This window comes from Variovorax sp. GW822-FHT04E09, from assembly GCF_058800845.1.
Map to the genome: position 1 here is coordinate 336673 of NZ_JBXAMR010000004.1, position 55804 is coordinate 392476.

56 protein-coding genes (2 of these 56 running past the window's edge) are annotated in these 55804 nt (G+C 67.9%); 26 read left to right on the forward strand and 30 right to left on the reverse strand.

What is annotated here, in order from left to right; all coding sequences use genetic code 11:
- The 6 genes from AC1RL8_RS18565 to fliE all read right to left on the reverse strand — a co-directional run.
- Positions 1–222, reverse strand: partial view of a flagellar protein FliT gene (locus AC1RL8_RS18565; RefSeq protein ID WP_223301366.1) — the 5' portion only. 144 nt of this gene lie to the left of the window's left edge; the window shows 222 of its 366 coding nt (coding positions 1–222); its start codon is at positions 220–222; the stop codon falls past the left edge of the window.
- Positions 222–641, reverse strand: a complete 420-nt coding sequence (gene fliS / locus AC1RL8_RS18570) for a flagellar export chaperone FliS (protein ID WP_492685891.1) — start codon at positions 639–641, stop codon at positions 222–224. Before fliS ends, AC1RL8_RS18565 begins: the two co-directional genes overlap by 1 nt.
- A gap of 14 nt (positions 642–655) precedes the next feature.
- Positions 656–2104, reverse strand: coding sequence for a flagellar filament capping protein FliD (gene fliD / locus AC1RL8_RS18575; RefSeq protein ID WP_492685890.1), 1449 nt, complete (start codon positions 2102–2104; stop codon positions 656–658).
- Positions 2105–2158: 54 nt separating this feature from the next.
- Entirely contained in the window at positions 2159–2524 is a 366-nt protein-coding gene (locus AC1RL8_RS18580) for a flagellar protein FlaG (protein ID WP_139700351.1), read from the reverse strand.
- Between the two features lie 163 nt (positions 2525–2687).
- Positions 2688–4334 carry a FliC/FljB family flagellin gene (locus AC1RL8_RS18585; RefSeq protein ID WP_062469352.1) on the reverse strand — a complete coding sequence of 549 codons (1647 nt, stop codon included), beginning with the start codon at positions 4332–4334 and terminating at the stop codon, positions 2688–2690.
- A 166-nt stretch (positions 4335–4500) separates the two neighbouring features.
- Positions 4501–4818, reverse strand: a complete 318-nt coding sequence (gene fliE / locus AC1RL8_RS18590) for a flagellar hook-basal body complex protein FliE (RefSeq protein ID WP_492685889.1) — start codon at positions 4816–4818, stop codon at positions 4501–4503.
- Between the two features lie 280 nt (positions 4819–5098).
- Here fliE and fliF point away from each other — a divergent pair, with 280 nt between their 5' ends.
- From fliF to AC1RL8_RS18660, 14 genes are all read left to right on the forward strand, one after another.
- Complete coding sequence (gene fliF / locus AC1RL8_RS18595) at positions 5099–6799, forward strand: flagellar basal-body MS-ring/collar protein FliF (RefSeq protein ID WP_492685888.1); 1701 nt, start codon at positions 5099–5101, stop codon at positions 6797–6799.
- Positions 6792–7793: a flagellar motor switch protein FliG gene (gene fliG, locus AC1RL8_RS18600; RefSeq protein ID WP_062469343.1), complete on the forward strand. Its 1002-nt coding sequence runs from the start codon at positions 6792–6794 to the stop codon at positions 7791–7793. Before fliF ends, fliG begins: the two co-directional genes overlap by 8 nt.
- Positions 7780–8544 carry a flagellar assembly protein FliH gene (gene fliH / locus AC1RL8_RS18605; RefSeq protein ID WP_492685887.1) on the forward strand — a complete coding sequence of 255 codons (765 nt, stop codon included), beginning with the start codon at positions 7780–7782 and terminating at the stop codon, positions 8542–8544. The genes fliG and fliH overlap by 14 nt, the downstream gene beginning before the upstream one ends.
- Before the next feature lie 4 nt (positions 8545–8548).
- Positions 8549–9976, forward strand: coding sequence for a flagellar protein export ATPase FliI (gene fliI / locus AC1RL8_RS18610; protein WP_492685886.1), 1428 nt, complete (start codon positions 8549–8551; stop codon positions 9974–9976).
- A complete protein-coding gene (fliJ, locus tag AC1RL8_RS18615; protein WP_062469337.1) occupies positions 9973–10431 on the forward strand; it encodes a flagellar export protein FliJ in 459 nt (152 codons plus the stop codon). The genes fliI and fliJ overlap by 4 nt, the downstream gene beginning before the upstream one ends.
- Before the next feature lie 19 nt (positions 10432–10450).
- Positions 10451–11779: a flagellar hook-length control protein FliK gene (locus AC1RL8_RS18620; protein ID WP_492685885.1), complete on the forward strand. Its 1329-nt coding sequence runs from the start codon at positions 10451–10453 to the stop codon at positions 11777–11779.
- A 117-nt stretch (positions 11780–11896) separates the two neighbouring features.
- Positions 11897–12412 carry a flagellar basal body-associated protein FliL gene (fliL, locus tag AC1RL8_RS18625; protein WP_159274388.1) on the forward strand — a complete coding sequence of 172 codons (516 nt, stop codon included), beginning with the start codon at positions 11897–11899 and terminating at the stop codon, positions 12410–12412.
- Positions 12413–12442: 30 nt separating this feature from the next.
- Positions 12443–13444 carry a flagellar motor switch protein FliM gene (gene fliM / locus AC1RL8_RS18630; protein WP_062469328.1) on the forward strand — a complete coding sequence of 334 codons (1002 nt, stop codon included), beginning with the start codon at positions 12443–12445 and terminating at the stop codon, positions 13442–13444.
- Positions 13437–13865 (forward strand): flagellar motor switch protein FliN, encoded by a 429-nt coding sequence (gene fliN, locus AC1RL8_RS18635; RefSeq protein ID WP_062469325.1) that lies wholly within the window; start codon positions 13437–13439, stop codon positions 13863–13865. The genes fliM and fliN overlap by 8 nt, the downstream gene beginning before the upstream one ends.
- Complete coding sequence (gene fliO, locus AC1RL8_RS18640) at positions 13862–14344, forward strand: flagellar biosynthetic protein FliO (protein ID WP_492685884.1); 483 nt, start codon at positions 13862–13864, stop codon at positions 14342–14344. The genes fliN and fliO overlap by 4 nt, the downstream gene beginning before the upstream one ends.
- Positions 14341–15099, forward strand: coding sequence for a flagellar type III secretion system pore protein FliP (fliP, locus tag AC1RL8_RS18645; protein ID WP_492685883.1), 759 nt, complete (start codon positions 14341–14343; stop codon positions 15097–15099). The genes fliO and fliP overlap by 4 nt, the downstream gene beginning before the upstream one ends.
- On the forward strand, positions 15096–15365 hold the full coding sequence (gene fliQ / locus AC1RL8_RS18650) for a flagellar biosynthesis protein FliQ (protein WP_062469313.1): 270 nt from the start codon (positions 15096–15098) through the stop codon (positions 15363–15365). Before fliP ends, fliQ begins: the two co-directional genes overlap by 4 nt.
- Positions 15362–16159 (forward strand): flagellar biosynthetic protein FliR, encoded by a 798-nt coding sequence (gene fliR, locus AC1RL8_RS18655; RefSeq protein WP_492685882.1) that lies wholly within the window; start codon positions 15362–15364, stop codon positions 16157–16159. Before fliQ ends, fliR begins: the two co-directional genes overlap by 4 nt.
- A gap of 110 nt (positions 16160–16269) precedes the next feature.
- The gene (locus AC1RL8_RS18660) at positions 16270–17151 is read left to right on the forward strand and encodes a hypothetical protein (RefSeq protein WP_492685881.1); all 882 of its coding nucleotides are present in this window, start codon (positions 16270–16272) and stop codon (positions 17149–17151) included.
- Positions 17152–17190: 39 nt separating this feature from the next.
- Here AC1RL8_RS18660 and AC1RL8_RS18665 read toward each other — a convergent pair whose 3' ends face one another.
- Complete coding sequence (locus AC1RL8_RS18665) at positions 17191–17985, reverse strand: LytR/AlgR family response regulator transcription factor (protein ID WP_492685880.1); 795 nt, start codon at positions 17983–17985, stop codon at positions 17191–17193.
- The gene (locus AC1RL8_RS18670) at positions 17982–19037 is read right to left on the reverse strand and encodes a sensor histidine kinase (RefSeq protein ID WP_492685879.1); all 1056 of its coding nucleotides are present in this window, start codon (positions 19035–19037) and stop codon (positions 17982–17984) included. Before AC1RL8_RS18670 ends, AC1RL8_RS18665 begins: the two co-directional genes overlap by 4 nt.
- Before the next feature lie 238 nt (positions 19038–19275).
- On the opposite strand from AC1RL8_RS18670, the gene AC1RL8_RS18675 reads away from it, so the two are divergent.
- Positions 19276–20460 carry an alpha/beta fold hydrolase gene (locus tag AC1RL8_RS18675; protein ID WP_492685878.1) on the forward strand — a complete coding sequence of 395 codons (1185 nt, stop codon included), beginning with the start codon at positions 19276–19278 and terminating at the stop codon, positions 20458–20460.
- A gap of 135 nt (positions 20461–20595) precedes the next feature.
- On the opposite strand, the gene AC1RL8_RS18680 is transcribed toward AC1RL8_RS18675, so the two are convergent.
- Positions 20596–20973, reverse strand: coding sequence for a tautomerase family protein (locus tag AC1RL8_RS18680; RefSeq protein ID WP_492685877.1), 378 nt, complete (start codon positions 20971–20973; stop codon positions 20596–20598).
- A gap of 82 nt (positions 20974–21055) precedes the next feature.
- Here AC1RL8_RS18680 and AC1RL8_RS18685 point away from each other — a divergent pair, with 82 nt between their 5' ends.
- The gene (locus tag AC1RL8_RS18685; protein WP_070061544.1) at positions 21056–21913 is read left to right on the forward strand and encodes a LysR family transcriptional regulator; all 858 of its coding nucleotides are present in this window, start codon (positions 21056–21058) and stop codon (positions 21911–21913) included.
- A gap of 10 nt (positions 21914–21923) precedes the next feature.
- Here AC1RL8_RS18685 and AC1RL8_RS18690 read toward each other — a convergent pair whose 3' ends face one another.
- On the reverse strand, positions 21924–22526 hold the full coding sequence (locus AC1RL8_RS18690; protein WP_492685876.1) for an SMI1/KNR4 family protein: 603 nt from the start codon (positions 22524–22526) through the stop codon (positions 21924–21926).
- A 65-nt stretch (positions 22527–22591) separates the two neighbouring features.
- Positions 22592–23128 carry a GNAT family N-acetyltransferase gene (locus tag AC1RL8_RS18695; protein WP_492685875.1) on the reverse strand — a complete coding sequence of 179 codons (537 nt, stop codon included), beginning with the start codon at positions 23126–23128 and terminating at the stop codon, positions 22592–22594.
- A 104-nt stretch (positions 23129–23232) separates the two neighbouring features.
- On the opposite strand from AC1RL8_RS18695, the gene kdsA reads away from it, so the two are divergent.
- Positions 23233–24084 (forward strand): 3-deoxy-8-phosphooctulonate synthase, encoded by an 852-nt coding sequence (gene kdsA, locus AC1RL8_RS18700; RefSeq protein ID WP_492685874.1) that lies wholly within the window; start codon positions 23233–23235, stop codon positions 24082–24084.
- Positions 24085–24107: 23 nt separating this feature from the next.
- On the opposite strand, the gene AC1RL8_RS18705 is transcribed toward kdsA, so the two are convergent.
- The 19 genes from AC1RL8_RS18705 to flgB all read right to left on the reverse strand — a co-directional run bounded on the left by AC1RL8_RS18705 (position 24108) and on the right by flgB (position 44266).
- Complete coding sequence (locus AC1RL8_RS18705; RefSeq protein WP_492685873.1) at positions 24108–25166, reverse strand: hypothetical protein; 1059 nt, start codon at positions 25164–25166, stop codon at positions 24108–24110.
- A 184-nt stretch (positions 25167–25350) separates the two neighbouring features.
- Positions 25351–25974 carry a pentapeptide repeat-containing protein gene (locus AC1RL8_RS18710; protein WP_492685872.1) on the reverse strand — a complete coding sequence of 208 codons (624 nt, stop codon included), beginning with the start codon at positions 25972–25974 and terminating at the stop codon, positions 25351–25353.
- Between the two features lie 148 nt (positions 25975–26122).
- The gene (gene flgL / locus AC1RL8_RS18715; protein ID WP_492685871.1) at positions 26123–27334 is read right to left on the reverse strand and encodes a flagellar hook-associated protein FlgL; all 1212 of its coding nucleotides are present in this window, start codon (positions 27332–27334) and stop codon (positions 26123–26125) included.
- A 34-nt stretch (positions 27335–27368) separates the two neighbouring features.
- Complete coding sequence (gene flgK / locus AC1RL8_RS18720; RefSeq protein ID WP_492685870.1) at positions 27369–29321, reverse strand: flagellar hook-associated protein FlgK; 1953 nt, start codon at positions 29319–29321, stop codon at positions 27369–27371.
- Positions 29322–29446: 125 nt separating this feature from the next.
- A complete protein-coding gene (locus tag AC1RL8_RS18725; RefSeq protein ID WP_492685869.1) occupies positions 29447–31165 on the reverse strand; it encodes a methyl-accepting chemotaxis protein in 1719 nt (572 codons plus the stop codon).
- A 10-nt stretch (positions 31166–31175) separates the two neighbouring features.
- Positions 31176–31700, reverse strand: a complete 525-nt coding sequence (locus AC1RL8_RS18730; RefSeq protein WP_492685868.1) for a chemotaxis protein CheW — start codon at positions 31698–31700, stop codon at positions 31176–31178.
- Positions 31701–31716: 16 nt separating this feature from the next.
- A complete protein-coding gene (locus AC1RL8_RS18735) occupies positions 31717–33339 on the reverse strand; it encodes a methyl-accepting chemotaxis protein (protein ID WP_492685867.1) in 1623 nt (540 codons plus the stop codon).
- A gap of 16 nt (positions 33340–33355) precedes the next feature.
- Positions 33356–34936, reverse strand: a complete 1581-nt coding sequence (locus tag AC1RL8_RS18740) for a methyl-accepting chemotaxis protein (RefSeq protein WP_492685866.1) — start codon at positions 34934–34936, stop codon at positions 33356–33358.
- Positions 34937–35126: 190 nt separating this feature from the next.
- On the reverse strand, positions 35127–35408 hold the full coding sequence (locus AC1RL8_RS18745; RefSeq protein WP_492685865.1) for a hypothetical protein: 282 nt from the start codon (positions 35406–35408) through the stop codon (positions 35127–35129).
- Positions 35409–35417: 9 nt separating this feature from the next.
- Positions 35418–36983, reverse strand: a complete 1566-nt coding sequence (locus tag AC1RL8_RS18750; RefSeq protein ID WP_159278099.1) for a methyl-accepting chemotaxis protein — start codon at positions 36981–36983, stop codon at positions 35418–35420.
- Positions 36984–37053: 70 nt separating this feature from the next.
- The gene (gene flgJ, locus AC1RL8_RS18755; RefSeq protein ID WP_492685864.1) at positions 37054–38046 is read right to left on the reverse strand and encodes a flagellar assembly peptidoglycan hydrolase FlgJ; all 993 of its coding nucleotides are present in this window, start codon (positions 38044–38046) and stop codon (positions 37054–37056) included.
- Between the two features lie 10 nt (positions 38047–38056).
- Positions 38057–39178, reverse strand: a complete 1122-nt coding sequence (locus AC1RL8_RS18760) for a flagellar basal body P-ring protein FlgI (protein ID WP_492685863.1) — start codon at positions 39176–39178, stop codon at positions 38057–38059.
- Positions 39178–39873, reverse strand: a complete 696-nt coding sequence (locus AC1RL8_RS18765) for a flagellar basal body L-ring protein FlgH (RefSeq protein WP_489059609.1) — start codon at positions 39871–39873, stop codon at positions 39178–39180. Before AC1RL8_RS18765 ends, AC1RL8_RS18760 begins: the two co-directional genes overlap by 1 nt.
- Entirely contained in the window at positions 39873–40655 is a 783-nt protein-coding gene (gene flgG, locus AC1RL8_RS18770; RefSeq protein WP_062469245.1) for a flagellar basal-body rod protein FlgG, read from the reverse strand. Before flgG ends, AC1RL8_RS18765 begins: the two co-directional genes overlap by 1 nt.
- A gap of 23 nt (positions 40656–40678) precedes the next feature.
- Entirely contained in the window at positions 40679–41425 is a 747-nt protein-coding gene (locus tag AC1RL8_RS18775; protein WP_492685862.1) for a flagellar basal body rod protein FlgF, read from the reverse strand.
- Between the two features lie 13 nt (positions 41426–41438).
- Positions 41439–42653, reverse strand: a complete 1215-nt coding sequence (flgE, locus tag AC1RL8_RS18780; protein WP_070061528.1) for a flagellar hook protein FlgE — start codon at positions 42651–42653, stop codon at positions 41439–41441.
- Positions 42654–42735: 82 nt separating this feature from the next.
- Positions 42736–43422, reverse strand: a complete 687-nt coding sequence (locus AC1RL8_RS18785) for a flagellar hook assembly protein FlgD (RefSeq protein ID WP_070061527.1) — start codon at positions 43420–43422, stop codon at positions 42736–42738.
- Positions 43423–43466: 44 nt separating this feature from the next.
- Complete coding sequence (gene flgC, locus AC1RL8_RS18790; RefSeq protein WP_062469232.1) at positions 43467–43862, reverse strand: flagellar basal body rod protein FlgC; 396 nt, start codon at positions 43860–43862, stop codon at positions 43467–43469.
- Positions 43859–44266, reverse strand: a complete 408-nt coding sequence (flgB, locus tag AC1RL8_RS18795) for a flagellar basal body rod protein FlgB (RefSeq protein ID WP_492685861.1) — start codon at positions 44264–44266, stop codon at positions 43859–43861. The genes flgC and flgB overlap by 4 nt, the downstream gene beginning before the upstream one ends.
- 221 nt (positions 44267–44487) lie before the next feature.
- Between flgB and flgA the strand changes: the two genes are divergently transcribed.
- From flgA to AC1RL8_RS18840, 9 genes are all read left to right on the forward strand, one after another.
- Entirely contained in the window at positions 44488–45186 is a 699-nt protein-coding gene (flgA, locus tag AC1RL8_RS18800) for a flagellar basal body P-ring formation chaperone FlgA (protein WP_492685860.1), read from the forward strand.
- A 96-nt stretch (positions 45187–45282) separates the two neighbouring features.
- Positions 45283–45579, forward strand: a complete 297-nt coding sequence (flgM, locus tag AC1RL8_RS18805; protein WP_159278104.1) for a flagellar biosynthesis anti-sigma factor FlgM — start codon at positions 45283–45285, stop codon at positions 45577–45579.
- Positions 45576–46031: a flagella synthesis protein FlgN gene (locus AC1RL8_RS18810; RefSeq protein ID WP_492685859.1), complete on the forward strand. Its 456-nt coding sequence runs from the start codon at positions 45576–45578 to the stop codon at positions 46029–46031. The genes flgM and AC1RL8_RS18810 overlap by 4 nt, the downstream gene beginning before the upstream one ends.
- A 9-nt stretch (positions 46032–46040) precedes the next feature.
- A complete protein-coding gene (locus tag AC1RL8_RS18815) occupies positions 46041–46475 on the forward strand; it encodes a YadA-like family protein (RefSeq protein ID WP_492685858.1) in 435 nt (144 codons plus the stop codon).
- Positions 46476–46598: 123 nt separating this feature from the next.
- Entirely contained in the window at positions 46599–47432 is an 834-nt protein-coding gene (locus AC1RL8_RS18820; protein ID WP_390350035.1) for a response regulator transcription factor, read from the forward strand.
- Positions 47433–48003: 571 nt separating this feature from the next.
- Complete coding sequence (locus tag AC1RL8_RS18825) at positions 48004–51018, forward strand: transglycosylase domain-containing protein (RefSeq protein WP_492685857.1); 3015 nt, start codon at positions 48004–48006, stop codon at positions 51016–51018.
- A 312-nt stretch (positions 51019–51330) separates the two neighbouring features.
- Positions 51331–52599 (forward strand): tyrosine-type recombinase/integrase, encoded by a 1269-nt coding sequence (locus tag AC1RL8_RS18830; protein WP_492685856.1) that lies wholly within the window; start codon positions 51331–51333, stop codon positions 52597–52599.
- A gap of 325 nt (positions 52600–52924) precedes the next feature.
- Positions 52925–53170 (forward strand): helix-turn-helix domain-containing protein, encoded by a 246-nt coding sequence (locus AC1RL8_RS18835; RefSeq protein WP_492685855.1) that lies wholly within the window; start codon positions 52925–52927, stop codon positions 53168–53170.
- Positions 53170–55804, forward strand: the 5' portion of a protein-coding gene (locus AC1RL8_RS18840) for a DUF499 domain-containing protein (RefSeq protein WP_492685854.1). Its footprint extends 98 nt past the window's final position; only the first 2635 of its 2733 coding nucleotides appear in the window; it begins with the start codon at positions 53170–53172; its stop codon lies beyond the right edge, outside the window. The genes AC1RL8_RS18835 and AC1RL8_RS18840 overlap by 1 nt, the downstream gene beginning before the upstream one ends.

Sequence of the window (55804 nt, forward strand, 5' to 3'; positions counted from 1 at the left end):
CAGGTCGCGCTGCGCGGGCTCCAGCGACGCCAGCGGCTGGATCGCCTTCAGGCGCTCGACCGACGCCGAACAGCGGGCCTCCAGCTCGGGCAGCTGCCCCCATTCCTTGGCACGGGCCAGCGCCAGCATCGTCGAGATGCACGCAGCCAGCTGCTCGTAGCAATGGACGATCTCGCTGCGCACGGCCATCTGTTCCTGCCCCCAGGTCACGCTCTGCATCATCAGTTGGAGGGCCTGTCGTCGATCTCGCGCCAGGCGGACGCCAGGTGGTCGAGCAGGTGGTCGGCCTCGTCCAGCGCCTGCACGTCGTTGCGCAGGTTGGCCAGCAGCAGGCGCTGCACCACGTAGTCGTACAGCGACGAGAGGTTGCCGACGATGTCGCCGCCGGCCTCGCCGGCCGCTTCGGCATCGAGGCTGGCCTTCAGGCCGTTGTCGACGATGTTGATCGCCTTCGAAATCGCCTGCCCCTTGGCGCCGATGTCGCCGGCCGTCATGTGCAGGCGCGCCGCGCCGATGGCGGTCTTCGCGCCGTCGAACAGCATGTGGATCAGTTGCAGCGGCGACGCGCTCATGGCGCGCGTCTCCACGCCGACGCGCGCGTAGACGCCGGCACCGGTGCGGGAGTGGTGAGAGCTGTACATGTCGCTTCCTGTCCTCAGCCCTTGTTGGCGTTCATCGCGTCGAACTGCTGCGCGAGGTATTTCAGCGTGCCGTTCATCTTGTTCATCGCCACGTCCAGCTGCACGAACTGCTTGCGATAGCGCTCCACCGTCGCGTCGGCGCGCTCCTTCATCGCGGTGTACTGGGTGTCGAGCTGCTTGAGCGAGCTCGTCACGCCGTCGGTGGCGACCTTGAGCGCGCCCTTGGTGCCGGTGAGGTCATCGACCAGCGCCGTCAGCTGCTTGCCGTAGCCGGCGGTGCTGCCGGTGCCGCTGGAGAACAGCTTCGCCACGCCCTCCAGGTTGGTGTCGATGGCCTTGTCGAGCTTGTCGTTGTCGATCGCCAGCGTGCCGTCCTTCTGGAACGAGATGCCGATGGACGTGAGCACCTTCAGGTCGTTCGGACCGCCCACCTGCGGGGCGACCAGCGCCTGGCGGATGCGCGTCTGCAGGTTGCGCAAGGTCGAGTCGCCCACCAGCGGCGCGGCGGCCTTGGCGTCGGTGTCGAAGGCCGTGAGCGACTTCGCGGTGCTCTGCAGCGCGTTGTAGGCCTTCACGAAATCGGTGATGGCCGTCTTCACCGACGTCGTGTTGGCCTTCATCACCAGGTTGAGCTTGCCGGTCTGCACCAGCGTGAGCGTGGTGCCCTGGATGGCGTCGGTCACCGAGTTGCTCGTGCTGGTGACGGCGATGTTGTTGACGGTGAGCTTGGCGTTCTGCGCCGCGGCGGTCTGCTTCAGGTTCTGCGTGCCGGCGGGGTCGTTGCCCAGCAGGTTCTGCAGCGCGGCGTCGCCGTCCACCGAGATGCGCATGGCCGAGGCCTCGCCCGTCTGCGTGGAGGTGAGCACCAGCCGGTTGGGCGTGCCGCTGCCGTCGTTCACGATGGTGGCCGACACGCCCGCGTTGGCCGCGTTGATCGCATCGCGGATGCCGCCCAGCGTGTTGTTGGTCGCATCGATGGTGATCGGCTTGGCCGTGCGCGTGGCGTCCTTGTCGAAGGTGGCGCCGGTGTACTGGCCGGTCGCCGGGTCCAGCGTGCCGCCGGACACCTTGCCGAAGTCGATGGTGATCTTGCCGCTGCCGATCGCGGCGGTGGTGCTGGCCTGGCCCTTCGCGATGACCGACTGCGCCTGCGCGAGCTGCGAGATGTCGATGGCATAGGTGCCGACCGAGCGCGGATCGGTGCCGCTCGCCGCCAGGATGCCGCTCACGCTCGGCGTGCCGGTGATGGCCTGGAACAGCGCCGGGTCGCCCAGCTTCTTGGCGGCCGCCTGGATGCCGGTGAGCGCGCTTTGCAGCGTGCCGTAGGCCGAGAGCTTGCTGTTGTAGCTGGTCTGCTTGGCCTTCAGGGCCACCAGCGGCTGGTTCTCCGCGGTCTGCAGCTGGGTGAGCAATGCGCCCAGGTCAAGGTTGGCGCCAACGCCGATGCTGCTGATCGATGCCATGTCGGGGGTGTCCTGAAATGCGAATGAAATGAAGAGGTCTGGGGCGGGTCGTGATCAGGCTTGCTGGCTCACCAGAAGCCCGGCCTGCCGGTCCATGACCTTGGCGATGCGAACGACCTCTTCGGTCGGGATCTGGCGAATGACTTCGCCGTTGCTGCGGTCGACCACCTTGACGATGAGCTTGTCGGTGTCGCGGTCGACCTCGAACTGCAGGCTGATCGAGCGGCTCTCGAGCGAGGCATTGACGGACTTCACCGCCATCTCGATCTGCACCGGCGTCGCCTCTTCGACCTCGGCCTCGGCCTTGCGCAGTGCGGTGGCCTCGGCGGCGGCCGCAGCGGCGCCACCGGTTCGGCCGGCAAGCAGTTGCTGCAGCCAGGGGCTTTCCACGGCGGAGGCGGCGGGTACGGGCTGGGACATGGTCTGCGTTCTTCTTCTGGAGTTCGTTGTCCTGTGCGGCCTCGCCACGAGCATGGCCGCACAGGACAACGCAGGCGGCTTCGGGTCGCCCCGAAGGCCTGCGAGCAAAAAACCAAGGCGCCGGGCGCCACCCTTGTGAGGGGCGCCCGGTGGTCTCAGCGAATCAACGCAGCAGCGACAGCACGCCTTGCGTGGTCTGGTTCGCCTGGGCCAGCACCGAGGTACCGGCCTGCTGCAGGATCTGCGCGCGCGTCATGTTCGACACTTCCACGGCGTAGTCCGAGTCTTCGATGCGCGAACGCGACGACGACAGGTTGGTGATGGTGGTGCCGAGGTTGGCGATCACCGAGTCGAAACGGTTCTGCACCGCACCCAGCGAGGAGCGCAGCTTGTCGACCTTCGACAGGGCGGCGTCCAGGGCCTTGAGCGGGTCGACCGTCGAGGTCTTGCCGCTGCGGGCGTTCAGCGTGAAGGCGCCAGCCTTGGCCGAATCGGCGTAGACCGCATTGCCAGCGCCGTCGGTCACTGCGCCGTTGCTGTGCACGCTGTAGGTCGACACGGTGGTGAGCGAGTTGCCGAGCGAGCCGTCGGCGCCCACGTAGGCACCGGTCACCGTGCCGTTGGCAGCGATCGTGACACCTGCCACGCCGCCGAGGGTCGCCGCCGTCACGGCGATGCCAGCACCTGCGGCCAGCTTGTCGTTAAGCGCGGAGGCCGAGATTTCGTCGCCGGTCACGTCGAAGTTGGCTGCAGCGGCAGTGGCCGTGTAGGTCGTGCCGCCCACCTTGATGGTGCCGCCCGTGCCGGTGCCCGACGCCATGCTGGTCGTCAGGCTGGTCAGCGTGGCTGCCGTGCCCGTACCGCCCGCATTGTTCTGCGTCAGGTTGCCGGCCGTGTCCACCCACAGCGCGGAGCCGTCGGTTGCCGTGATGGTGCCTGCGCTGTCGATCTTGACGTCCAGCGAGTTGCCGCCGATGGTGACCGTGGCGGTCTTGCTCGCGCCCGCTGCGGGCTGGAGCGAAGCGATCGTGGCGGCGTTCGTGCGGCCCGTTTCACCGAAGGTGAACTTCGACTTGGCGGCGTCGTAGGTGTAGGTGGAACCTGCGGTGACGACCGAGTCGCCCGCCTTGGCGCCCGCCAGCAGCTGCGAGCGCGTGGCCAACGTGTTGGTGGCCGTGACGTCGTACTTCTGCGTGCCGTTGACCGGCGCACCGTTGGCGACAGCGCCAGCCAGCGTCAGGTCGTCCTTGGTGGCGGCCTTGTTCAGCGTGCCCGTGCCGTTCACGTTGAAGCTTTCCAGGCCCAGGGTCTTGGCGCTGATTTCCTGCAGGTCGATGTCGATGGTTTCGCCATCGTTCGCGCCCACTTGCACCGTCAGCTTGCCGGCGTTGGCCGACAGGACCTTCACGCCGTTGAACTGGGTCTGCTCCGACACGCGGTTGATTTCGTCCAGGCGCTGGCCGATTTCCGACTGGATCGAGTCCAGGTCGGTGGCCGAGTTGGTGCCGGTGGCGGCTTGCACCGACAGGTCGCGGATGCGCTGCAGGTTGTTGTTGACTTCGGTCAGCGCGCCTTCGGTGGTCTGCGCGATCGAGATGCCGTCGTTGGCGTTGCGCGCGGCTTGCGTCAGGCCCTTGATGTTGGCGGTGAAGCGGTTGGCGATGGCCTGGCCGGCGGCGTCGTCCTTGGCGCTGTTGATGCGCATGCCGGACGACAGGCGCTCGATGGCCGTGTTCAGGGCCGATTGCGACTTGTTGAGGTTGTTCTGCGTGAGAAGAGAAAGGCTGTTCGTATTGATGACTTGCGCCATGTTCGACTCCTGATTGACAAAAGGTTGTGGACTCCGGCCATCGGCCGTAACGCTGGACCCGCTTCCACGGTGAGACTCAAGCCATCGTTGAAGGGGATATCGGCGGGTGTCCGCAAACCTTTAGGGTCGCAACGAAAAAAGTTCTACGTTGCCGACCCCTGCCTCGTCATGCCTGCATGCTCATGATTTCCTGATAGGCCGTCACCAGCCGGTTGCGCACCTGCAGCCCGGTCTGGAACGCCACGTTGGCCTTCTGCAGGTCGACCATCACGTCGTTGAGCGCCACGCCGGGCTTGCCCAGCTCGAACGATTCGGCCTGCGCATAGGCCTGCTGCTGCGCGCCGCTGATGTTGGCGAGCGAGCGCTGCAGCTCGGCCGCGAAGCCGCCCGCACTGGCCGGTGCAGAGGTCGCGGGCCCCATGCCGCTGGCCAGCGCGGTGGCGCGCATCTGCTGCAGGACGGATTCGATGGCATTGATGGACATGGGGAAAAGTTCACCTCCAGCTGACTTGACACGGAGCGCGCGAGCGCTCCAACCGGCAGGCAGCGTATCAAGGGAAGACCCCCATTCAAACGCGCAACTGAGGGCAAAACCCCCGGCTGTTCGACCGATCGAATTCCACATCGCCTGCTGACAATCGTTCGCGAAACCACAGGCCGCGCACGACGTCGCCGGCCACCGGCATGACATCCCAACACCGAATTCCCTCTCTCACACCGGCGCCGGCCCTGCGCGGCGCAACGGCCCCGGCGAAGGCGTGCCGATGAGCACGGCCGCGCCCACGGGCGGCCTGGCGGCGGGCGCCAACGGCCTGCCCCCGATGCTGGAGCGCATGCGCGCGCAGCCCCGGCTGCCGCTGATCCTTGGCGCCGCGGCGCTGGTGACGGTGGCGGCCGCTTTCTTCCTGTGGAGCCGCGGCCCTGACTACAAGGTGCTCTACACCAACGTGTCGGACCGCGACGGCGGCGCGATCATCGCGTCGCTGCAGCAGATGAACGTGCCCTACAAGTTCGCCGAGGGCGGCGGCGCGATCCTGATCGCGGGCGACAAGGTGGCGGAAACGCGCCTGAAGCTCGCGGCCCAGGGCCTGCCCAAGGCCGGCGGCGTGGGCTTCGAACTGATGGACAACCAGAAGTTCGGCACCAGCCAGTTCGCCGAGCAGGTCAACTACCAGCGCGGGCTCGAGGGCGAGCTGGCGCGCTCCATCGAATCGATCGGCAGCATCGAGGCCGCGCGCGTGCACCTGGCGCTGCCCAAACCGTCGCTGTTCGTGCGCGACCAGAAGAAGCCCTCGGCCTCGGTGGTGCTCACGCTGATGCGCGGGCGCAGCATCGACGAAGGCCAGGTGAGCGCCATCGTGCACATGGTGTCTAGCAGCGTGCCCGACCTGGACGCCAAGAGCGTCACGGTGGTCGACCAGCGCGGCAACCTGCTGTCGTCGGCGCGCGGCACCAGCCAGGGGCTGGACGTGAGCCAGCTCAAGTACGCACAGGAGATCGAGCAGGGCTACGTGCGCCGCATCGAGGCCATTCTTCAGCCGCTGGTGGGCGCGAGCAACGTGCGCGCGCAGGTCGCGGCCGAGATCGACTTCTCGGTGGTGGAGCACACCGACGAGAAGTACCGGCCCAACCAGGACCCGGCGCAGGCCGCGATCCGCAGCCAGCAGTCCAGCGAATCGGCGCAGCACAACGGCGCACCGCCCGGCGGCGTGCCGGGTGCGCTGTCGAACCAGCCGCCGGTGAACCCGACGGCGCCGATCACCGCGCCCAGGCCGCCGAACGCACCCAACGCACCGGGCACGGCGAACACGCCTCCCGCGCCCGCACCGGCCGGCCCGAGCAACACGCGCAAGGACGTCACGACCAACTACGAGCTCGACCGCACCATCCGCCACGTGCAGCAGGCCGCCGGCGGCGTGAAGCGCCTGTCGGTCGCCGTGGTGGTGAACCACCGCGACACGGTCGATGCCGCGGGCAAGACCAGCGCCCGCGCGCTCGCGCCCGCCGAGCTGGAACAGATCCGCAACCTCGCCAAGGAAGCGATGGGCTTCAGCCAGGAACGCGGTGACTCGCTCAACGTGGTCAACAGCGCCTTCGCCCGCGACGGCGACAGCGACGCCGGCCCCGCGACCGACGTGCCGTTCTGGCGCGACCGCGACACCCTCGCGTTCGGCAAGACGCTGGTCCCCTACCTGCTCATCGGCCTGCTCGCGCTGTTCGCCTGGTTCGCCGTGGGGCGCCCGCTGATGCGCCGGCACCTGGCCGCGCCGCCGCCCGCCCAACCCGTGGCCGATGCGGGCGCCGTGGCCCCCACCGGCACGGCCCCGGCCGAGCCCGAAGAAACATTGCAGCAGCGCGAGTCCGCACGCCAGAAGGCCGACATGGACTACGCCCAGCAGACCGCCGACAAGGACCCCAAGCTCGTGGCCGCCCTGATCCAGCACTGGATGCACTCCGATGACTAGCAGCGAAGCAGGCACCCGCAAGAGCGCCATCCTGCTCATGGCGCTGGGCGAAGACCGCGCCGCCGCCGCGCTGCACCTGCTGCCCACCTCCGAGGTGCAGGCGCTGGGGCTGGCGATGTCCAAGCTGAGCGCGGTGTCGCGCGACGAGCTGGCCTCGGTGCTGGCCGAGTTCCGCCAGGAGACCGAGCAGCTGTCGGCGCTGCACCTGGGCTCGACCAGCTACATCCGCGCCGTGCTCAAGAAGGCGCTGGGCGACGACCGCGCGAGCAACCTGCTGGAAGACATCCTGCAGCCCGACGAGCCGCACGGCGGCATCGAGCGCCTGAACGAACTCGAGGCCGGCGAGGTGGCCGAGCTCATCCGCGACGAGCACCCGCAGATCCTCGCGACGCTGCTGGTTCACCTGGACCGCATGAAGGCCTCGGAAGTGCTCGAGAAGCTGCCCGCGCGCCTGCGCCACGACGTGATCATGCGCGTGGCCACCTTCGGCGGCGTGCAGCCTTCGGCGCTGAACGAGCTCACCGAGGTGCTGACCGAGATGCTCGCGGGCCAGGGCCTGCGCCGCAGCCGCCTGGGCGGCGTGCGCACCGCGGCCGAGATCGTCAACCTGATGAGCACCACGGTGGAAGAAGAAGCCATCGCCCATGTGCGCGAACAGGACGAGGCGCTGGCCCAGCGCATCGTCGACGAGATGTTCGTGTTCGAGAACCTGCTGGGCCTGGAAGACCGCAGCATCCAGCGCCTGCTCAAGGACATCGAGAGCGACTCGCTCATCATCGCGCTCAAGGGCGCGCCGCTGGAGCTGCGCGACAAGTTCCTCAGCAACATGTCGCAGCGCGCGGCCGAGACGCTGCGCGAGGACATGGAGCTGCGCGGCCCCGTGCGCGTGTCGCAGGTGGAGACCGAACAGAAGGCCATCCTGCAGGTCGCCCGCCGTCTGGCGGACGCCGGCGAGATCGTGATCGCGGCGCCTGGCACCGATGACTTCGTCTGACCCCGGCGCCTTCGGAGGCTCGCGCGAGCGCCTCGCTGCCATCCACGCGGCTGCGCGCCAGGCCGGCGCCGGCACGCCCGCGCTCTCGGCCTGGGAGCGCTGGGAGATGGGCACGCTCGATGGCAAGGCGCCGTCGGGCGCGGCCCTCTCGCGCCACACGGCACAGCGCCCTTCTCCACCGCCTGCGCCTCCCGCGCCCAAGGTCGACCTCGCCGAGCTGGCCCGCATCCGCAAGGAAGCGCGCGCCGCGGGCGAAGCCGAGGGCCGCGCCGCCGGGTTGGCCGAAGGCCGCCAGGTCGGCCACACCGAAGGCCTGGCCACCGGCCTCGCCGCCGCCAGCGTGCACGCCGAACGTCTGCGCGCGCTGGCCCGCTCGCTGCCCGAGGCGCTGCGCGGCGCCGAGGCCGAACTGGCCGAGGCCGTGCTCGCGCTCGCACTCGACGTGGCGCGCCAAGTGGTGCACCGCACCTACCAGGCCGAGCCCGAGTGGGTGCTGCCGCTGGTGCGCGACCTGCTGCACGCCGAACCCGCGCTGCGCGGCGAACCGCGCCTGCTGCTGCACCCCGACGACCTGGCGCTGGTGAAGAACAGCCTGGGCAACGAGATCGAGGCGGCCGGCTGGCAGCTGCGCGCCGACGACAGCCTGGCGCGCGGCGGCTGCCGCGTGCAGTCGGCCACGGGCGAGCTGGACGCCAGCCTGGCCACGCGCTGGGAGCGCGTGGGTGCGGCGCTGCGTGGCGACGCTTCCTGAGCCGATGCAGACGACGGCCACCAACCCCCATCTGAACAGCGTGCGCGCCGTGCTGGAACAGGCGCGCGCCGACGTCGCCCGCAGCACGACCACCACCGCCTCGGGCCGCCTCACGCGCGCCGTCGGCCTCGTGCTCGAGGCCGTGGGCCTGCAGCTGCCCGTGGGCAGCGACTGCCTCATCGAACTGCCGCCCGGCCATCCGCAGCGCCACGCCGAGGCCGAAGTGGTGGGCTTCGCGGGCGACCGCCTCTTCCTCATGTCGCAGACCGAAGTGGCGGGCCTGCTGCCCGGCGCGCGCGTGTTCGCGCGGCCCGGCCTGCGTGAGCCCGGAGCGACCGGCGACGCCCACACCAAGCGCCTGCCCGTGGGCGAAGGCATGCTGGGGCGCGTGGTCGATGCGGCCGGCCGCCCGCTCGACGGGCTGGGCCCGCTCGACGTGGCACGCCAGGTGCCGCTCGCGGCGCCGCCGATCAACCCGCTGTCGCGCGCGGCCATCGACTCGGTGCTCGACGTGGGCGTGCGCGCCATCAACGCGATGCTCACCGTCGGCCGCGGCCAGCGCATGGGTCTGTTTGCCGGCTCGGGCGTGGGCAAGAGCGTGCTGCTGGGCATGATGGCGCGCTACACCAGCGCCGAGGTGATCGTGGTCGGCCTCATCGGCGAACGCGGTCGCGAGGTGAAGGACTTCATCGAGAACACGCTGGGCGAGGAAGGCCTGGCCCGCGCCGTGGTGGTGGCTGCGCCGGCCGACAACTCGCCGCTGCTGCGCCTGCAGGGCGCGGCCTATGCCACCTGCCTGGCCGAGTACTTTCGCGACCAGGGCAAGGACGTGCTGCTCATCATGGATTCGCTCACGCGCTACGCGATGGCGCAGCGCGAGATCGCGCTGGCCGTGGGCGAGCCGCCCGCCACCAAGGGCTACCCGCCCTCGGTGTTCGCGCGGCTGCCTGCGCTGGTGGAGCGCGCCGGCAACGGCGCGCGCGATGCGCAGGGGCGCGGCGGCTCGATCACGGCCTTCTACACCGTGCTGTCGGAAGGCGACGACCAGCAGGACCCGATCGCCGATTCGGCGCGCGCGATCCTGGACGGCCACGTCGTGCTCTCGCGCACGCTGGCCGAGGCCGGGCACTACCCGGCCATCGACATCGAGGCCTCGATCAGCCGCGCGATGACGTCGCTGATTGCGCCCGCGCAGTTCGACACCGTGCGCCGCTTCAAGCAGATGCTGTCGCGCTACCAGCGCAACCGCGACCTGATCAGCGTCGGCGCCTACGCGCCGGGGCACGACCTGCAGCTGGACCAGGCGATCGCGATGTACCCGCGCATCGAGGCCTTCCTGCAGCAGTCGATGCACGAACGCACCGGCTACGAGGAGGCCATCGCCCACATGGACAGCCTGTTCACGAACATACCTTCCCCAGGACGCCCATGAGCAGCAGCAAGCTCCCCCTCGGCATGCTCATCGACCTGGCGCAGAGCCAGACCGACGACGCCGCGCGCCGCCTGGGCGCATTGCAGAGCGCGCACCTGAGCGCGCAGCAAAAGCTCGAGCTGCTGCTGCAGTACCGCCAGGACTACCACGCGCAGCTCGACACGCTGATGCGCGGCGGCCTGCCGTCGTCGCAGTGGCGCAACTACCGCAACTTCCTCGGCACGCTCGACCACGCGATCGCGCAGCAACGCGCCATCGCCGAGCGGGCCGGGCACCAGCTCGACCGGGGCCGCACCGACTGGCAGCGCGAGAAGCGCCGCCTCAGCTCCTTCGACACGCTGGCCGATCGCGTGCGCGCGCAGGAGCTGATGGCGCAGGCCAAGCGCGAACAACGCGACAGCGACGAACGCGCCGCCCGCCAGTTCTTCGACCGCGCCTCGCACCCCACCCACTGAATCTCCTCCAGGAACCGACATGCCTCCCATGATCCCGCCGTCCGTCACGCCTGCCGCCACCTCGCCGGTCGCGCAGGGCGGCGCACGTGGCCGCAGCAACGCCGACGAAGCGCAGGGCCGCGCGTTCGGTGCCGCGCTCGAACGTTCGCGTGCGAGCCAGGCCGAGAAGGCGTCGGATGCCGACACCGTGGTGGCGGATGCCAAGCCGCTGCGCAAGACGGACCTTGCGGAAGAGATCCGGGACGCGCTGCCTGCGGAGCCCGACCTCGCCTTTCTCGCAGCCGCCGTCACGCCGCAACAGGCACTGGTGCTTGCGGGAGGTGCGGCCACACAGGGCAGCGGTGCGCCAGAAACCTCACTGGCGCCGGTCACGCCTGACGCGCAAGCCGGCCTGCCTGCTAGCACGGTCCGCCTGAGCAGCGAAGCCGCCACCGCGCCCGCCATCGCCACCGAAGACGCTTCTGCCCCCACCGCCACAGCCGCCGCACAAAGCGCGACGCCTGAAGCCGACAACGCCGCGCCGCCCTCGCTGTACGAGATCGTGCGCGCCGCCGTGGCCGCGCAGCCGATGGCTGTCGATGGCAAGAAGCCAGCGACCGCACCCGCAGGCCCGCCCGTCGGCACCGCCGCACCGGGCCGCACGGGTGCACCGCGCACCGTGAGCGCCACCACCACTGAACAACTCGCAGCCGCTGCGCAAGCCCAGCCCGCTGGCGATGCGAAGCCTTCGACGACAGAAGCAGTGCCCGTCGCAGCAGTGTCGACCGGCACCTCGGGCGACGACGCGGCGGCGCCGTCCACCGCGCCGTTCGCACTTCAACAACCCGCCACCACCTCCACCGACCGCACAACCGAAAGCCCCGCCGCACGCCCTACCGTCCACACGCTCGCCCCCGAAGTCGGCAGCGAGAAATGGGCACCCGCACTCGGCCAGCAGCTCGCGCGCATGAGCCTCGGCGGCACGCACACGGCCGAGCTGAACCTCAACCCCGCCGGCCTCGGCCCGCTGAAGGTCACGCTGTCGGTCGGCGAGCACCAGGCGCAGGCCGCGTTCGTGTCGGCGCACGAGAGCGTGCGCAAGGCCGTCGAAGCCGCGCTGCCGCAGCTGCGCACCAGCCTGTCGGAGCAAGGCATCACGCTGGGCCAGACCTCGGTGGGCGCGGACACGCGCGCGCCCTTCGGGCAGGACGCGGCATTTGCGCAGCAACAGCAGCAACAACACCAGCGACAGGGCGCATGGCGACCGCAGGGCACTTCCGCTGCCACCGACATCGCCCCCTCGACAACGGCAGCACCCCGCCCCGTTGCCGCCCCACGCACGGGCCCGGGCGTCGACACCTTCGCCTGAAACCGCCCCGTCCGCCTCCCGCAATGAACGGATGTGAAGCGCCTTTGTGCGCTTGTTCGGCCGTTCGCCGGCGGGCGACTTCGCAAAGAATAGATCGGACCCGTCCACCGTTTCACCATGGCTACCTCTTCTCCCGCCGCCACCGCGGCTGCGTCGGTCGCGACCGACCCGCCGGCCTCGCGCCGCACCTCGAAACTGCTGATCGGGCTCGTGGCCGTCCTCGGCCTGGCCGCGGCCGGCGCGGCGGCGTACGTCTTCGTGCTGCCCCGCTTCACCGAGCACGCCGCCGCCGAGACGGCCAAGGCACCGGTGCCCGAGAAGCCCATCTTCCTGCTGCTGGAGCCGCTGACCGTCAACCTGCAGTCCGAAGGCCGCTCGCGCTTTTTGCAGATCGGCATGGCGCTGAAGGTGCGCGACGAGCAGGCCAAGGCGCAGATCGTCGAGTTCATGCCCGAGCTGCGCAGCCGCCTGCTGGTGCTGCTGTCGAACCGCCCGCCCGAATCGCTGGTCACCTCGGAAGACAAGGCCCGGCTGGCCACGGAGATCCACAGCGCGCTGAACGCACCGCTGGCCGAAGGCCTGCCCGAGCTGGGCATTGCGAGCGTGTCCTTCAACTCCTTCGTCGTGCAGTGACGACGATGCCCGTTTGCGGACCCGCGATCCATGGCGTATGAACAGGTGCTTTCCCAGGACGAGGTCGATGCGCTGCTGCAAGGCGTCACCGGCGGCGACCTCGACCAGGCCGCCGCGCCCGCGCCGCCGCCCGACGGCCTGCCGGCCTACGACCTCGGCGCGCCCGACCGCGTGGTGCGCAACCGCATGCACACGCTGGAGGTCATCAACGACCGCTTTGCGCGCGGCCTGCGCAGCGCGCTGCTGAACTTCATGCGCCGCAGCCCCGACATCTCGGTGGGGCCGGTGCAGATCCAGCAGTTCGGCGAATTCGTGCGGCACCTGCCGGTGCCCGCGAACATCAACATGGTCCACATGAAGCCACTGCGCGGCACCGCCCTCTTCGTGTTCGACCCGAAGCTGGTGTTCCTCGTGGTGGACAACCTGTTCGGCAGCGACGGTCGCTACCACGTGCGCGTGGAAGGGCGCGACTTCACGCGCACCGAGCAGCGCATCATCAAGCGCCTGCTCGACCTGTCGCTGCAGTGCTACGGCGACGCGTGGCAGCCGGTGTTTCCGCTGGCCTTCGACTACGTGCGCGCCGAGATGCACGGCAAGCTCGCCAACATCGTGGCGCCCAACGAGGTGGTGATCAACACCACGCTGCAGATCGAGTTCGGCCCCATCGGCGGCTTTTTGCATGTGTGCCTGCCCTACTCGATGATCGAGCCGATCCGCGACCTGCTGTCCAACCCGATCCAGGACGAGGTCGAGGTCGACAAGCGCTGGGTCACGCAGATGTCGCGCCAGATGCAGGCCGCCGACGTCGAGCTCACCGCCGACTTCGTGACCATGCCCTCGACGCTGGGCGAGGTGATGAAGCTGCGCGTGGGCGACGTGATTCCCATCGAGCTGCCGGCGACGGTGGTCGCCAAGGTCGGCGGCGTGCCCGTGATGGCCTGCGGCTACGGCACCTCCAACGAGCGCTACGCCCTGCGCGTGCAACACATGATCTCCCACCAAGACAGCGATTCGAAGAACGACCATGACTGACAACACCTCTGCCGCCAGCGACGCGGACGACTGGGCCAGCGCACTGGCCGAGCAGACCGCGGCCAGCGCGCCCGCGCCCGACCCGGCCGTGGCTCCCGCAACGGCGCAGGTCTTCCAGCAGATCCAGGATGCACCGGCTGCATCGTCCGCCACGCCCGTGGACATCGCGCGCGTGCTCGACGTGCCCGTGCAGCTCACCGCCGAGATCGGCCGCACGCGCATCACCATCAAGAACCTGCTGCAGCTGTCGCAGGGCTCGGTGGTGGAGCTCGACGGCCTGGCCGGCCAGCCGCTGGACGTGCTGATCAACGGCTACCTCATTGCGCAGGGCGAGGTGGTAGTGGTGAACGAGAAGTACGGCATCCGCCTGACCGACATCGTCACGCCCTCCGAGCGCATGCAGAAGCTCGCGCGCGCATGAACCTGGCGCGGGTGTCTTCGCTGCTCGCGCGGGGCGCCGCTCTGCTCGCACTGGGCTTTCATGCAGCGCATGCGGCGCTGCCCACCGTGCCCACGCCGGTGCGCGAAGCCGCGCCTCCCGCTGCGGTCGGCGGCGCGGGCTTGCTGCAGGCGGGCTTCGGCATGGCGGCAGTCGTCGGCCTGATCTTCCTGTGCGCGTGGCTGGCGCGGCGCTTCGGCTTGCAGCGGCTGGGCGGCGGCCAGGTCGTGAAGGTGGTGTCCACCGCCATGGTCGGCCCGCGCGAGCGCGTGGTCGTGGTGGACGTGGCCGGCCAGTGGCTGGTGCTGGGCGTCACCAGCAGCCAGGTCCGCACGCTGCACACGCTGCCGGCCCAGGCAACGCCTGCGGCAGTCACACCCATGTCGCCACAGAACCCGGTGGGCCTGTTCGCCCAGAAGCTGCGCGATTCCCTCGCGGGCAAAACGCGCACCGCCCCATGACGCGCCCTGCCCTGCACCGCGGCCTGCGCACCGCTTTGCTGCTGCTCGCCGCCACGCTGCCCGCCGCCGCGTGGACCCAAGGGCTGCCCGGCCTCACGAGCACGCCGGGCCCCGGCGGCAGCCAGACCTGGTCGCTGAGCGTGCAGACGCTGGTGCTGCTGACCTCTCTCACCTTCCTGCCCGCGCTGCTGCTGTCGATGACCAGCTTCACGCGCATCCTCATCGTGCTGGGCCTGCTGCGCACCGCCATCGGCACGCAGACCTCGCCGCCCAACCAGATCCTGGTGGGACTGTCGCTGTTCCTCACCTTCTTCGTGATGTCGCCGGTGTTCGACAAGGCCTACACCGAGGCCTACGTGCCCTTCTCCGAAAGCAAGCTCAGCGCCGAGAAAGCGCTGGAGCGCGGCATCGCGCCCTTCAAGACCTTCATGCTCAGGCAGACGCGCGAGACCGACCTGGCCCTGTTCGCGCGGCTCGCCAAGGCGCCCGAGATGCAGGGGCCCGAAGACGTGCCGCTGCGCATCCTGCTGCCGGCCTTCGTCATCAGCGAGCTGAAGACGGCGTTCCAGATCGGCTTCACCATCTTCATTCCCTTTCTCATCATCGACCTCGTGGTGGCGAGCGTGCTGATGTCGATGGGCATGATGATGGTGCCGCCCGCGTCCATCGCGCTGCCCTTCAAGCTCATGCTGTTCGTGCTGGCCGACGGCTGGCAGCTGCTGATCGGCGCGCTCTCGCAGAGCTTCTACTTATGACGCCCGAATCCGTCATGACCATGGGCCACCGGGCCATGGAAATCTCGCTGCTGCTGGGTGCGCCGCTGCTGCTGGTGGCGCTGGTGATCGGCCTGGTGGTCAGCATCTTCCAGGCGGCCACGCAGATCAACGAGGCCACGCTGTCCTTCATTCCCAAGCTGCTCGCAGTGTTCGCGACGCTGGTCATCGCCGGGCCATGGATGCTCGACCGCATGCTCGACTACATGCGCGCCCTGTTCGCCAGCATCCCGCAGATGCTGGCGTGACGCCCTCGGTTTTCTCCGTCACCTCGGGCCAGCTCGAGGCCTGGCTGGTGGCCTTCCTCTGGCCCTTCGTTCGCATGCTGGCCATGGTCTCCACGGCGCCGGTGTTCGGCGAGCCCTGGGCGACGCGGCAGGTGAAGGTGGGCATCGCCGCCGTGCTGACGCTGGTGATCTCTCCCACGATCGGGCCGCTGCCCGCAGTGCCCGTGGTGTCGGCGGGCGGTTTCTGGATCCTCGTGCAGCAGGTGCTGATCGGCGCCGCCATGGGCTTCTCGATGCGGCTGGTGTTCACGGCCGTGCTGGCCGCGGGCGAGTACATCGGCCTGCAGATGGGCCTGTCGTTCGCATCGTTCTTCGACCCCATGAGCCACGGCAGCACGATGGTGGTGTCGCGGTTGCTGAACATGCTGGCGATGCTGATCTTCATGGCGCTGGACGGCCACCTGCTCATGCTGGAGGCGCTGGCCGCGAGCTTTCACACGCTGCCCATCGCCGACGCACCGCTCGCGGCCGGCGGCTGGATGTTCCTGGTGCTGACGGGCGGCGACATCTTCGCGAGCGGCCTGCTGCTGGCGCTGCCGCTGATCACCGCACTGCTCACGCTCAACCTCGCCATGGGCATCCTGAACCGCGCCTCGCCGCAGTTCAGCATCTTCGCGGTGGGTTTTCCGCTCACGCTGCTGGCGGGGCTGGTGATGCTGCAGCTGCTGATGCCGCACCTGGCGGCGTTCCTGGAGCCGCGGTTTGCGGAGTCGCTCTCGAACATGCTGCGGTTCACGCAGGGGCTGCGGCACTGAGGGGTGAAGGGCTGCTTGCGGCCAGTCGGCTGGTTTGAAGGACAGCAGGGTCACGGGATGGCGCGCCGCTCCCACTAAGATGATTCCGGCCGCAACACGGAAGGTCGCGCATGTCACACCCCATTTATCTGTCCAGCTCCTCCCTGCCCCGGATGCCGGAAGGCAGCCGCAACGAATGGCGCAGTTTCTTCGGCCATGGCACGGAGCTGGAGGCCAACGCGTTCTTCCCGCTGTTCTGGCGGGCACTCTTCAGCACCAGCGACATCCGGTACGCGCGCTTCATCGACGAATACGACATCGACGACGAAGCCTCGGCCGTCGACCGCGAGGAATGCCTGGAGGATTTCGGCGCCGACGCGACCTATCCCTACCTCGTCATTGACAAGGCCGCAGCGGTTGCGCGGTTGACGACACGGCGTGAAGCGATCCTCGGCGCCGTCGGAGAACGCTACCGCCCGATCTACGCGTCCTTTGAAGCACTGATTGCGCAGCACTTCGGGGACTATCTCCTGCTGCGCACTTCCGGCCTGCCAGATGCGGCCGACGCCGAGCCATGGCTGCGCGCCGATCTTGGGGACATCGACGGTCTCCACGACAGCAAGGCGCTCGAAAGCCTGATGTCGGATCTTGCGAGGCACGACGCGGACCCGGTCTGGACCTTGAGCGGCCTCGCGTCATCCAGCGATGGCGCCTGGCCCACGCGGGCGGTGCGAGAACACTTCCCCGACCCGCGACAACGGAAGGCCCGCAGATCGCCGACGACAACACAGCAGATCGACGAACACGATCGCGCGTTCGCGGAACCCAAGGCGCACGCTGCCAAGAGCTGGCTCGACCCCGCCCTGGAATGGCTGGGCGCCTTCGTAGCGGCGGGTGCGGCCTTGGGCGCCTATTACTTCACCCAATCCACCTGGCTGGCCGTGCTGGCCTTCTTGTGCGTCGCAGTGGCATTGGGCTTCGGCATCGCGAGGCTGCGCGCCCCGAGACGATGACCCCGGCCCTGGCCCAGGCCATCCACGAGCCCGCTGCCGCTACATCGCGCGGAACAGGTGCCCGAACGCACGGCTGACCTTGAGCGATCGCGCCAGGCCCCGCACCGACAAGCTATAGCGCCCGTTCTCGTCGCGGGTGGCACTCACGATGCTGTGGGTGTTGACGAGCACGCCGCGATGCACCTGCGTGAAGTCGGTGGCGTCGATCCGCGACACCAGATCGCGCAGGCTCATGCGCACCAACGCCTCGCCCTGGGCCGTGACGACATTGACGTACTTCTCGGCGGCTTCCAGGCAGATCACCTCCGAGACCGGAATCATCCGCACGGTGTTGCCGACGCCGGCGCGGATGACCTTGATCTTTTCGGGCGCGTCGGCCGGATCGGTGATCGACTGCACGCGCTCCATCAGGGCCGCCATGCCACCGGCCGCCGGTGTCCGGGCGCGCTCGTGCAACCTGTGCTTCAGGCGTTGCACGCAGACCTGCAGGCGTTCGAGCGTCGCCGGCTTGAGCATGTAGTCCATCGCCGCATGCTCGAACGCCGAGATCGCAAAATTGTCGTACGCGGTGATGAAGACGAAGAGCGGTTCGGCCTGGTCGTCGGGCCACTCGTCAGCGACGGCCTCGGCGACTTCCAGGCCTGTCTTGCCCGGCATCTTGATGTCCAGGAACATCACGTCGGGCGCCAGGGTCTGTGCCAGCTCGATCGCCTTCAGGCCATCGTCGGCGACGCCCACGATCTCCAGCTCGGGCCAGGCTTCGTGCAACAAGCGCTGCAGTGTTCTGGACAGCACCGGTTCGTCTTCGGCAATCACGCCGCGCCACGCGCTCACGATGGAATCCTCACGACCGCGCGCACGCCGCACGGCGATCGCGCTTGCAGAGACAGGGACGCACGCAAGCCATAGCGAGTCTGGAGGCGGTCACGCACATTCTTCAGTCCGGCCCCGCAGACCTCGTCGCCCCCCGAAGCGGGCAGGTGCGGCGACAAGCCCAGGCCGGAATCGTCCACCGCGACCTCGATGCCGCCCTCGATCGAACGTGCCAGCACTTCGACGCCACCAGCGCCCAACTTCGGCTCCAGGCCGTGCCTGATGGCGTTCTCGACCAGCGGCTGCAACAGCATCGGCGGGATGGCGATCCGCTCCAGCTCGGCGGGCAAGTCGAGCCGATAGGCCAGCCTGGGCCCCATGCGCAAGGACATGATGTCGAGGTACGCCCTCAGCTGGGCGAACTCCGACTGCAGCGTCGTCACCTCGTCGCGTGACGCGGCATGCGTGCTGCGCAGGTAGACGATCAGCTGGTCGATCATGCGCTCGGCCTGTCGCGGGTCTTCGCTGACGAGCGAGCGCAGAGTCGCCAGCGTGTTGAACAGCATGTGAGGCTCGAGTTGCGCGCGCAGCAGCCGCAGTTCCGATTCGGTGGCCAGGCGCTGGGCGTCGGATCGGGCGACCGCCTCCTTGGCAAGCTGGTCACGCGTCGCGGCGACGTAGAGGACGAACACGGCCAGCACCAGGCCGAAGGCGAGCGCCACCATGTAGTCGCTGTCATGGCCCACGACGCGGCCGATCGGTTCGCCCAGGATCAGGAGCGCGACCAGGTGACCGCCGAAGTACCCCGTCGGGATGGCGATCGCGCCGGTCAGAAGCCAACGGGGCAGCGCCTGCATTCGCCGCAGTCGTCCAAAGCGGCCCAGCACCGCGACGCACGCAACGAACACCATGCCGACACATTCGACGAAGACGAACAGGCGCGCCGGTGTTTCGAGTGCAGGAGCAGCCCAGAAGAGCAGCCCGGCCGCGATCGCGCACAGCAGGAACGCGCCGGCCGTCAGCCGCGCTGCGCCCAGCCATCGGGCGGGAATCGGTGAATCAACGCGGATCACGGGTGGCCGTCGGCTGCATGCATCGCGCCACTGTAGAGGTTGGCACGCCATGCCGCCACCGATCGAGGGCTCGTGGGGGCGAGTTTGTCCTCGAGCCGTCGTTTGAGGGGACCGAACGGCGACCGCTCGATGCCGCCTCACGACCGTTGGCACCCTCGGTTGGACGTTTGGGCGCCAAACCGGATGCGCGCCCGGCTGCGGCCGCCGACAGTGCGGGCCTCACCACCCGGGAGTCCCCATGCAACGATCTTCTTCTCTTTCGAACACGCTGCTTTGCGCCGCGGCCGCCGTCTGTGCGGCCCTCGTCACGACGAACGCACAGGCCTTCGACGGCATCGTGGAAAAGCAGGTGTTCAACCTGCCCACCTACACGACCGTGAACGGCCAGGTCATCAAGGGCGTGCGCATCGGCTATGAAACCTATGGCCGCCTGAATGCGGCGCGAGACAACGTGATCCTCATCAATCACTTCATCACCGGCACCTCGCACGCCGCCGGCCGGTATGCGGCGAGCGACGCCGCGCCGGGTTACTGGGACACGATCATCGGCGCCGGCCTGCCGATCGACACCGATCGGTTCTTCGTCATCGCGACCGACGCGTTGGCCAACCCCAATCGCGCATCGGCCACCGTCGTCAGCACCGGCCCGGCCAGCATCGACGCTGCCACCGGCAAACCGTATGGTCCGCGCTTCCCGGTGCTGGCTGCGCGGGACACGGTGGAGGTGCAGAAGGCCCTGCTCGATGCGTTGGGCATTCGAACCCTTTACGCCGTGGCCGGCGCGTCGGCCGGCGCCTGGATGTCGGTGGAATGGGCCTCGGCCTACCCGGAGCGCGTGCAACGCCTGGTGTCCATCGTGGGACCTGGCGTCGACAGCCCGGCCTACGCCATCGCCAAGATGAGCTCGTGGGGCGCGGCCGTGCGGCTGGACCCGAACTGGGCCCACGGCGACTACCACGGCAAGGCCGAGCCGCTGGCCGGCATGACGCAGGCCATGCGGCTGGTCACGCTCGACGCGCTCAGCTTCGCCTGGGCCGACAAGGCGTTCGGCCAGAAGTGGGCCGACCCGGGCAAGAACCCCGGCGAAGCGGCCGCGAACCAGTTTGCGGTCGATGCCACCCTCGAGAAGATCGGCGAAGCGCGTGCCAAGGGCATGGACGCCAACAGCTGGCTGTACACGCTGAAGGCCTTGCAGTTGCCCAGCGCCAAACCAGAACGCATCAAGGCCAGGTCGCTGTTCGTGGGCATCAGCTCGGACCAGATCTTTCCGCCGCTCCTGTCCCAACGCGCCGTGGAGATCCTCAAGGCGCAAGGCACGCCGGCAGAGTATGTCGAGATGAACAGTCCCAATGGCCACGCCGATGCACTGGGTGCCACCATCGGCCTGGCCGGGCCGGCGATTGCGTCGCTCCTGGCGAAGTAGGCGCGCGGTCTGTGGCGTTGTCAGCAAGCGTCAGGTCGGGAAGAGGAAGCCGGCCTCTTTCAAATTCCGTCCACCAGTTTTCTGGAATCGCGCGATGGATGCAGGCTTTCCTTTGGAGGCTGAAGGAGCCATTCCTCAGGCAAATTGCGCCAGCCCATGCCCGACGGACCAGTTCTCCTTGGGGGCATCGGCAATGGTCACAAAGACGTCCTCCGGACGTATCCCTGGACTCTCGGCCAGCAGCTGCGCAATGCGCTGGAACAGCGCCTTCTTCTGCTGCGCGGTGCGCGTGTTGAAAACGGTGATCTGGATGTACAGGAGATCGTCGCTGCGCGCGACGCCAAAGGCGCCTCCATATCGGAAGTTGGCGGCCTCGTGCTCGGTGATCGTCATGAACTGGTCGTCTTGCGGCACGTTCAACGTGTCACGCAGGGCGCGATAGAGGCTGTCGAAGATCGCCTGCCGGTAGGCCTCGGGCTTTCCCGCGCGCATCGAGATGTGAATGGTGGGCATCGCTACTCCGGTCATCTTGGAACAGCGGATGTTATGTATTCGGATTTGCTATTGATACTTATCTCAATAACAATCTTTTGTCATGACTGATCGCCCGCTGGATCTCGACGCCGTTCAGGCCTTCGTTCGCATCACCGAGCTGGGCAGCTTCACGCGCGCCGCAGAAGTCATGCAGACCACGCAGGCAGGGATCAGCCTGAAACTGAAACGCCTCGAAGACAGGCTGGGCTGCCGGCTCCTGGAGCGAACACCCCGGCACGTGGAACTGTCGGCGCGCGGTGCCGCCTTCCTCGGACATGCCCGGGAACTCCTGGCAGTCCACGATCGCACGCTGGCGGCCTTTGCGAGTGCCCGCCAGCGACTGACCATCGGCATCAGCGACCACGTGGCAGGCCCGGAGTTGCCCGCGCTGATCGCCCGCATGAACGCGCAAGACGCGCAGTTGCTGATCGATATCCGGATCGGCTCGTCGGGCGATCTGCTCCAGAGCTACGACCGACGCGAACTCGACACGGTCATCGTCCGGCTGCACGCCGGACGCACGGACGGGAAGCTTCTGACGCAGGAGCGCTTCGGCTGGTTCGCTGCCGCAGGCTGGCAGCATCGCGTGGGTGAGCCGCTGCCGCTGGCCACGATGGCGCAGCCCTGCGGCGTGCGCGCGCTGGCGGAGCAGCTCCTGGACACGGCCGGCATCCCGTGGACCGAAGTCTTTGTGGGGGGCGGCGTCGCGGCCGTGGCGGCGGCGGTGATGGCCGGCCTGGGCGTCGCGGCGTTGGCGCCGCGCATGCTGCCCCTGGGCTGCGTCGACGTGGGCCCCAAGCTGGGTCTGCCCGACCTGCCGCGCCTGCCGGTCCTGCTGCACTCCCGGGTCCGGGAGGCTCGGGCGCGTGAGGCCGTGGACGCACTGTCTGCGGCGTTCAGGAGCGTGGCGAGAAACTGATCCGACTGCGTCAGGGCGCGCGCTCGTCCACCACGAAGCCCCAGAAATCGTCGTCGCAGTGGATGCAATGGTCCAGGAAGGATTGCATGTCGCTGGCGTGGAACCACACCAGGCCCTGCGCCTCGTCGCACAGCGCATCGGCCTGCGCATCGAGGCTGAGCGATGGGAGGTGGGCCAGTTCCATGTCGGCCAGGAACTCCTGCGTGTCCAGCTTGCCTGCAAAGAGGTCGTGGTCGAGGCTGGCGATCCGGCCTTTGTGCCGGCCGTGCAGCACCTCCACGAACGGGTTGCCCGCCGGGTCGCTGCCGATGTCCAGAAACCAGGCGGCCAGCAGGCTCTCGGCCTGCAACGTCTCCAGGTCGCAGTGGGGGTCCGATGCGCCGAAGCTGTTGAGCACCCGGAAGTTGGCGTGCGAGGCGCTGCTCGCCGTACCGTCTGGCTGCACATAGGCCGCGATGTCGCCGGCCTGTTCCATCTCGTACAGCGAGAAGCCGTTCTGGGTTCGCAGGAAGGTGGCGTAGGCGTCGGAGAAACCGAGGCGGCGCTGCAGCGCTTCGACCGCCTGCGCCGATGCCGCTGCGCGGCCAAAGGGATTGGGGAAAAGTACTTTCATGGCGTTCGCTGCAGCCTAACGCGGATCACGGCGCACCGGCCCCGCGCCGGGTTCGTGCACCGCCCTTATCGGCCAGGCAGGCTCAGGCCGTAGATCAGCATGTCCTCGAAGACGCCCCGGTGGTTCACATGCGTCACCAGGCGCCCCTCCGGGAGGAACCCGGCCTTCTGCATGACGCGCTCGGAGCCGATGTTGCGCGGCAGGCAGCTGCAGACGATGCGGCTGATGCCGAGCTCGCCGTGTGCGTAGCGGATCACGGCGCCGACCGCTTCGGAGCAGATGCCGCTCGACCAATGCGCGAAGGCGACCCAGTAGCCCAGCTCGGCGCGGCGATGAAGCGTGGACATGTGGGCCAGCTGCACCGCGCCCAGCAGCTCGCCCGTGTCGGCGCTGGTCACGGCATAGATGACGTCGGTTCCCGCGCGGAATGCGGGAGCGTGCGAGGCGATCCATTCGCTGGCCACGCCATCCGGATACGGGTGGGGCACGTGCGCGGTCGGCTCGGCGACGCGCACATCGCCTGCGATGCGTTGCACGTCATCGGCGTCGTCGGGATCGAACGGGCGCAGGACGAGACGGGAGGTTCGGAGCTGAGGTTGCATGGCGGGGTTCGGGTTCAACGTCGCTGGCGTGGCCAGGGGCCCATTCTGGGCCAGGAGCCGAACCGCGAGAATGCGGGGCAACAGACACTTCAGAGGAGCTCGCCTTGACCACCGTCGCCATCACCCCCGCCATCACCGTCAGCAACAGCAGTGCCTTTGTCCTGTTCGGCGGCGTGAACGTCCTCGAGTCGAAAGACATGGCCCTGCGTGCCGCGGAAGAGTACGTGCGGGTCACGCAGAAGCTCGGCATTCCCTATGTCTTCAAGGCGAGCTTCGACAAGGCCAATCGCTCGTCCATCCACTCCTACCGGGGCCCTGGCCTGGAAGAGGGCCTGAAGATCTTCGAGGCCGTCAAGGCGGCGTTCGGCGTGCCCGTTCTCACCGACGTGCACGAGCCCTGGCAGGCGAAACCCGTCGCCGAAGTGGTGGACGTCCTGCAACTGCCCGCGTTTCTCGCCCGCCAGACCGACCTGGTCGTCGCGCTCGCCCAAACCGGCAAAGTCATCAACGTCAAGAAGCCCCAGTTCCTGAGCCCGACGCAGGTGCTCAACATCGTGGAGAAGCTCAAGGAGGCGGGGAATTCTTCCGTCATCCTGTGCGACCGTGGCACCTGCTTCGGCTACGACAACCTGGTGGTGGACATGCTCGGCTTCGGCACCATGAAGAAGGTCACCGGGGACCTGCCGGTCATCTTCGACGTGACGCATTCACTCCAGCAACGCGAGGCCAACGCCATCGCCTCGGGCGGGCGGCGCGAGCAGGTGGCCGAGCTGGCGCGCGCGGGCCTCGCAGTAGGCCTGGCAGGCCTCTTTCTCGAAGCGCATCCCGACCCGGCACAGGCCAAGTGCGACGGCCCCAGCGCCCTGCCGCTGGACCAGCTGGAGCCTTTCCTCACGCAGCTGAAGGCGTTGGACGACCTGGTGAAGTCGTTCGCGCCCTTGCACATCCGCGCCTGAACAGGACGCGCCCGCACGGGCCTCTAGCGGCTGTCGAGCCGGGCCTTCATGTAGCAGGCCCGCAGAAGCGCCTGTTCGCGATGGGGATCGTGCAGGCCATTGCCCATCGGCCGGGTCCGGCTCGCCGCCTCCTGCAGCGCCCCGGCGTGGTACTCGGCCAGCGACTGGGGCGGAACGGCCAGCGCGCCTGCGGCGTATTCGACCCTGGCTTTTTCCGTCATCCAGCCCTGCACCCGCTCGCGAGACCCTGTGTGCGTGCGGCGGTAGTAGCGGTCGGCCTCCACCTCCGATTGATAGAAGGTGTCGATGGCGGTCCGCAGGGCGTCCGAGCAGCGCGACATCAGCATGTCCACGGAGGGTTCGCTGCGCGAGGAGGCTCTCGCCGCGGGGACGCTGCCCGCCTGGACCGTCGGGCGTTCCGGCGCCGCGGCCTCGTTCGGCATGGCGGCCGAGTCGCAGTTCCTGGCGCCCGAATGCCTGCATTCGGAGACGAGCCGCACGTACTCCTGCTGATAGACCTTGCGCGTGGCCGCGCGGTCTTCGGGTGTCAGGTTGCCGCAGCTGCGATCGAGGTACTCGATCATCGTGTAGTTGTGGACCCGGTCCGCGCCGGGGCCCGAGGCCTGCGTGGCGCGTTGCTGCAGCGCCTTGCATTCTTCAGATGAGGCGCGCGTTCGCTGCGAGGGCGCAGGATTCGCGGCCTTCGCCTCCTTCTCGGAGAAGCAGTACCCCCGGTAGCCCCGCCCTTCCACGTACCGCCAGCGGCCCGTGCCCCGGTGCTTGGTCGAGCAGGCCCACCAGTGCACGGTGCCGTGCAGGAGGTTGCCCTCCTTCTTGCCGGGGCCCAGCGTGCTGAGTCCGCCGTTGGGACACTGGAAGGCCTCGGAGCTGTCGAAGAAGTGCTTGGTCTGCCGCGGGTTCTCGACGCAGAAGCCGACGTCGACGCTGTAGTTGCACTGGTTGAAAAGCGTGCTGTCCTTGCCGATGACGCAATGGCTGTCGGTGCCGTCGTTCGCAGCCAGGGCGGGCAAGGCCGTGCCCAGCAGGAAGACGCTCAGGGCCAGGGTGCGAACGATCGGCATGCTTTTCTCCTCCAGGATGGCGCCTGAATCTAGCCGGACGATTCGCAAACGAAATACCACTTTTGTGGGAGGCCACGGGAACCGGTGGCCCGCCTCGCAAAACGCAGGTGGAGAAGCAATCACGCGCCAACGGCAGGCAGCTTGCTTCCTGCCTCGTGTTCATCGCACCCGCGCTGTCTCGTTTCTATTCCTCCGGCCTGACGTCCATTCCCAGCGCCTCGGCGATGGTCAAGGCTTGCACGGCGGTGATAACTGCGCCTTGGAGCTGCACGTGCTGCGGTTCGAGTGCGCTCAGGTCACTGCCGCGCAGGTCGCAGCGCGAGAGGTTGGCGCTGTGCAGCCAGGCCCCCGACAGATCGACATCGCGAAGAACGCCGCCGTCGCACCGAGCGCCCGTGAGGTCGACCTCGCGCATCCGTGTGCCATGGAATGACGCCTTGCGCAGGTCGGCCCCCGGCAGACCGGCAAACGACCAGTCGCCGCCGACCGCCTTCATCACCTCGAACATGCAGCCATCGAACATGCTGCCGATGAACTTGCAATCGATGAAGCTGGCGTCGAAGAACTTGCAGGCGACAAACGTGCAATTGACGAAAGCCGCATCCGTGTGGACCGACGAATTGAAGCGCGCGCTCCGGAACGTGCAGTCGGTGAACACCGAGCCGGTGTTCCTGGCCTCCGTGAGGTCGAGATCGCTGAACAGGACGGCGGTGTAGGTTTGCCGGTCGATGTCCTTGCCGTACCAGCGCTCTCCAGCCAGCGTGGTCTGGGTCGCAGGTGCCGGTGCCCCATATGCACGTTCGGCCATGGATCGATTCTCCGAGGAAGGTGGGGGTGGTGCGCGGCTGCCAGGCGGACGACCGACGGCAGCCAGCCGACGCATTCTGCCCGCGTCCATCGCGACGATCGGCTTTCCCCCTCCAGTGGCCAGCACGCAGCCGCTGGCCACCCCACCCTCACAGGTAGTTGAAAAGCGAAATGCTGTTCAACTTGGCAAACGTCATCTGCGTCGCCTGCAGCGACGACTGCCGCTGATAGAACTCGGAAATCGCCGTGTACGGATCGAGGTCTTCGATCGAGGACAGGTAGCTTTCTTCCTGCAGCTTGTTCATCGCACCGGCACTGTCGAGCGCCTGCAGCTCGACCTGGCGCGAGCCCACCGACGACAGCACGGTGAGCACGTTGTCGTGCGCGTTCGTGACCTTCACATTGGCGGTGCTCAACGCATTGCGCAGCTGCGCCTGGGCCGCCGCGCCGCCGCCGTTGAGCGGTGCGCGCAGCGCTGTCACCAGCTCACCCAGGGCCGCGAAGATGTCGGTGCCGGCGTTCTGCGCGGTCGACACGTCGAAGCTGTCGCCGTTGGCCGGCGTGCCGCTGATGGCGATCTGCACGCCGCCGAATGAGATCGGGGTGCCGGCGGTGAAGGCGCCGCTCGCGGCCACCACGGGCGGCGTGTCCTTGGTCGTCACCGTGTAGTCGGTGCCGGTGAAGCGGATCGTGAAATCCTTGCCGTAGTTCGGTGCGGTGGCGTCGGTGATGCTCACCGCGCCGAACACGCCGGAGCCGGTGTTGGCGGGCGAGCCCGAGGTCACGTAGCCCGCACCGCCCTGCACCGACTGGAAGATGCTGCGGCCATCGTCCGAGGTCGACATCTGGCGCGCCACGTCGATCTGCATCAGCCGCTCGCCCTGGTCGCCCACGTACTGCACGCCGCCGCCGGCAGCCATCACGAAGGGCGGGCTGCCGCTCTTGAAGCCGGCGAACAGGTACTGGCCGCTGCCGTTGTCGCTGTTGGCCACGCCCACGAGCTGCTCCAGGCTGCTCTGGATGGCGGTGGCGAGCGAGGCGCGGTCGGCGTCCGAGAGGCCGCCGCCGCCGGCCTGCACGACCAGCGTCTTCACGTTCTGCAAGATCGCCGTCACCGAATTGAGCGCATTCTCTTCGGTCGACAGCGCCAGCGCCGCGCGCTGGCGGCTGGTGGTGAACTGGGCGCCCTCCGCCAGCGTCTGGCTCACGCCGAGCGCGCGCGCCGCGCCCACGGGGTCGTCGCCGGCCGTCAGGAACTTGGAGTTGGTCGCCAGCTGCTGCTGGACCTTGAACAGCTTCTGCTGCTGCAGGCCCATCGACTGCAGGCTCTGTTCGTAGAAGGATTGGGTGCTGATGCGCATCGCGGGTCCTGAAATCTGTGCGGGGGGTGAACGATCAGCTGCGGATGCCGAGGATGGCGTCGAACATGGCCGACGCGGTCTGGATCACCTTGGCGTTGGCCTGGTACATCTGCTGGAACATCAGCAGGTTGCCGGTTTCCTCGTCCTGCACCACGCCCGAAATCGCGCGCTGGCTGGCCTTGATCTGGCCGGTCACGCTGTCCTGCGTGACGGCGGCCACCTTGATCGACATGGCGCGGTTGCCGACGTCGCTCACCAGCTGCGAGTAGGCGCCGTTGAAGGTCGCGGTGCCGTTCGACATGGTGGTCTTGCGCTGCAGCGCGCCCAGCAGCAGCGCGTTGCCGCCGTCGGAGACGCCGCCGGTGTTCTTGCCGATGGTGAAGGTGTCGCCCTGCGCGGGCGCGCCCGTCATGGCCACGGTGATGCCGTCGAAGCTCATCTTCGAGCCCGCCGTGTAGGGCACGGGCGTGCCGGCCGGGTAGCTGGTGGCGGTGCCGTCGGCACGTGTGACGGTCACGGCCGAGCCGGCCGGAAAGCCCGACAGCGTGCCGGTGCCCGCGTTGAAGCTCAGCGTGACGTTGCCGGCCAGCGGCGAGCCCGGGTAGGCCGCATCGACGGTGGCCGCGCCCAGCGCGCCGCTGCCCTTGTTGCCCGCGGTGTTGCCGGTGATCACGGGCGAGGCGGCGGCCACCTTGGCCGGGTCGCGCACCAGCACCTCGAGGTCGCGCGCGCCGGTGCGCGTGGGCTGCACCAGGAACGAGTCGCCGGCCTGCGCCGTGCCGCTCGCGGCCGTGAGGCTCACGCCGTCGAAGCTGATCGGGAAGGTGGTGAAGCTGCCCATCGGCGTCTTGTCCGAGAGCCGCGTGACCGTGTAGGTGAGCGTGCCCGCCACGTCGGTCACGCTGACGTTGTAGTCGCTCGTGGTGAGCTTGGACGCATCGGTCAGCGTGGCGCCGAGCTCGAGGTTGCCGCTGTTGCCTGCATTGGCGATCGTGCCCGGCACGGCCTGCGAGAAGAAGTTCTGGCCCAGCGCGCCGTTCAGGTCCACGCCCAGCTTGTGCTGCGCGTTCACCGCGTCGGCCACCGACATGGCGAGCCGGCCGATGGCGTTCTGCGTGGGGATCAGCGTGTCCTTGCGAAAGGCCATGAGGCCGCCGAGCACGCCGCCGGTGAAGGCGCTGTCGTCCAGCTCGACGGTGTTGCCGGCAAAGCCCGAGAGCGCCACCACCTGGCGCGTGGGGTCGGCCGACGACGTCACCGCCGCCATCTTGGACGCGTGGTCGCCCACCACCAGCGACTGGCCGGTGGCGATGAACACGTTGTACTTGCCGTCGTCCTGCTGCAGCACGCGCACGTCGACCACCTGGCTCAGCTCGCTCACGAGCTGGTCGCGCTGGTCGAGCAGGTCGTTCGGTGCCTGGCCGCCGGCCACCGCGCTCATCTGGCTGATCTGCTGGTTCAGGCTGGCGATCTTGGCGGCGTAGGTGTTGATCTGGCTCACGCTGCCCACGATCTGCTCGTTGACCGAGGTGTTCAGGTCCGACAGGTACTGGTCGGTCGCGCGGAACTTGCTGGCCAGCGACTGCGCCGCGCTGATCATCTGCTGGCGCGCCGCCGGGTCGGCCGGCGTGTTGGCCACGCCCTGCACGCTGGTGAAGAAGCTCTGCATCAGCGGCGCGATGCCCGAGGTCTTGTCGGCCAGCAGCTGGTCGATGCGGTTGACCTGCACGCCGTTGGTGGCCAGCGCGGCCGACTGCGACTGCGCGGTGGCCAGCTGCGCCGTGAGGTAGCGGTCGTAGCTGCGCGACACGGTCGTCACGTTGGCGCCCGAGCCGATGAAGCCCGAGCCGCTGGCAATGCCGCCCGCGGAGGCGATCTGCGCGATCTGGCGGCTGTAGCCGGCCGTGTACACGTTGGCGGTGTTGTGGGCCGTGGTCATCAGCGCGGTGCGGGCGACCGCGAGGCCGCTCAGACCTGTGTAGAACATGCTTCCGGACATAAGGCTTTACCTGTCAAAGGGGTGTGGGGGAGCGGCATCACGCGCGATGCCGCTCGCTGGTTATCGGCAGCGCGCGCCCGAAGTTGAGGGCGCGCGGTGTCATGCCGTCTTTCTCAGAACTCCGACCAGTCGCCCTTGGCGTCGCCGGCCATGGCGAGCTGCGGTGCGCCGGTGGGTTCACGGCGCGTGGGCAGCGCCTTGGCGCGCGGCTTGGGCGCCGGCTTCGGCGGCTTGGGGATTGGCGTGATGCGCGTGAAGCTGGCGCGGGTCGTTGCGACCGCGTTCGCGTCGAGCTTGAAGACGCTCACGGCCTGCACGAGGGCGCCGGCCTGTTCCTGCAGCGACTGCGCGGCGGCCGAGGCTTCCTCGACCAGCGCCGCGTTCTGCTGCGTCACCTGGTCCATCTGCGTGATCGCCTGGTTGATCTGCTCGATGCCGGAGGTCTGTTCCTGGCTCGCGGCGGTGATCTCGCCCATGATGTCCGTCACGCGCTTCACGCTGCCGACGATCTCTTCCATCGTGCGGCCGGCTTCGGCGACCTGCTTGCTGCCTTCTTCGACCTTTTCCACCGAGTCGCCGATGAGGGTCTTGATTTCCTTGGCGGCGGCGGCGGAGCGTTGGGCCAAGCTGCGGACTTCGGAGGCAACGACCGCAAAGCCGCGACCTTGCTCACCCGCACGGGCTGCTTCAACCGCTGCATTCAACGCCAGGATGTTGGTCTGGAATGCAATGCCATCGATCACACCAATGATGTCGACGATCTTCTTGGACGAAGCGTTGATCGAACCCATCGTGTCCACGACCTGCGACACGACCGCGCCGCCCTTCACTGCGACTTCCGAAGCGGAGACCGCCAGCTGGTTCGCCTGCCGCGCGTTGTCCGCGTTCTGCTTCACCGTCGAAGTCAGCTCTTCCATCGACGCCGCCGTCTGCTCCAGTGAACTCGCCTGCTCTTCCGTGCGCGACGACAGGTCCTGGTTGCCCGAGGCGATCTGCCCCGAGGCCGTGGCAATGGTCTCCGTGCCCGTGCGCACCTCGCCCACCACCTTCGCCAGGTTGGCGTTCATGTCCTTCAGCGCCTGCATCAGCTGGCCCGTCTCGTCGCGGCTGTCCACGCGGATGTTCGCGCTCAGGTCGCCGGCGGCCACCGTCTCGGCCACGCCCACGGCCTTGGCCAGCGGGCGCACGATGCTGCGCGAGATGAAGAAGGCGAACAGGCCGCCCAGCAGCACCGTGAGCGCCGTCAGCAGCAGCCGCAGGTTGAAGCTCTTCGCATTCGCCGCGTCGATGGCGTGGCTCATGTCGTCGATGGCGCGGCGCTCGATGGCCAGCAGTTCGAGCACGCGGTTCTCGTACGCCTTGGCGGCCGGCTGGAACGACAGCTGGTAGGCGCGCACGGTCTCGACCGTGTTGCCGCTGGCCTTGGCGCGGGTCACCTCGTCCTTGGCGGCCTGGTACTTGGCGCGCAGCTCGACGATGGACTTGTAGGTCGATTTTTCTTCGTCGGTGACCAGCAGCGCCTCGACCTTGGCCATGGTCTCGCTGCCCTTCTTCACACTCTCGGAGATCACGTCGGCGAAGAGCATCGGCAGCGCCTCGTCGGTGGTGCGCGCGATCATCGAGGTGCGCGCGATGGCCGAGTAGGTCAGCACGTACCAGTCGGAAATGAGCCGCTCCTTGGCCAGCGGGCTCTGCATCATGATGCGCGTGGCTTCGGCGTTCCTGTGCGCCGACATCAGCCCCACCGCGCTGGAGATGAGCGTCAGCCCCAGCACGATGGCGAAGGCAAGGGTCAGGCGGGTGCCGATGCGAAGGTTCGAAAAGAATGTCATGGGGTGGTCCTCAAACGGTGGCGGCGGCTTCGATGAGGCCCATTTCTTCGCTGGACATCAGCCGGTCGATGTCCACCAGGATCAGCATGCGTTCGTCCAGCGTGCCCAGGCCGATCAGGTAGTCGGTGTCGAGCACCGAGCCCATCTCGGGCGCCGGCTTGATCTGCTCGGCCGTGAGCGTGATCACGTCGGACACGCTGTCCACCACCATGCCCACCACGCGGCCCGCGATGTTCAGCACGATCACCACCGTGAACTGGTCGTAGGTGGGCGCGCCCAGCTCGAACTTGATGCGCATGTCGATGATCGGCACGATGATGCCGCGCAGGTTGACCACGCCCTTGATGTAGTCCGGCGCGTTCGCGATGCGTGTCACGGCGTCGTAGCCGCGCAGCTCCTGCACCTTCTGGATGTCGATGCCGTATTCCTCGTCGCCGAGCTTGAAGGTCACGACCTCCAGGCGGTTGGCCACGGTGGACGCGGACGGCGCCGCGCCATTCGATCGCGGCGATGTGTCTCTGGTGTTGTTCAACATGTGTTCTTCTCCTCGTTCAATACGCATCCCGGGCGCCGGCACCCTCGCCCGCCCCGGTCCTGAATACCCCTGCGGCCCGGACCAGGCCCTCCGCCTGTTCCTGCAGCGACTGCGCCGTGGCCGACGCTTCCTCGACCAGCGCGGCGTTCTGCTGCGTCACCTGGTCCATCTGTGCGATGGCCTGGTTGATCTGCTCGATGCCCGAGGTCTGCTCCTGGCTCGCCGTCGTGATCTCGCCCATGATGTCGGTCACGCGCTTCACGCTGCCGACGATCTCCTGCATGGTCCGGCCGGCCTCGGCCACCTGCTTGCTGCCCGCCTCGACCTTCTCCACCGAGTCGCCGATGAGGGTCTTGATTTCTTTGGCCGCCGCGGCCGAGCGCTGCGCGAGGCTGCGAACCTCCGACGCGACCACGGCGAAGCCCTTGCCTTGCTCGCCCGCACGGGCCGCCTCGACGGCCGCATTCAGCGCGAGGATGTTGGTCTGGAACGCGATGCCGTCGATCACGCCGATGATGTCGACGATCTTTTTCGACGAGGCGTTGATCGAGCCCATCGTGTCCACGACCTGCGACACCACCGCGCCGCCCTTCACTGCCACTTCGGAGGCGGAGACGGCCAGTTGGTTCGCTTGCAGGGCGTTGTCCGCGTTCTGCTTCACCGTCGAGGTCAGCTCTTCCATCGACGCCGCCGTCTGCTCCAGCGAGCTGGCCTGCTGCTCGGTGCGCGAGGACAGGTCTTCGTTGCCCGAGGCGATCTGGCTCGACGCCGACATCACGCCGGCGACGTTCGCGCCCACGTCCGCGACGATCGCGAAGAGGTTGGCGCTCATCTGGTTCAGCGCGCGCAGCAGCCCCGCGATCTCGTCGCCCGGCCGCACCGTGAAGCGCACGAGGTCGCCGCCCGCGATGGTGCGTGCCACCTCGATGGCTTCGTCGAGCGGACGGAACACCGTGCGCGCGAGGAACGCACCGAGGCCCAGCCAGGCCAGCGCAGCGCCGAGGCTGCCCGCTGCCGCGGCGGTGGGCAGCCAGCTGTGCGCGCCGGACGCGGCCGTCAGGCGGGACGCTTCCATCCAGCCCAGCGCGCCCAGGCCCGCTGACAGCGCCGCCGCCGCGACGGTCACGCCGAACACGCGGCGGCGCACCGGAATGCGCCGCAGCCGCGCCAACGGATGGGCCCAGCCGCTGCGCACCACCTCGCCCTGCAGCAGTTCGAGGCCCTTGGCCTCGCCCTCGCGCATGCGGCGGTAGAGCGCATCGGCGGCCAGCACGTCCTCGCGCGCGGGACGGCTGCGCACGGACATGTAGCCCTCCACGCGGCCCTGGTGGCGGATCGGCGTGACGTTGGCGAGCACCCAGTAGAAGTCGCCGTTCTTGCGCCGGTTCTTGATCAGGCCGGTCCAGGGCAGGCCCTGGTCGAGCGTGCGCCACAGGTCGGCGAAGGCCTCGGGCGGCACGTCCGGGTGGCGCACGATGTTGTGCGCCTTGCCCAGGAGTTCGCCGGCCGTGAAGCCGCTGGCCGCGACGAAGGCCGGGTTGACGTAGGTGATGCGGCCCTTGAGGTCGGTGCGGGACACCAGGGCCTCTTCCTTCGAGAGTTCGTATTCGATGTCGGTGACGGGCAGGTTGACACGCATGGCCGGTGCGTCGCCTTCAGGCCAGGGCCAGCGCGTTGCCGTGGCTGCTGCTGCCGCCGAGGCGGAACACGCCGACGACCTGCGACAGGCTGCCCGCCTGCTCCTGCAGCGACTGCGCGGCGGCCGACGCTTCTTCGACCAGTGCCGCGTTCTGCTGCGTGACCTGGTCCATCTGCGTGATCGCCTGGTTGATCTGCTCGATGCCCGAGGTCTGCTCCTGACTCGCCGCCGTGATCTCGCCCATGATGTCGGTCACGCGCTTGACGCTGCCGACGATCTCTTCCATCGTGCGGCCCGCTTCGGCGACCTGCTTGCTGCCTTCTTCGACCTTTTCCACCGAATCGCCGATCAGGGTCTTGATTTCCTTGGCGGCGGCTGCGGAGCGTTGGGCGAGGCTGCGGACTTCGGATGCGACCACCGCAAAGCCTCGGCCTTGCTCACCGGCACGCGCAGCTTCAACCGCCGCATTCAACGCCAGGATGTTGGTCTGGAACGCGATGCCATCGATGACGCCGATGATGTCGACGATCTTCTTGGACGAAGCATTGATCGAGCCCATCGTGTCCACCACCTGCGAGACCACGGCGCCGCCCTTCACTGCCACTTCCGAAGCAGAGACGGCTAGCTGGTTCGCTTGACGCGCGTTGTCCGCGTTCTGCTTCACCGTCGAGGTCAGCTCTTCCATCGAAGCGGCCGTCTGCTCCAGCGAGCTGGCCTGCTCTTCCGTGCGCGACGACAGATCCTGGTTGCCCGAAGCGATCTGCCCCGAGGCTGTAGCGATGGTCTCCGTGCCCGTGCGCACTTCACCCACCACCTTGGCGAGATTCGCGTTCATGTCCTTCAGCGCCTGCATCAGCTGGCCCGCTTCGTCGCGGCTGTCCACGCGGATGTTCGCGCTCAGATCGCCGGCCGCCACGGTCTCGGCCACTTCGAGCGCGTGGCCCAGCGGGCGCACGATGCCCAGCGTGAGGCGCCAGGCGAACAGCGCACCCACCGCCAGCGCGATGGCCGACAGCACGAGCAGCGTGGTGCGGCCCTCGGTGTGGTCGGCCGCGATGCCCTTGGCGGCGGCGTCGATCTTCTCGCGCTGGTGGTTGGCCAGGTTTTCGACGGCGCCGGCGTAGACGGCGAGCGCCGCGCTGAACTTGGTGTCGACCAGCACATTGGCTTCGTCGATCTTCTTCTCGTCCTTGAGCTTGTTGAGCGTGCCCACGGTCTCGAGCACGACGACGCGCGCCGCGACCACCGCGGCATAGAGCGCCTTTTCTTCCGGCGTGGCGAGCATGGCTTCCAGCTGCTTCTGCGCCGGCGTGATGCGCGCCGAACCGGCCGCCTGGAGCTTGGCGAAATAGGCCGCCACATCGGGGTCGGTGGTCTTGACCATCGCGTAGTTGGCGACCGTGTTCGACTTGAGCAGGCTGAGCCATTCCGCCGCCAGCCGCTCCTTGACCAGCGCGCCCTGCACCATCTCGTCGGTGGCCTCGCCCACGTTCGTGAGGCGCAGCACGCCCGTGCCCGCAATGAACGCCATCAGCAGCAGCAGCACCGCGAAGCCGAGCCCCAGGCGGGTGCCGATTTTCAGATCCTTCAAACTCATTGCGCTTCTCTTCCTTCAATAACGGGGGACGGTGGCCGCATCGCGCGGCGGGCCACCGGCATGACATGACGGCATGGCGGGACGGCGGCCTGCGCCACCCCGTCTCTCTGTTATCGGCAGCGCGCCGCCAGACTTGAGTCTTTTTTCTAAAGAAAGGCGCGGATCGGGGCGCGGGCGCATGCGTTCCCTGTCAGGCGTCGGTGGCGTTGACGTGCTGGAACACCCGGTCCAGCCGCTCGGCGACCTTGGCCTCGTGACGGCTCGAATGGGCCCGCGCATGCGCTGCGAAGCCCGCGAGACCCAGGCCCGTCAGGCCGGCGGCACCCACGAGTGCCCACACGGCATGGAGCGCCCAGGCGCAACCGGTGCCGACATGGAAGCCGAGGAAGAGCGCCACGGCCAGCAGCAGGAGCAATGCGGCGAAGCCCATGCCGACGCGGCGCAGGGCTTTCGGATGGAAATGCGTGGACACGAGGCGTTCTCAGGCCGCAACGGCTTCGTCGGCGTCGAGCTTGAAGGTGCTCACGGCCTCGACCAGAGCGCCGGCCTGTTCCTGCAGCGACTGCGCCGCGGCCGAGGCCTCTTCGACCAGCGCCGCGTTCTGCTGCGTGACCTGGTCCATCTGCGTGATCGCCTGGTTGATCTGTTCGATGCCCGAAGTCTGTTCCTGGCTCGCCGCAGTGATCTCGCCCATGATGTCGGTCACGCGCTTGACGCTGCCCACGATCTCTTCCATCGTGCGGCCCGCTTCGGCGACTTGCTTGCTGCCTTCCTCGACCTTTTCCACCGAGTCGCCGATCAGCGTCTTGATTTCCTTGGCGGCGGCTGCGGAGCGTTGAGCGAGGCTTCGCACTTCGGAGGCTACGACGGCGAATCCGCGACCTTGCTCACCCGCACGCGCAGCTTCAACCGCTGCATTCAACGCCAGGATGTTGGTCTGGAATGCGATGCCGTCGATCACGCCGATGATGTCGACGATCTTCCTGGACGAGGCGTTGATCGACCCCATCGTGTCCACGACCTGCGACACCACAGCGCCGCCCTTCACTGCAACTTCCGAAGCCGACACCGCCAATTGATTGGCTTGCCGCGCGTTGTCCGCGTTCTGCTTGACCGTCGAGGTCAGCTCTTCCATCGACGCCGCCGTCTGCTCCAGCGAACTGGCCTGCTCTTCCGTGCGCGACGACAGATCCTGGTTGCCCGCCGCAATCTGCCGCGACGCCACCGCGATCGAATCGGTCGAGGCCTTGATGCGCGTCACGAGGTCGGTGAGCGTGTCTTCCATCTCGCCCATGCCGCGCAGCAGCCGGCCGAAGTCGCCGCCGCGCTCGGTCTCGAACTCCTGGCTCAGGTCGCCGGAGGCCACGGTCTCGGCGATCAGCAGCGCCTCGGCCACCGGATCGGCGATGCTGCGCGTGAGCAGCCATGCGAGCACCGCGCCCAGCGCCAGCGCGGCCACGGCCAGCGCGACGATGTAGAGGAGGCCCGCGCGGTACTGCGCGTCGATGGCCGCGGCGGTGCTGTCGATGTGCTTTTGCTGGTGCGCCACCATGGCGCGGATGCCCGCGTCGTAGCCGTCGAGCATCGGCAGCAGCTGCGTGTCGGTGCGCGTCGCGGCCTCGTCCTTGCGGCCTTCGGTCTTCAGCTGGAGGATCTGCTGGCGCAGCGCGATGTACTCGCCGCGCCGCTTCTGGATGTCGGCGCTCAGCGCCAGTTCTTCCGGCGACACGAGCAGCGCCTCGAGCGCCTTCTGCGTCTCGGAGATGGTGGCGCTGGTGGCGGCGATCTGCTTTTGCAGATGCGCCTGCACCTGCGCGTCGTCGCTCTTGAGCAGCGAGAAGGTGCGCACGCTGTTGGTGGCCGTGCCCAGCTGCCAGGCCGTGGCCAAGCGCTCCTTCGACAGGGTGCGCGAGGCCATGTCCTGCGTGGCCTCGCCCACGCCCTGCAGCCGCAGCACGCCGATGCCCGCCACGGCCACCAGCAGCGCCAGCACCAGCGCAAAGCCGGCGCCCAGCCGCATTCCGATCGTCCAGTTCTTTATCGTCATTCGCTTGTCTCCTCTCGGGGCCTCTCGTGTCGTTGTTCTCGGGTCCGGGCAGTCAGGCTGTGCGAAGGGCTCAGCCGAACTTCTGCATGATGCGAACCAGCTTCTCGCCGTAGCGCGGGTCGGTGGCATAGCCCGCGCGCTGCAGGCCGTGCGCGGCCTGCGCCGGGTCGGCAGTCGCCAGCACGTTCGCGTAGCGCGGGTTGCGCGTGATGAAGCGCGCGTAGTCGGTGAAGGCCTCCTCGTACGAGGCGTAGGCGCGGAACTTCGCGCGCACCTTCTGCGGCTCGCCGTCGATGTACTCGGTGGTCGTGGTCTCGACCGTCGCGCCCTTCCAGCCCTTGTCGGCCTTGATGCCGAAGAGGTTGAAGCTGGGCGTGCCGTCGTCGGCGCGGATCTCGCGCTTGCCCCAGCCGGATTCGAGCGCGGCCTGCGCCAGGATCAGCGGCGCGGGCACGCCGCTGGCGGCGCTGGCCGCCTGCGCGGAGGCGCCCATGCGGTCCACGAACGCATCGACCTGGCCTTGCAGCGAGGCGTTGGCGGCCGGCGCGGGGCCGCTCTTCATTTGATAGACACCAAGGTCGGCCGCCGTCGACACGCGCGCACCCGGCGACGAGCCGATGGGGATGCCCGCGCGCGGGCCGTACGGCAGGCCGGCGGGCGGCTCCAGCGACATCGGCCGCGTGCCGATGCCATCGTCGGCTTCGGGCGCCGCCGAAGGCAATTGCCGCCGCAGCTGCGCCAGCATCGCCTCGGCCAGCCCCACGCCGCGCCCCGAGAGGTTCTGCGTGAGCTGCTGGTCGAACATCGACAGGTAGACCTTCTGGTCCTGGCTGTCGAGCAGGCCGCTCGAAGGCGTCGCCTCGCGCATGCTCTTGAGCACCATGTTCATGAACAGCGCCTCGAACTGGCGCGAGACCTGCTGCAGGCCTTCTTCGGGCGAGGTGCGCACGGTGCGCCGCAGCGCATCGACGCCCTGCACGTCGAGCGCAAAGCGCTGGTCGAGCGCGCCGCTGCGGCTGGCCGCGTCGGCGCCGGTCCACGCGGTGTGGGAAGAGATGGTCATGACTCCGGCCTCAGATGATCTCGAGCTCGGCGCTCAAAGCACCGGCCGACTTCATGGCCTGCAGGATCGACACCAGGTCCTGCGGGTTCGCGCCCAGGCTGTTCAGCCCCTTGACCACATCGGCCAGCGAGGCACCGCCGCGCACCATCTGGATCGCGCCGCCGCCCTGGTTGACGGAAATCTGCGAGGTCTGCGCCACCACCGTGCTGCCGCCCGAGAATGCGCCCGGCTGGCTGATCACCGGCTCGGTGTTGATCACCACCGACAGGTTGCCGTGCGCGATGGCGCAGTCCTTCACGCGCACCGCCTGGTTCATCACGACCGAGCCCGTGCGCGCATTCACCACCACCCGCGCACCCGCCTGCGTGGGCGTGACCTCGAGCTCCTGCAGCTGCGCGAGAAAGCCCACGCGCCGCTGCGGCTCGGGCGCCTGCACGCGGATCACGCGCGCGTCCATGGCTTCGGCGGTGCCGGCGCCGAACTGGCGGTTGATGGCGTCCGTGGCGCGCTGCGCGGTGCCGAAGTCGGAGCGGTTCAGCTCGATGGTGAACGAGCCTTCCGCACCCACCGGCGCCTCGACCGTGCGCTCCACCAGCGCGCCGGCGGGAATGCGCCCCGAGCTCAGCTGGTTGACCTGCACCTTGCTGCCGTTGGCCGACGCACCCGCGCCGCCCACCACCATGTTGCCCTGCGCCACGGCGTAGGTCGCGCCATCCACGCCCTTGAGCGGCGTCATCAGCAACGTGCCGCCGCGCAGGCTCTTGGCATTGCCCATGGACGACACCGTGACGTCGATGTTCTGCCCCGGCCGCGCGAACGACGGCAGCGTGGCCGTCACCATGACGGCCGCCACGTTCTTCAGCTGCATGTTCACGCCCTGCGGGATCGTGATGCCCAGCTGCTGCAGCATGTTGTTCAGGCTCTGCGTGGTGAACGGCGTCTGCATCGTCTGGTCGCCCGTGCCGTCCAGGCCGACCATGAGGCCGTAGCCGATGAGCGGGTTGTCGCGCACGCCCTGGATGCTGGCGAGTTCCTTCAGGCGTTCCGCATGCGCGGGCGCGATGAACAGGAGCGCGCACAGCGCCGCGATGCGCCAGCGATTCGAGGTGCGCGAAGACTGGAGGTGTGTCATCAGAATGGCATCACATTCAAGAAGATGCGCTGCATCCAGCCCATGTGCTGGGCCTCGTCGATGTAGCCCTTGGCCGAGTACTCGATGCGCGCATCGGCCACCAGCGTCGAGGGCACGGTGTTGTTGCCCGACACGGTGCGCGGGTTCACCACGCCCGAGAAGCGGATGTACTCGGTGCCCTGGTTGATGCCCATCTGCTTCTCGCCGCTCACCAGCAGGTTGCCGTTGGCCATGACGTCGGTCACGGTGACGGTGATCACGCCGTTGAAGGTGTTGTTGGCGTTGGCGCCGCCCTTGGCGTTGAGCGTGTTGGTGCCCGACAGCTTGGTGTCCTGCCCGTCGAGCAGGCCGCCGATGAGCTTGGGAATGGCCGCGAACACGCTGGTCGTGTTGCCCGTGCGGCTGGCATTGGCGCCCGAGTTCTTGGTCGCGTTGACCTTCTCGCTGATGAGGATGGTGAGGATGTCGCCGACGTTGCGCGGACGGCGGTCTTCGAACAGCGCGTTGGCCCCGGGGCCGTCCTGGAAGATCGCGCCCGGGGCGCGGCGCGCCTGCACCGCCGCGTACTGGTCGGCACGCGCCGTCATCGGCTGGTGCACCAGCGGCTCGCGCGGCACCTGCGCGCAGCCGGCGGCCAGCGCGGTGGCGAGCAGCAGCGCCGCCGCACGGCGAAGAAGACGCACCCCCGCCCGCATCACAACTGGGCCAGGCGCTGCAGCATCTGGTCCGAGGTCTGGACCGCCTTGCTGTTGATCTCGTACGAACGCTGGGTGGCGATCATGTTGACCAGCTCTTCCACCACGTTGACGTTGGAGGCCTCGACATAGCCCTGGCTCAGCGTGCCCGCGCCGTCCACGCCGGGGTTCACCTGGTTGGGCGCGCCCGAGGCGTCGGTCTCGGCGTACAGGTTCTCGCCCTGGCTCTGCAGGCCCGTCGGGTTGACGAAGGTCGCGAGCTGCAGCTGGCCGACCTGCACGGTGTTGGTGCCGCCCGCCTGCACCACCGACACGATGCCGTCGCGGCCCACGGTGATGCTGGTGGCGTTGGCCGGGATGGTGATGGCCGGCTGCACCGGGAAGCCGCTGGCGGTGACCAGCTGGCCGTCGCGATCGGTCTGGAACGAGCCGTCGCGCGTGTACGAGGTGGTGCCGTCGGGCATCAGCACCTGGAAGAAGCCGCTGCCGCTGATGGCCACGTCGGTCGGCTTGTCGGTCTTGGTGAGGTTGCCCTGCGAGTGGATGCGCTCGGTGGCGACCACGTGCACGCCGGTGCCGACCTGCAGGCCCGAAGGCAGGCGCGTCTGGTCGGAGCTCTGGCCGCCGACCTGGCGCAGGTTCTGGTAGACCAGGTCTTCGAACACGGCGCGGCTGCGCTTGAAGCCGGTGGTGCCGACGTTGGCCAGGTTGTTGGAGACCACGTCGAGCTGCGTCTGCTGCGCGTCCAGGCCGGTCTTGGCGATGTAGAGGGAGCGGATCATTGAAAGGAGTTCCTGGAAGAGGGTCAGCCGTAGGCCAGCAGCTTGTTGGCGGTCTGCGCGTTGATGTCGGCGGTCTGCAGCGACTTCATCTGCATCTCGAAGCTGCGGGCGTTGGCGATCATGGCCACCATGGCATCGACGGGCTGCACATTGCTGCCCTCGATAGCGCCCGAGATGAGCGTGACGGCCTCGTCGGCCTCGGCCGGCGGCAGGTCGGCGCGCATGCGGAACAGGCCGTCGTCGCCGCGCACGAGGTCGGTCACGGGCGGGTTGACGAGCTTGAGCCGGCCCACCTCGGCGATGCCGGTGAGCGTGGTCGAGGCCGCGTCGCGCGAACCCACGAGGCCGTTGGACGCAATGCTCACGGCCGAACCCGGCGGCACGGTGAGTGCGCCGTTGTCGCCCACCACGGGGCGTCCGCCCATCGTTGTGAGCTGGCCGTCGGCGCCGATCTGCAGGTTGCCGACGCGCGTGTAGGCCTCGCTGCCGTCGGCCGCCTGCACCACCAGCCAGCCCTGGCCGCCCACGGCCACGTCGAGCGCGCGGCCGGTCTGCGTGAGCGGGCCGTGCGTGAAGTCGGCGCCGGGCGTGGTGGCGGCCACGAAGGCGCGCGTGGGCGCTTCGTCGCCGACCACGGGCACGGCGCGGAAGGTCGCGATCTGCGCACGGAAACCCGGCGTCGAGACGTTCGCCATGTTGTTGGCGACCACGGCCTGCTGCTCCATGGCCTGCTTGGCGCCGCTCATGGCGACATACAGCATTCGATCCACGAAGTGCTCCCGATCAGCGGATGTTCATGAGCGTCTGCATGACCTGGTCCTGCGTCTTCACGGTCTGCGCATTGGCCTGGTAGTTGCGCTGCGCGACGATGAGGTTCACCAGCTCGGAGGTCAGGTCGACGTTGGACGACTCCAGTGCGCCCGAGGCCAGCGAGCCGGCCTTGGTGCCTTCGCCCGGCGTGCCGGTGAGCGCATTGCCCGAGGCCTGCGTCTCGGCCCACACGTTGTTGCCCTTGGGCTCCAGGCCGTTCGGGTTGGCGAAGGACGACAGCACGACCTGGCCCAGCAGGCGCGTCTGCTCGTTGGAGAACTTGCCGGTGATGGTGCCGTCGGGGTTGATCGAGAACGCGGTGAGCTCGCCCGACTTGTAGCCGTCCTGGCCCAGCTTGCTCATGCCGTTGGCGCTGCCGAACTGCGTGGTGCCCGTGAGGTCGACCGAGGCGGTGAGCGGCGAGGCGCCGTTGGTGAAGGTGAGCGGCCCGATGTTGAACGCGCCCGAGGCCGGTGCGGTCATGACGCCCTTGGCGTCGAAGGTCACGTTGGACAGCGCGGCGCCGCCGTTCAGCGGCGCGCCGTCGGAGGTGCCGTACACGCTCCAGGTGTTGGCCGCCGTCTTCACGAAGTACACGGCCACGTCGTGCGGGTTGCCCAGCGAGTCGTAGATGGGGCCGATGGCGTTCGGGTAGTTGTAGGTGGCGGCATCGGTGGGGTTGAACGGCGTCTTGGTGGGCACCGTGCTGCGCGCGTCGAGGTTGAACTGCGCGTCGATGTTGGCCGTGGGCTTGGGCGGCATCATGCCGCCCTGCACCTGGATCGGGCCCGGCGTGCCGCCGCTGATGCCGCCGCTGGCGTTGGCGCCGTAGCCGGTGAGCTGCAGGCCCTGCGCGTTGACGATGTAGCCGTCCTTGTCGCGCGTGAACTGGCCGTTGCGCGAGTAGAAGACCTCGCCGCTGGGGCTGGCCAGGCGAAAGAAGCCGTCGCCGTTGAGGATGGCCACGTCGAGGGGGCGCGTGCTGGACTGCGTCACGCCCTGCGTGAAGTTCTGCGTCACGCCCGACACCGAGGCGCCCAGGCCCACGCGCGAGCCGGCGTACACGTCCTGGAAGGTGGCGGCGGCCGACTTGTAGCCCACCGTGCCCGAGTTGGCGATGTTGTTGCCGATGACGTCGAGGTTGGCCGCGGCCACGCCGAGTCCGCTGATGCCTTGGGAGAAACTCATGAGGGGGTCCTTGTTCGGTGCGAGGAAGAAGAGTGCGAAGGGCGCGGCCCGCACGGGCCACGCCGAAGACGAAGACGAAAGCTCAGAGGAACAGGCGCACGTCGCCCAGCCCGATGCTGGCGCCCGAGGCCAGCTCCAGCGTGACGCCGCCGGCGCCCTGCTTCACGGCGGCCACCTGCGAGAAGGTGAGCGCGGTGGCCTTCACCGTGGTGCCGTTGTTGCTGGCATCGACCGTGAAGCGGTAGGCGCCCGGCGGCACCGCCACGCCCAGGTCGTCCTTGCCGTCCCAGGTGACGGCGTTGACGCCTTCCTTCATGGCGCCCGCGTCGAGCGTGCGGATCACCTTGCCGGTGCTGTCGACGATCTTGATCTCGACATCGGCGGCGGTGCCCGGCAGCTGCACGGCGAAGGCCTGCGTGGCGGGGTCCTTGCCGTCCTCGGGCTTCTTGGTGGTGAGCACGTCGCCGGGCGACAGCACGTTGTAGCCGATGAGCGAGGTGGCCTGCAGCAGCTGGTTGGCGCCGGTCTGGTTGACGAGGCCGGAGAGCGTGGCGTTGAGCTTCTCGATGCCGCTCACGGTGCTCATCTGCGCGAGCTGCGAGGTGAGCTCGGCGTTCTGCATCGGGTTGAGCGGGTCCTGGTTGTTCAGCTGCGTGACGAGCAGCTTGAGAAAGCGCTGCTCGCTGTCGGCGCTGGACACGTTGTTGTTGCTGTTCGCCGCCGTGGGCGCGTTCAGCCCGCTGATGGACGAGGTGTCGGAAAGGGCCATGGGGTCGGTGTTCTTCCTGCGGGAGGCGCGTGTGCGTGCGTGGGTTACTGGCCGATGGTCAGCGTCTTGACCATCAGCGTCTTGGCGGTGTTGAGCACCTCGACGTTGGCCTGGTAGCTGCGCGAGGCCGAGATCATGTTGGTCATCTCCTCGACCACGTTGACGTTGGGCATCGCCACGTAGCCCTCGGCATTGGCGTGCGGGCTCTTCGGGTCGAACACGAGCTTGGCGGGCGACGGGTCTTCGATGACGCCGGCCACCTTGACGCCGCCGATGTCGCGCCGGCCCGAGGCCGCCACCTCGAACACCACCTGCTTGGCGCGGTAGGGCTGGCCGTCGGGGCCGGCCACGCTCTCGGCGTTGGCGAGGTTGCTCGCGGTCACGTTCATGCGCTGCGATTGCGCAGTCATGGCGGAGCCCGCCACGTCGAAGATGTTCATGGCTGTACCGCCGACAGGAGCGACTTGATCTTGGCGTTGATGAGGGTCAGGTTCGACTCGTAGCGCAGCGCGTTGTCGGCGAAGGCCACGCGCTCGACGTCCATCTCGACCGTGTTGCCGTCGAGGCTGGACTGGTGCGGCACGCGGTACTGCAGGTCGTCGGCGGCCGTGGCCTGCGCCTGGCCCGCGAGGTGGCGCGACGAGGTGGTGGCCATCGACACCGACGAGGCGGCGCGGCCGCGCTCGACGGCCTCGCTCAGGCGCGCGCCGAAGTCGAAGTCGCGCGCCTTGTAGTTCGGCGTGTCGGCATGGGCGATGTTGGCCGCGAGCACCTCCTGGCGCTGGGCCCGGAGATGGAGCGCTTCGCGGTGGAAGCGAAACGCCGCATCCAGCTTGTCGATCATCTTTGTTCCATCTGTTGAGGCGTCGCCAGTGCACGGGGCGCAGCGACCGATGGAAAGCAAGTCTATGCATGCGGCGCGTTGGCAATCGTCCGAACAAAGGGGGGTTTCGCCTGCTGCTCGCACCTTCGCCGGCGGGGTGAATTCATAAGAATCCAGGGGCGCCGGTTGCGGCTTTCCTGCACCGGCGTCCTCATTTTTCTGGCCCTCTTCTTTCGCTTTCGATGACCCTCTCGCCGCTTCGCCAACGCCTGCTGCGCACTGCCTGCGCGGTGGGGCTGTCGTGCGCGATGTCGACCGGTGCGATCGCAGGCGACGCGGCCGCGAAGGCGGTCGAGACCTACCTCCAGGTGCAGAGCGCCGGCCTGCCGGGCAAGGTGACGGTCAGCCTCGAAGGGCGCGGCACCGAGGCCCTGCCCCCGTGCGAAGCCCCTGAGGTGTTCCTGCCGCCGGGCGTCACGCCGTGGGGCCGCGTCTCGGTGGGCGTGCGTTGCGATGCCGAGCGGCCGTGGACGCGCTTCGTGCAGGCGCGTGTCGCGGTCGAAGGCCGCTACCTGGTGGCCGCGCGCGCCATCGACGCGGGCCGGGCGCTGGGCGCCGGCGACGTGGTCGAGCGCACCGGCGACCTCACGCGGCTGCCGCGCTCGGTGGTCACCAGCGCGGCCGAACTGGTCGGGGTGGTGAGCGCCAACCGCGTCGCGCCCGGCGCCCCGATCCGCAAGGAACTGCTGCGCGGCGTTGCCGTGATCCAGCAGGGCCAGGCCGTGAAGGTGGTGGCGCAGGGGCCGGGCTTTGTCGTCAGCACCGAGGCCAAGGCCCTGAGCGGTGCCGCGGTGGGCGCGGTGGTGCAGGCCAGGACGCTGGACGGCCGGGTGATCCGCGGCGTGGCCGACGAGGAAGGACAGGTCCGGCTGGTGCAGTAGCGGCCGCCGCGTTGGCGCAGGCTTCACTTCATGCACGCCCTTCCTAAAGTTCTTGCACCGGCTGCCGATATACGGGTCAGCCCCTGAGGAATCACCTTGAAAATCGATCCCACCGCCCCTTCGGCCACGCCCCTGCACCGCACACCTGCACCGGGTGCGCCGGCTCCGTCGACGCCCGCCGAGGCCGTGCAGCGCCCGAAGGAAGCAGCGCCCGTCTCCGCGCTCGTCCATGCGATGCCCGCCGCCGTGGGGGGCAGCGATTTCGACGCCGCGCGCGTGGCCGCCATCCGCGAGGACATCCGCGCCGGCCGCTACGAGATCCGCCCCGAGCGCATCGCCGACGGCCTGCTGGCCAGCGTGCGTGAGCTGCTCGCGCCGAAGGGCCAGGCATGAGCACCTTGCTGGCGCACCTGCGCGCGGAAGCGGGCTGCATCGGGGACTTCCTTGTCGTGCTGGACCAGGAGGCGCAGGCCATGTCGGCCAGCGACTTCGACGCGCTCAACGCCATTGCCGGCCGCAAGACCGCGCTGCTGGACCGCATGGCCGAACTCGACCAACAGCGCGAATCGCTGCAGGCGGCGCTCGGCTTCGCGCCCGGCCGCGCGGGTGCGGACGCCGCCGCGGCCGCGGGCGGTGCGCCGACGCGCCAGGCCTGGAGCGAACTGCTCACGCTCGCCGAAGACGCGCGCAACCGCAACCTGCACAACGGCACGCTCGTGTACGCGCACCTGGACTTCACGCAGCAGGCGCTGCACTTCCTGCAGGCCCGCGCCCAACCTTTCTACGGCCCCGACGGCGTGCGCAAGACGCAGGCCGGCGCGGGCACCCGGCTGGCCGCCGGCTGAACAGCAGCCGTGAACGCGTCCGCACGTTTCGCCCTCCGACGCACCGCGATCCTGCGGGTGCTGATGCTGTGGCTCGCGTGCGCCAGCGCCCATGCCTTCGAACTGGCGCCCGCCGTGCGCCCGGACGACGCCATCAACCTGGGCCAGCTGCACCCGGTGCGCGCGGCCGTCGGCGAGACGGCGCGCATCGCCTACTCGGGCGCGGCCATGGCCATCGCGATGTCGGCCGCCTACGTGCCGACGTACCGGCCGGGCGAACAGGCGATCGGCCTGGCCTTCGGCAGCTACCGGGGCTATTCGGCCGCGGCACTGGGCTTCAAGCGCAGCTCGGACGACGGCGACATGGCCTGGGGCATGGGTGTGTCCAGCACGGGCCGGGACTGGGGCTTCAACGCGGGCATCGGCTGGAAGCTGCCGCGCAGCACGGCCGCCGCCCGCCCCTGAGCCCACGCCATCGCCCCGGGACGCCCTTCACCACCTTCGCATGGATGCCACCGACATGAAGACCTCTCCTGCCACGCCAACGCCCCGCCACGAGAAGGTCGCACGCCGGGGAGCCCGCGCGTGATGGCCGCGCAGCAGGGCGCGCGCCGCATCGCGATGGTGGGCTGCGACGAGGCGCAACAGGCCGGCTGGGGCAACCGCCTGCGCCTGATGGGCTGCGATCCCGTGTGCTTCGACGACAGCACGGACTTCCTGCTGGCCATCACCCAGGGCCTGCAGTTCGGCCTGCTGCTGGTGGTGCTGAAGGACGAAGGTGCCTGGCCGATCCTCACGGCGATGTGCCGCGCGCTGCGCATTCCCATCTTCCTGGTGGCGCGCGCCTCGCAGCGCGACCTGCTGGTCGACGTGCTGTCGGCCGCCGGCGGCGAGACGCAGGGCGCGAGCATCGACTTCGCGGTGCTGCCCGTCGACGAGTTCGAGGTGGAGTTGCGCGTGCGCGAATCGCTGCGGCGCAACCGCACGCTGCTGCAGCCGCACGCCACGGCCGCGTGCTTCGGCGACTACCAGTTCCTGGGCGAGCGCCGCGTGGTCGTGTGCCACGGCACCGAGGTGCGCCTGAAGCCGCGCGAGTTCGAACTGGCGCTGCTGCTGTTTCGCAACGCCGGCCGGTTGCTGGAGCGCGACTGGCTGCTGGCCTCGCTGTGGGTGGATGCGCGCATCGAACGCACCAGCCGCACGCTGGACTGCTGCGTGGCCAGCATCCGCCGCAAGCTGTCGCTGCACAAGGGCGGCGAGTTCGTGCTGGTCTCGGTGTATGGGCGCGGCTACGAGCTGCGGCACATGGCGCCGGCCGCGCGGCGCGCGTCGGACGTCGACGAGGCGCCGCTGATCGACACCGCGGACTTCCCGGACACCTCGAACGAGCCGGTGTGGCTCGGCGAAAGCGCGCGAGCCTGAGCATGCGTCCGCGCGACAAGAAAACCGTGACGACCTCCGGCCTCGAGGAACCACCCCGAAGGGCGGGTGCCGAAGCGTCCTCTACCAACGCCAGAAGACCGTCGCCGCCAGTATCCGCGCCTTACCTGAAGACAGGCTGAAGCCCCGCACAAAACCCTTCTGCTTCCGCACTCAGCCGCCAGTCAGCGAACGCACGTTCAATGGCAGGCCACATCGTGAGGGGGAGATCGATTGCAGGACACCATGAGACTACTCGCAGAGGCATCGCTGATTCTTGCCCTGGCCATCGTCCTCGGCGGGTTGGTGCTCGGGCTGCTGGCGGGCCCACAGGATTCCGACGACTAGTGGGGTGTCCGAGGTCGTGAAGGGTTAGCAGGTCAGTTCGCCCTGAGATAGATCCGCACGTCCGTGCAGATCGACATGCGCCATGTGTGTCGAGGTACCTCTTCTGCCGCGCGGCGGAAGTGCATGACTCCGGCCGATTGCGTCGTCGCACGCATGCCAAATCGCCTCAAAAAGCGCATCATCGTCACTGACGAACCCATGGTGTGGACTGTTCGCGAGGCAGAGCATGACTTGGTTCAAGAAGCTTGTCTGGATCGGCGCGGGACTCGCCGTGGGAGGCGGGCTTGCCCTGTTCGTGCTGGACGAATTGAAGACGTCCCGGCTGCAATCGGCCCTGTGGCGCGACCTGGCCGAGGGCGCCCGCTTCAGCGTCGAAGACGGTGCCAGCGATGCCATCCGCTTTCCCCGGACCGGGCCCTACGACGAGCGGCTGGGCTACCACCAGCTGCCGGGCTACGTCGAACGCCTGGCGCCGCAGGGCTATGTCGTCACCCGCCAGGCCCGCATGTCGCCGCGGCTGCTCGAACTGCAGGACTACGGGCTCTTCGCGCCCTACCGTGAGAAAAACCAGGCCGGCCTGACCGTGCGCGACTGCCGGGACACGGCGCTGCTGCACACCCGCGTGCCCAAGCATGCCTACGAGCGTTTCGAGGAGGTGCCGCCGCTGCTGGTGAGCGCCCTGCTCTTCGTCGAAGACCGCCATCTGCTGGACGCGCAGCCGCTGCAGCGCAACCCCGCAATCGATCCGGAACGCTTCGCCAAGGCGGCGCTCGAGCAGGCGCTGCGCGCGGTCGGCCTGGGCCAGACGGCGACGGGCGGCAGCACGCTGGCCACCCAGCTCGAGAAGTACCGCCATTCGCCGCAGGGCCGCACCGGGTCGGTCGGCGACAAGCTGCGCCAGATGGCGTCGGCCTCGCTGCGCGCCTACCAGGACGGCGACGACACGCAGGCGCGGCGCCGCCAGATCGTCGTCGACTACCTCGACACCGTGCCGCTGGCCGCACGCCCGGGCATGGGCGAGGTGCACGGGCTGGGCGACGGCCTGTGGGCCTGGTACGGGCGCGACTTCGGTGAAATCAACCGCCTGCTCGCCGATCAGGCGGAAGAGGCGGCAGCGCCCACGGACGAGGCGCTGCGGCAGCAGGCCGAGGCCTTCAAGCAGGCGCTGTCGCTGATGATCGCGCAGCGCCGTCCGTCGCAGCACCTGCTCGGCGACGGCGCCAGCCTGGCGCGGCTGACCGACAGCTACCTGCGGCTGATGGCCGAGGCCGGCCTGATCTCGCCCACGCTGCGCGACGCGGCGCTGCCGCTGTCCTTGCACCTGCAGCCCCCGCTGCCGCCGACGCCCCGGCCCGACTTCGTGCAGCGCAAGGCCGCGACCGCGCTGCGCACCCACATCGGCACGCTGCTCGACGTGCCACGGGCTTACGACCTGGAGCGCCTGGACCTCGAGGCCGAAACCAGCCTGGACGGCGAAGCGCAGGCGCTGGTGGCGCGCGTGCTGGCCGGCCTGCGCACGCCCGCCGCGACGAAGGCCGCGGGGCTGGTCGGCTCCCACATGCTCGACCCGGGCGCCGACCCCAGCCCGCTGATCTACAGCTTCACGCTGTTCGAGCGCAGTGCCGGGACCAACCTGCTGCGCATCCAGGCCGACAACATCGACCAGCCCTTCGACGTGAACCAGGGCGCGCGGCTGGACCTGGGCTCGACCGCCAAGCTGCGCACCCTGGTCAGCTACCTGGAGCTCGTGGCCGAGCTGCACGCGGGCTGGGTCGACCTGAGCCCGGCCCAGCTGTCGGCGCTGGCGCCGAACCCGCGCGACCCGCTGGGCACGTGGGCGCGGCAGTACCTCCTGCGCGCCAAGGATCGGCGTCTTGCGCCGATGCTGGAGGCGGCGATGGAGCGCAAGTACTCGGCGAACCCGGGCGAGGCCTTCTTTACCGGCGGCGGCCTGCACCAGTTCGAGAACTTCGAGCGCTCGCGCAACAGCAGTTCGATGACCGTGCGCGAAGGCTTCAAGCATTCGGTCAACCTGGTGTTCATCCGCCTGATGCGCGACCTGGTGCGCCACCGCATGTTCGGTGGCGCGTCGGGCGCCGAGCGCCTGCTGAAGGACCCCGCCGACCCGGGCCGGCGCGAGCTGCTCGCGCGCTTTGCCGACCGCGAAGGCTCAGCCTTCCTCAGCCGCTTCCATCGCAAGTACCAGCACCTGCCGGCCGCGGACGCCGAAGCGCTGCTGCTGCGCGGCCTGAAGCCGTCGGCACCGCGCCTGGCGAGCGTGCTGTTCACCATCGAGCCCGAGGCCGACGACGCACGGCTCGACGCACTTCTGGTGCAGCGGCTGGGACGCGGCGCCGACTCGCCGCGCGCATTGGGGACGCTGCGCCGCACCTACGCCGGCCTGTCTCTGGCCGATCGTGGGTATGTCGCGCGCGTGCATCCGCTGGAGCTCTGGCTGGTCGGCTACCTGCGGCGCCACCCCGGCGCCTCGCTGACCGAGGTGCTGGACGCGAGCGTGCGCGAACGCCAGGAGGTCTACGCCTGGCTCTTCAAGACGCGCCACAAGAGCGCGCAGGACAGGCGCCTGCGCGAGCTGATCGAACTCGACGCCTTTGCGCAGATTCATCGTTCCTGGCAGCGCGTGGGTTACCCGTTCGCATCGCTGACGCCGTCGTACGCCAGCGCGATCGGCGCGTCGGGCGACCGGCCGGCCGCCCTGGCGGAGCTGATGGGCATCCTCGCGAACGACGGCGTGCGGCTGCCCACGCAACGGGTCGGCGCCCTGCACTTCGCGCGCGACACGCCCTACGAGACACGGCTGGAGCCGCGCCATGCGAGCGCGCAGCAGGTGCTGCCCGCCGAGGTGGCCGCCACGGTGCGCCGTGCCTTGGTCGAGGTGGTGAACGACGGCACCGCGCGGCGGCTGAAGGGCGCGCTGGTGGACGAGAGCGGCCGCGCCCTCGAGATCGGCGGCAAGACCGGCACCGGCGACCATCGCTACGAACAGACCGGCCGCGGCGGACGGGTGATTTCGCAGCGCAAGATCGACCGCTCGGCCACCTTCGTTTTCATGATCGGCGACCGCTACTTCGGCACGATCCTGGCCTACGTCCACGAGCCCCACGCCGCCCGCCACCGGTTCACGAGCGCGCTGCCGACGCAGCTGCTGAAGTCGCTGGGGCCGCAGTTGCTGCCGGTGCTGCAGCGCAGGGTGTGTGAGGGGCCGCAACGGGCGCCATGAGGCGCATGGGCGGCCCAAAGACAAAGCCCCTGTAGCAGGGCTGCTACAGGGGCTTGAATCTGGAGGAGAGGGAGGGAGCCAAATTATAAAATCAGCGCCACCCAATAGCAACCAGCAAAGTACAAAAAACCTTTGCCTGCAAGCACTTACAAAAAATTGACCACCCAATAACACCCAACACGGCCATTAACGGCCATCACAAATAATGGGCAAAAGCATAGGCATGTTTTTAGGCCTGCATTTGGTAAAATTGGTCTGCCAAATAGCACCTTAAATGCACCACGCCCAACAAGGTGCAGCTACAGCCAAAACATGACCCGCCACAACCTTTTAACCATTACCAGCATTCGAACCAAAGCAAAAAAACCAGGCTATCACCTCGACGGCCGTGGCCTGTACCTCCGGGTGGCCCCAGGGGGTAGCCAAGCCTGGATTTTGCGCTACACCTTCCTCGGCAGCACCCGCGACATGGGGCTTGGCTCCCTAGCTAATGTGAGTTTGGCACGTGCTCGTGAGCGCGCCCAAGAACACCGGATTCAGATCGCCGAAGGCATCGACCCTATTCCACATCGCGAGCAAAATAAAATCAAAATGAAGGCCGCCGCCATTCAATTGAAACAAGCTAGCATGACGTTCAAAGCGTGCGCAGAAGAATACTACAAGGAACACGCCGACGAGTGGAAGAGTATCAAGCACAAGGAGCAATGGATCAATTCCTTGACCACCTATACCTTTCCGCACTTCGGCCACATTCCAATTCTTGAAATCGGAAAATATGAAATTCTCAAGGCGCTGAAGCCGATTTGGAAAGAAAAAGCAGAAACGGCAGACCGAGTTTTTCAACGGATTCGCAAGGTGATGAATTTCGGTGCGGCCAAAGACTATTGCCGTGGCGTTGATAGCGAGTTCTGGGAGCAGGTCAGGATCGCACTGGGCGCCAACGAGAAGGCTCGCAGGGTCGAGCACCATCCGTCCTGCCCGCATCCGCTGATCGGTGCGCTGCTCGCCCAGGTCCACGCCAGCACGGCAACCAGCACAGTGCAGCTGGCATTCGAGTTCGGCGTGTTGACGGCCGCCCGTTCGGGCGAAATTCGCGGCGCCCGCTGGTCGGAGTTCGATGCGTCGCTCAGCAACTGGACGATCCCCCCGGAACGAATGAAGGCCGGACGCGAGCATCGCGTGCCGTTGTCGAGCAGGGCCACCAAGGTACTGCAGGCGGCGCGCGCCCAGCAGGCCGAGCGTGAGGCAGAGGGCCGCACTTCGGCAGGCGATGCCGGTATCAACGACCTAGTGTTCCCCTCGCCTCGCGGCAAGACCTACAGCGACATGGTGTTCACGCAGTTGCTGCGCCGCCTGAAGCAGCCGTACACCATGCACGGCTTTCGCGCGACGTTCCGAACCTGGGGCATGGACAATACCCAATACCCCGCCGAGATGCTTGAGTTTGCGTTGGCGCACTTGGTCGGTGACCAGACAGTGCGCGCCTACGCCCGCAGCGACATGGTAGAGAAGCGCAGGCAGCTGATGGAAGACTGGGCGGCCTACGTCGCGCACCAGATGAATCCAGCCACTGCACCGTAACCCGGTGGCGATGGTTCAAAGCCCATCATGGCATGCCACCGAAGCCGCACTAATGCCGAGAAGTTCGCTATCCAAAAGATAGCGGGCTGACGGATGGCGGATCCATCCTTCAGTCGCACGAAGACTGCTGGCGCGTCGGGAACCTTCGCCTTGAAAAACGAGGTATCGAACAAGAGCTCAGGCGACCCGTCTAACTGCTTCCGAACAGCCTGCCCCTTCTGTAGCTTCCAGCCGAAAGGCAGGAACGCGCCACCCGCTCATTGCTTTTCCGTTGCCCTGAAAATCTTGTACTATTTTCCCGTTTACCCCGAGCACTGCAATCTTCATGTCCACAACCAACGAAGCGCAGATCCTCACGATCAAGGAGGTGTCTGATTACCTAAAGGTCACTGAGCGGACAATCTACCGGCTTGCCGCAGCTAAGAAAATTCCCGCCTTCAAAGTGGGTGGAAGCTGGCGCTTCTCGTGTTCTGACATAGACGGCTGGATCAAACAGCAGTCGAAGGAAGGATTCGGACGTGACGAGGATGACGCGGCGCAAAGCCAAACAGATAACAGGGAGGATAAGTAGTGCTTGGACTGAATTTACGCGAAGAATTCCGGGGTAAGCGCCTCAAGGGGACGGCCATTGAGCTGTCCAATGATCAGCATACCGGTGCAACCCAGATCGCGGCCCAACAGTTCCTGCAGATCACCTATCCCACACATGACCTACTAAAAGGCATCGAGGCGGTCGGTCCCAACCAGGGACGCCCTGTCGTCGTGATCGGCGAGCGCGGCCTCGGCAAGTCGCACTTGATGGCAGCGCTCTACCATGCGGTGACCGATCCATCCTCGACCGGCTCGTGGCTCAATGCTTGGGCAACCACGCTGGCCGACGCCAGCATCGGCAAGATCGCCCTGCGCGACGGCATGCACGTCATCGGCGAAAGCCTGCATCGCCACCGCTACAAGTTCCTGTGGGACGTGCTGCTCGAGAACCATCCGCACGGCAACTTTATCAAGGGCAAGTGGGAAGGCCAAGGTGTATCCCAGACCGAAATCCCGTCCGACAAGCTAATCATCGAATTGCTGGAGAACAAACCGACGATGCTGCTGCTGGACGAGTTCCAGACGTGGTACGACGGCCTCACCAACACCAAGCAGTACCCGTGGAAGAATTGGGCGTTCAACTTCATCCAGATTCTTTCGGAGATCGCCAAGGAGCGTCCGGACCTGCTGGTGCTGGTGATCTCGGTGCGCAACGGCGGCAGCGACGCATATCAGCAGGTACATCGAGTCAACCCGGTCGCCATTGACTTCAAGGCAGGCGGCAGCGCCGAGCGCATCCAGCAGGATCGCCGCCGGATGCTCCTGCACCGCCTGTTCGACAATCGCTTGCAAATCGCCAGCGGCACCATCGATTCGCTGGTTGCGCAGCACGTCGCCGAATCCTTCCGATTGCTCGACGTGCCGCCCGCCGAGCAGGAGCGCAAACGCCGCGAGTTCAACGAATCCTGGCCTTACGCGCCGCACCTGCTGCGTCTACTGGAAGAACAGGTGTTGATCGCCACCGACGCGCAGGAAACGCGCGACCTGATTCGCATCCTCGCGAACCTCTACAAGAGCCGTGGCGAAGCCGTGCCCGTGCTCACCGCCGCCGATTTCCGGCTGGACGATGACACCTCGGGCATCGGCGCACTGCTCGAAGCCGTCGCCAACCAGCACCACCGCACGCTGCGCGAGAAGGCGCAGCAGAACATCATCTCGGTGCAGGAGGCGCGGCACGACCACGCCAACATCGCGCCACATCTGCAGGAAATCATCGGCGCGTTGTGGCTGCGCTCGATTGCGGTCGGTAACCTCGCCGGAGCCGACCCCCTCACGCTGCAACTAGACATCACCCGTGGCAAGCCGGTGGACGACAATGCCTTCCAGGTCGAGTTGGCGACCATCGTCGAAAACAGCTTCAACATCCATCAGGAAGGCACCAAGCTGCTGTTCCGCGAAGAAGAGAACCCACGCGCCAAGCTTATGGCCTACGCGCGCAATGACAAACTGTTCGCCGACGGCGCCGATCAGGCGCAGCTCGGAAAACAGGTGCGCTACGTCCTCGGCGGCAGCGACGAAGTCGCCAAGACCTTCCGCGTCATCGCCCTACCTAAGTCGTGGGTCAATGATCCGTGGACAGCACTCGATGAAGCCGAGCAACCCGACAGATGGGATGACCGCCTCCTGCCCATCCTCGTGCTGCCCGAGGAAGCCGACAAGCTCGACGCCACGCTGGGCCGCTGGCTTAAAGACCAGTTGCAGAAGCGCCGCAACACGGTACGCTTCCTGCTGCCGCGCACGGGCAGTACCAACTCCTTCATGGATCGCGACCTGCTCATCCTCGCTCGCGCCGAAATGAAGGCACAGGAATGGGGCGGCCAGAACCCCGAATACAAGAAGCTACACAAGGAATTCGAGAACACGCTGCGCGACAACCTCAAGAAACGGTTCGACCGCTTTGCTGTGCTGCAACGCTGGAATTTCGCCGAGCCCGCACAGTGCAAGTTCAGCGTCGAGCGTCTCGACAAGCAGGGCTCGCAGATTCCCGAAGCCATCGAGGAGGTGCTGACCGGCGATCTGTTTGTGCCGGAGGACTTCGAGGAACTGGTGCTCGAATACGCCAGCAATAGCGAATCGCTCGGCAAGCTGCTGCGCGAGTTGCAAGAGCCGCGCCCTGCCGGGCAAGACTGCATCCCATGGTTGGGCGAGACAGCGATGAAGGAACGCCTGCTGCGCCTGTGCGCCAAGGGCAAGGTCGCCATCAATGTCCGCGGCATGGAGTACCTGCAAACGAATCCGGGTGAAGACGAGGACACCGCGTGGCGGCGTTTGCGCCCTAAACTCTCGCTCACGGGCCGCCATCTCGACGACGTGTTCGTGATGTTGCCCTCGGCCGTGCCTGCAACGGGAGGCTCCACGCCGCTTGCACCGTCTTCGGACGGAGTTCCGTCAGATGGTGGAACTGTCCCCGCGCCGGGCGTGCCCGAACCCACATCGGGGGGCCCGACCGCTCCCACTCACTCACCTGCTCCAGGCGGCATTTTCGGCAGTGGCGGCAGCGCTACCAAGCCGCGCATCCTGCTGTCGAACCCGGCCACGTCGCCCCTCAATCTGATTGGCAAGATCGAAGGCTGGGGCATCGGCCCAGCCACGAAGGTCGCGGAGGTGTCCATCA

Bases quoted from the DNA above. Each gene is read 5' to 3' on its own strand.
- fliS (WP_492685891.1), bottom strand. From the start codon at position 641: ATGTACAGCTCTCACCACTCCCGCACCGGTGCCGGCGTCTACGCGCGC.
- fliD (WP_492685890.1), bottom strand. From the start codon at position 2,104: ATGGCATCGATCAGCAGCATCGGCGTTGGCGCCAACCTTGACCTGGGC.
- AC1RL8_RS18580 (WP_139700351.1), bottom strand. From the start codon at position 2,524: ATGTCCCAGCCCGTACCCGCCGCCTCCGCCGTGGAAAGCCCCTGGCTG.
- AC1RL8_RS18585 (WP_062469352.1), bottom strand. From the start codon at position 4,334: ATGGCGCAAGTCATCAATACGAACAGCCTTTCTCTTCTCACGCAGAAC.
- fliE (WP_492685889.1), bottom strand. From the start codon at position 4,818: ATGTCCATCAATGCCATCGAATCCGTCCTGCAGCAGATGCGCGCCACC.
- fliF (WP_492685888.1), top strand. From the start codon at position 5,099: ATGAGCACGGCCGCGCCCACGGGCGGCCTGGCGGCGGGCGCCAACGGC.
- fliG (WP_062469343.1), top strand. From the start codon at position 6,792: ATGACTAGCAGCGAAGCAGGCACCCGCAAGAGCGCCATCCTGCTCATG.
- fliH (WP_492685887.1), top strand. From the start codon at position 7,780: ATGACTTCGTCTGACCCCGGCGCCTTCGGAGGCTCGCGCGAGCGCCTC.
- fliI (WP_492685886.1), top strand. From the start codon at position 8,549: ATGCAGACGACGGCCACCAACCCCCATCTGAACAGCGTGCGCGCCGTG.
- fliJ (WP_062469337.1), top strand. From the start codon at position 9,973: ATGAGCAGCAGCAAGCTCCCCCTCGGCATGCTCATCGACCTGGCGCAG.
- AC1RL8_RS18620 (WP_492685885.1), top strand. From the start codon at position 10,451: ATGCCTCCCATGATCCCGCCGTCCGTCACGCCTGCCGCCACCTCGCCG.
- fliL (WP_159274388.1), top strand. From the start codon at position 11,897: ATGGCTACCTCTTCTCCCGCCGCCACCGCGGCTGCGTCGGTCGCGACC.
- fliM (WP_062469328.1), top strand. From the start codon at position 12,443: ATGGCGTATGAACAGGTGCTTTCCCAGGACGAGGTCGATGCGCTGCTG.
- fliN (WP_062469325.1), top strand. From the start codon at position 13,437: ATGACTGACAACACCTCTGCCGCCAGCGACGCGGACGACTGGGCCAGC.
- fliO (WP_492685884.1), top strand. From the start codon at position 13,862: ATGAACCTGGCGCGGGTGTCTTCGCTGCTCGCGCGGGGCGCCGCTCTG.
- fliP (WP_492685883.1), top strand. From the start codon at position 14,341: ATGACGCGCCCTGCCCTGCACCGCGGCCTGCGCACCGCTTTGCTGCTG.
- fliQ (WP_062469313.1), top strand. From the start codon at position 15,096: ATGACGCCCGAATCCGTCATGACCATGGGCCACCGGGCCATGGAAATC.
- AC1RL8_RS18660 (WP_492685881.1), top strand. From the start codon at position 16,270: ATGTCACACCCCATTTATCTGTCCAGCTCCTCCCTGCCCCGGATGCCG.
- AC1RL8_RS18675 (WP_492685878.1), top strand. From the start codon at position 19,276: ATGCAACGATCTTCTTCTCTTTCGAACACGCTGCTTTGCGCCGCGGCC.
- AC1RL8_RS18680 (WP_492685877.1), bottom strand. From the start codon at position 20,973: ATGCCCACCATTCACATCTCGATGCGCGCGGGAAAGCCCGAGGCCTAC.
- AC1RL8_RS18685 (WP_070061544.1), top strand. From the start codon at position 21,056: ATGACTGATCGCCCGCTGGATCTCGACGCCGTTCAGGCCTTCGTTCGC.
- AC1RL8_RS18690 (WP_492685876.1), bottom strand. From the start codon at position 22,526: ATGAAAGTACTTTTCCCCAATCCCTTTGGCCGCGCAGCGGCATCGGCG.
- AC1RL8_RS18695 (WP_492685875.1), bottom strand. From the start codon at position 23,128: ATGCAACCTCAGCTCCGAACCTCCCGTCTCGTCCTGCGCCCGTTCGAT.
- AC1RL8_RS18705 (WP_492685873.1), bottom strand. From the start codon at position 25,166: ATGCCGATCGTTCGCACCCTGGCCCTGAGCGTCTTCCTGCTGGGCACG.
- AC1RL8_RS18710 (WP_492685872.1), bottom strand. From the start codon at position 25,974: ATGGCCGAACGTGCATATGGGGCACCGGCACCTGCGACCCAGACCACG.
- flgL (WP_492685871.1), bottom strand. From the start codon at position 27,334: ATGCGCATCAGCACCCAATCCTTCTACGAACAGAGCCTGCAGTCGATG.
- flgK (WP_492685870.1), bottom strand. From the start codon at position 29,321: ATGTTCTACACAGGTCTGAGCGGCCTCGCGGTCGCCCGCACCGCGCTG.
- AC1RL8_RS18725 (WP_492685869.1), bottom strand. From the start codon at position 31,165: ATGACATTCTTTTCGAACCTTCGCATCGGCACCCGCCTGACCCTTGCC.
- AC1RL8_RS18730 (WP_492685868.1), bottom strand. From the start codon at position 31,700: ATGTTGAACAACACCAGAGACACATCGCCGCGATCGAATGGCGCGGCG.
- AC1RL8_RS18735 (WP_492685867.1), bottom strand. From the start codon at position 33,339: ATGCGTGTCAACCTGCCCGTCACCGACATCGAATACGAACTCTCGAAG.
- AC1RL8_RS18740 (WP_492685866.1), bottom strand. From the start codon at position 34,936: ATGAGTTTGAAGGATCTGAAAATCGGCACCCGCCTGGGGCTCGGCTTC.
- AC1RL8_RS18750 (WP_159278099.1), bottom strand. From the start codon at position 36,983: ATGACGATAAAGAACTGGACGATCGGAATGCGGCTGGGCGCCGGCTTT.
- flgJ (WP_492685864.1), bottom strand. From the start codon at position 38,046: ATGACCATCTCTTCCCACACCGCGTGGACCGGCGCCGACGCGGCCAGC.
- AC1RL8_RS18760 (WP_492685863.1), bottom strand. From the start codon at position 39,178: ATGACACACCTCCAGTCTTCGCGCACCTCGAATCGCTGGCGCATCGCG.
- AC1RL8_RS18765 (WP_489059609.1), bottom strand. From the start codon at position 39,873: ATGCGGGCGGGGGTGCGTCTTCTTCGCCGTGCGGCGGCGCTGCTGCTC.
- flgG (WP_062469245.1), bottom strand. From the start codon at position 40,655: ATGATCCGCTCCCTCTACATCGCCAAGACCGGCCTGGACGCGCAGCAG.
- flgE (WP_070061528.1), bottom strand. From the start codon at position 42,653: ATGAGTTTCTCCCAAGGCATCAGCGGACTCGGCGTGGCCGCGGCCAAC.
- AC1RL8_RS18785 (WP_070061527.1), bottom strand. From the start codon at position 43,422: ATGGCCCTTTCCGACACCTCGTCCATCAGCGGGCTGAACGCGCCCACG.
- flgC (WP_062469232.1), bottom strand. From the start codon at position 43,862: ATGAACATCTTCGACGTGGCGGGCTCCGCCATGACTGCGCAATCGCAG.
- flgB (WP_492685861.1), bottom strand. From the start codon at position 44,266: ATGATCGACAAGCTGGATGCGGCGTTTCGCTTCCACCGCGAAGCGCTC.
- flgA (WP_492685860.1), top strand. From the start codon at position 44,488: ATGACCCTCTCGCCGCTTCGCCAACGCCTGCTGCGCACTGCCTGCGCG.
- AC1RL8_RS18810 (WP_492685859.1), top strand. From the start codon at position 45,576: ATGAGCACCTTGCTGGCGCACCTGCGCGCGGAAGCGGGCTGCATCGGG.
- AC1RL8_RS18820 (WP_390350035.1), top strand. From the start codon at position 46,599: ATGGCCGCGCAGCAGGGCGCGCGCCGCATCGCGATGGTGGGCTGCGAC.
- AC1RL8_RS18825 (WP_492685857.1), top strand. From the start codon at position 48,004: ATGACTTGGTTCAAGAAGCTTGTCTGGATCGGCGCGGGACTCGCCGTG.
- AC1RL8_RS18830 (WP_492685856.1), top strand. From the start codon at position 51,331: ATGACCCGCCACAACCTTTTAACCATTACCAGCATTCGAACCAAAGCA.
- AC1RL8_RS18835 (WP_492685855.1), top strand. From the start codon at position 52,925: ATGTCCACAACCAACGAAGCGCAGATCCTCACGATCAAGGAGGTGTCT.